Origin of the sequence: Kribbella sp. NBC_00359 (assembly GCF_036097425.1) — a bacterium.
In the GTDB taxonomy this organism is placed as follows: Bacteria; Actinomycetota; Actinomycetes; order Propionibacteriales; family Kribbellaceae; genus Kribbella.
Map to the genome: position 1 here is coordinate 7,554,502 of NZ_CP107975.1, position 55,732 is coordinate 7,610,233.

General features: G+C 68.9%; 58 protein-coding genes and 1 pseudogene (2 of these 59 running past the window's edge). 22 read left to right on the forward strand and 37 right to left on the reverse strand.

Features of this window, described 5'->3' with window-relative positions; genetic code table 11:
* Window positions 1-399, forward strand: partial view of a peptide deformylase gene (gene def, locus OG876_RS36745; RefSeq protein ID WP_328521313.1) — the 3' portion only. 207 nt of this gene lie to the left of the window's left edge; 399 of the gene's 606 nt are visible here — the last part of the coding sequence; its start codon lies beyond the left edge, outside the window; the stop codon is at window positions 397-399.
* A gap of 4 nt (window positions 400-403) precedes the next feature.
* Here def and OG876_RS36750 read toward each other — a convergent pair whose 3' ends face one another.
* Genes OG876_RS36750 through cobT form a run of 5 tightly spaced genes read right to left on the reverse strand, consistent with a single transcriptional unit; the run spans window position 404 to window position 4,569 of the window.
* Window positions 404-958 (reverse strand): phosphotransferase-like protein, encoded by a 555-nt coding sequence (locus OG876_RS36750; protein WP_328521314.1) that lies wholly within the window; start codon window positions 956-958, stop codon window positions 404-406.
* A complete protein-coding gene (locus tag OG876_RS36755; RefSeq protein ID WP_328521315.1) occupies window positions 937-1,464 on the reverse strand; it encodes a GNAT family N-acetyltransferase in 528 nt (175 codons plus the stop codon). The genes OG876_RS36750 and OG876_RS36755 overlap by 22 nt, the downstream gene beginning before the upstream one ends.
* Before the next feature lie 8 nt (window positions 1,465-1,472).
* On the reverse strand, window positions 1,473-2,282 hold the full coding sequence (locus OG876_RS36760) for a TrmH family RNA methyltransferase (RefSeq protein ID WP_328521316.1): 810 nt from the start codon (window positions 2,280-2,282) through the stop codon (window positions 1,473-1,475).
* A complete protein-coding gene (cobA, locus tag OG876_RS36765) occupies window positions 2,279-3,520 on the reverse strand; it encodes a uroporphyrinogen-III C-methyltransferase (RefSeq protein WP_328521317.1) in 1,242 nt (413 codons plus the stop codon). The genes OG876_RS36760 and cobA overlap by 4 nt, the downstream gene beginning before the upstream one ends.
* Entirely contained in the window at window positions 3,517-4,569 is a 1,053-nt protein-coding gene (gene cobT / locus OG876_RS36770) for a nicotinate-nucleotide--dimethylbenzimidazole phosphoribosyltransferase (RefSeq protein ID WP_328521318.1), read from the reverse strand. Before cobT ends, cobA begins: the two co-directional genes overlap by 4 nt.
* A gap of 146 nt (window positions 4,570-4,715) precedes the next feature.
* On the opposite strand from cobT, the gene OG876_RS36775 reads away from it, so the two are divergent.
* Complete coding sequence (locus OG876_RS36775; protein ID WP_328521319.1) at window positions 4,716-5,246, forward strand: YbhB/YbcL family Raf kinase inhibitor-like protein; 531 nt, start codon at window positions 4,716-4,718, stop codon at window positions 5,244-5,246.
* A gap of 63 nt (window positions 5,247-5,309) precedes the next feature.
* On the opposite strand, the gene OG876_RS36780 is transcribed toward OG876_RS36775, so the two are convergent.
* Window positions 5,310-6,095: a class I SAM-dependent methyltransferase gene (locus OG876_RS36780; protein ID WP_328521320.1), complete on the reverse strand. Its 786-nt coding sequence runs from the start codon at window positions 6,093-6,095 to the stop codon at window positions 5,310-5,312.
* Between the two features lie 127 nt (window positions 6,096-6,222).
* Between OG876_RS36780 and OG876_RS36785 the strand changes: the two genes are divergently transcribed.
* A complete protein-coding gene (locus OG876_RS36785; RefSeq protein WP_328521321.1) occupies window positions 6,223-7,128 on the forward strand; it encodes a LysR family transcriptional regulator in 906 nt (301 codons plus the stop codon).
* Window positions 7,129-7,130: 2 nt separating this feature from the next.
* Here OG876_RS36785 and OG876_RS36790 read toward each other — a convergent pair whose 3' ends face one another.
* The 3 genes from OG876_RS36790 to OG876_RS36800 form a co-directional block, all read right to left on the reverse strand.
* Window positions 7,131-7,721, reverse strand: coding sequence for a class I SAM-dependent methyltransferase (locus OG876_RS36790; protein WP_328521322.1), 591 nt, complete (start codon window positions 7,719-7,721; stop codon window positions 7,131-7,133).
* A 113-nt stretch (window positions 7,722-7,834) separates the two neighbouring features.
* Window positions 7,835-9,265, reverse strand: a complete 1,431-nt coding sequence (locus OG876_RS36795; RefSeq protein WP_328521323.1) for a serine hydrolase domain-containing protein — start codon at window positions 9,263-9,265, stop codon at window positions 7,835-7,837.
* An 84-nt stretch (window positions 9,266-9,349) separates the two neighbouring features.
* On the reverse strand, window positions 9,350-9,922 hold the full coding sequence (locus OG876_RS36800; RefSeq protein ID WP_328521324.1) for a GNAT family N-acetyltransferase: 573 nt from the start codon (window positions 9,920-9,922) through the stop codon (window positions 9,350-9,352).
* 821 nt (window positions 9,923-10,743) lie between these two features.
* Here OG876_RS36800 and OG876_RS36805 point away from each other — a divergent pair.
* Window positions 10,744-10,881, forward strand: coding sequence for a hypothetical protein (locus OG876_RS36805; RefSeq protein ID WP_328521325.1), 138 nt, complete (start codon window positions 10,744-10,746; stop codon window positions 10,879-10,881).
* Between the two features lie 45 nt (window positions 10,882-10,926).
* Window positions 10,927-12,164 (forward strand): annotated as a pseudogene (locus tag OG876_RS36810) (IS256 family transposase).
* Between the two features lie 1,029 nt (window positions 12,165-13,193).
* Here OG876_RS36810 and OG876_RS36815 read toward each other — a convergent pair.
* The 5 genes from OG876_RS36815 to OG876_RS36835 all read right to left on the reverse strand — a co-directional run bounded on the left by OG876_RS36815 (window position 13,194) and on the right by OG876_RS36835 (window position 19,944).
* The gene (locus OG876_RS36815; protein WP_328521326.1) at window positions 13,194-14,078 is read right to left on the reverse strand and encodes a carbohydrate ABC transporter permease; all 885 of its coding nucleotides are present in this window, start codon (window positions 14,076-14,078) and stop codon (window positions 13,194-13,196) included.
* Window positions 14,078-15,040, reverse strand: coding sequence for a carbohydrate ABC transporter permease (locus OG876_RS36820; RefSeq protein ID WP_328521327.1), 963 nt, complete (start codon window positions 15,038-15,040; stop codon window positions 14,078-14,080). Before OG876_RS36820 ends, OG876_RS36815 begins: the two co-directional genes overlap by 1 nt.
* Window positions 15,037-16,323 carry an ABC transporter substrate-binding protein gene (locus OG876_RS36825; RefSeq protein WP_328521328.1) on the reverse strand — a complete coding sequence of 429 codons (1,287 nt, stop codon included), beginning with the start codon at window positions 16,321-16,323 and terminating at the stop codon, window positions 15,037-15,039. The genes OG876_RS36820 and OG876_RS36825 overlap by 4 nt, the downstream gene beginning before the upstream one ends.
* A gap of 268 nt (window positions 16,324-16,591) precedes the next feature.
* Window positions 16,592-18,727 (reverse strand): 3-hydroxyacyl-CoA dehydrogenase NAD-binding domain-containing protein, encoded by a 2,136-nt coding sequence (locus OG876_RS36830; RefSeq protein ID WP_328521329.1) that lies wholly within the window; start codon window positions 18,725-18,727, stop codon window positions 16,592-16,594.
* A complete protein-coding gene (locus OG876_RS36835) occupies window positions 18,724-19,944 on the reverse strand; it encodes an acetyl-CoA C-acetyltransferase (RefSeq protein ID WP_328521330.1) in 1,221 nt (406 codons plus the stop codon). Before OG876_RS36835 ends, OG876_RS36830 begins: the two co-directional genes overlap by 4 nt.
* A gap of 84 nt (window positions 19,945-20,028) precedes the next feature.
* Here OG876_RS36835 and OG876_RS36840 point away from each other — a divergent pair, with 84 nt between their 5' ends.
* The gene (locus tag OG876_RS36840) at window positions 20,029-20,781 is read left to right on the forward strand and encodes a MerR family transcriptional regulator (protein ID WP_328521331.1); all 753 of its coding nucleotides are present in this window, start codon (window positions 20,029-20,031) and stop codon (window positions 20,779-20,781) included.
* A 23-nt stretch (window positions 20,782-20,804) separates the two neighbouring features.
* Here OG876_RS36840 and OG876_RS36845 read toward each other — a convergent pair whose 3' ends face one another.
* The 7 genes from OG876_RS36845 to OG876_RS36875 all read right to left on the reverse strand — a co-directional run bounded on the left by OG876_RS36845 (window position 20,805) and on the right by OG876_RS36875 (window position 24,052).
* Window positions 20,805-21,032 (reverse strand): hypothetical protein, encoded by a 228-nt coding sequence (locus tag OG876_RS36845; protein WP_328521332.1) that lies wholly within the window; start codon window positions 21,030-21,032, stop codon window positions 20,805-20,807.
* A 116-nt stretch (window positions 21,033-21,148) separates the two neighbouring features.
* Entirely contained in the window at window positions 21,149-21,682 is a 534-nt protein-coding gene (locus OG876_RS36850; RefSeq protein ID WP_328521333.1) for an ABC transporter permease subunit, read from the reverse strand.
* Between the two features lie 106 nt (window positions 21,683-21,788).
* Window positions 21,789-22,223 carry an ABC transporter permease subunit gene (locus OG876_RS36855; RefSeq protein WP_328521334.1) on the reverse strand — a complete coding sequence of 145 codons (435 nt, stop codon included), beginning with the start codon at window positions 22,221-22,223 and terminating at the stop codon, window positions 21,789-21,791.
* A complete protein-coding gene (locus OG876_RS36860; protein ID WP_328521335.1) occupies window positions 22,220-22,393 on the reverse strand; it encodes a hypothetical protein in 174 nt (57 codons plus the stop codon). Before OG876_RS36860 ends, OG876_RS36855 begins: the two co-directional genes overlap by 4 nt.
* Before the next feature lie 77 nt (window positions 22,394-22,470).
* Window positions 22,471-22,737, reverse strand: coding sequence for a DUF6510 family protein (locus OG876_RS36865; RefSeq protein WP_328521336.1), 267 nt, complete (start codon window positions 22,735-22,737; stop codon window positions 22,471-22,473).
* The gene (locus tag OG876_RS36870; RefSeq protein WP_328521337.1) at window positions 22,734-23,486 is read right to left on the reverse strand and encodes a ferredoxin reductase; all 753 of its coding nucleotides are present in this window, start codon (window positions 23,484-23,486) and stop codon (window positions 22,734-22,736) included. Before OG876_RS36870 ends, OG876_RS36865 begins: the two co-directional genes overlap by 4 nt.
* Entirely contained in the window at window positions 23,456-24,052 is a 597-nt protein-coding gene (locus OG876_RS36875) for a molybdopterin-dependent oxidoreductase (RefSeq protein WP_328521338.1), read from the reverse strand. Before OG876_RS36875 ends, OG876_RS36870 begins: the two co-directional genes overlap by 31 nt.
* Before the next feature lie 206 nt (window positions 24,053-24,258).
* Here OG876_RS36875 and OG876_RS36880 point away from each other — a divergent pair, with 206 nt between their 5' ends.
* The 3 genes from OG876_RS36880 to OG876_RS36890 all read left to right on the forward strand — a co-directional run bounded on the left by OG876_RS36880 (window position 24,259) and on the right by OG876_RS36890 (window position 26,031).
* Window positions 24,259-24,393 carry a hypothetical protein gene (locus OG876_RS36880; RefSeq protein WP_328521339.1) on the forward strand — a complete coding sequence of 45 codons (135 nt, stop codon included), beginning with the start codon at window positions 24,259-24,261 and terminating at the stop codon, window positions 24,391-24,393.
* Window positions 24,394-24,526: 133 nt separating this feature from the next.
* Complete coding sequence (locus OG876_RS36885) at window positions 24,527-25,300, forward strand: ANTAR domain-containing protein (protein ID WP_328521340.1); 774 nt, start codon at window positions 24,527-24,529, stop codon at window positions 25,298-25,300.
* A gap of 26 nt (window positions 25,301-25,326) precedes the next feature.
* Window positions 25,327-26,031, forward strand: coding sequence for a GAF and ANTAR domain-containing protein (locus OG876_RS36890; protein WP_328521341.1), 705 nt, complete (start codon window positions 25,327-25,329; stop codon window positions 26,029-26,031).
* Between the two features lie 248 nt (window positions 26,032-26,279).
* Here the strand turns inward: OG876_RS36890 and OG876_RS36895 are convergent, their stop codons facing one another.
* Genes OG876_RS36895 through OG876_RS36930 form a run of 8 tightly spaced genes read right to left on the reverse strand, consistent with a single transcriptional unit; the run spans window position 26,280 to window position 34,215 of the window.
* Entirely contained in the window at window positions 26,280-27,422 is a 1,143-nt protein-coding gene (locus OG876_RS36895; RefSeq protein WP_328521342.1) for an acyl-CoA dehydrogenase family protein, read from the reverse strand.
* A 13-nt stretch (window positions 27,423-27,435) separates the two neighbouring features.
* Window positions 27,436-28,557: a CaiB/BaiF CoA transferase family protein gene (locus OG876_RS36900; protein WP_328521343.1), complete on the reverse strand. Its 1,122-nt coding sequence runs from the start codon at window positions 28,555-28,557 to the stop codon at window positions 27,436-27,438.
* A 34-nt stretch (window positions 28,558-28,591) separates the two neighbouring features.
* Window positions 28,592-28,981 carry a hypothetical protein gene (locus tag OG876_RS36905; protein ID WP_328521344.1) on the reverse strand — a complete coding sequence of 130 codons (390 nt, stop codon included), beginning with the start codon at window positions 28,979-28,981 and terminating at the stop codon, window positions 28,592-28,594.
* Complete coding sequence (locus OG876_RS36910) at window positions 28,978-29,748, reverse strand: SDR family oxidoreductase (protein ID WP_328521345.1); 771 nt, start codon at window positions 29,746-29,748, stop codon at window positions 28,978-28,980. Before OG876_RS36910 ends, OG876_RS36905 begins: the two co-directional genes overlap by 4 nt.
* Before the next feature lie 15 nt (window positions 29,749-29,763).
* Complete coding sequence (locus OG876_RS36915) at window positions 29,764-30,672, reverse strand: RNA polymerase sigma-70 factor (protein ID WP_328521346.1); 909 nt, start codon at window positions 30,670-30,672, stop codon at window positions 29,764-29,766.
* A gap of 4 nt (window positions 30,673-30,676) precedes the next feature.
* Window positions 30,677-31,240 (reverse strand): DinB family protein, encoded by a 564-nt coding sequence (locus OG876_RS36920; RefSeq protein ID WP_328521347.1) that lies wholly within the window; start codon window positions 31,238-31,240, stop codon window positions 30,677-30,679.
* Window positions 31,237-32,688: a cobyric acid synthase gene (locus tag OG876_RS36925; RefSeq protein WP_328521348.1), complete on the reverse strand. Its 1,452-nt coding sequence runs from the start codon at window positions 32,686-32,688 to the stop codon at window positions 31,237-31,239. Before OG876_RS36925 ends, OG876_RS36920 begins: the two co-directional genes overlap by 4 nt.
* Before the next feature lie 9 nt (window positions 32,689-32,697).
* A complete protein-coding gene (locus tag OG876_RS36930; protein WP_328521349.1) occupies window positions 32,698-34,215 on the reverse strand; it encodes an MFS transporter in 1,518 nt (505 codons plus the stop codon).
* A gap of 89 nt (window positions 34,216-34,304) precedes the next feature.
* On the opposite strand from OG876_RS36930, the gene OG876_RS36935 reads away from it, so the two are divergent.
* From OG876_RS36935 to OG876_RS36955, 5 genes are all read left to right on the forward strand, one after another.
* Complete coding sequence (locus tag OG876_RS36935; protein WP_328521350.1) at window positions 34,305-34,616, forward strand: GNAT family N-acetyltransferase; 312 nt, start codon at window positions 34,305-34,307, stop codon at window positions 34,614-34,616.
* The gene (locus OG876_RS36940; protein WP_328521351.1) at window positions 34,613-35,143 is read left to right on the forward strand and encodes a YbaK/EbsC family protein; all 531 of its coding nucleotides are present in this window, start codon (window positions 34,613-34,615) and stop codon (window positions 35,141-35,143) included. The genes OG876_RS36935 and OG876_RS36940 overlap by 4 nt, the downstream gene beginning before the upstream one ends.
* Before the next feature lie 22 nt (window positions 35,144-35,165).
* Entirely contained in the window at window positions 35,166-36,728 is a 1,563-nt protein-coding gene (locus OG876_RS36945; RefSeq protein WP_328521352.1) for a LuxR C-terminal-related transcriptional regulator, read from the forward strand.
* Between the two features lie 72 nt (window positions 36,729-36,800).
* Entirely contained in the window at window positions 36,801-37,898 is a 1,098-nt protein-coding gene (locus OG876_RS36950; protein WP_328521353.1) for a flavin-containing monooxygenase, read from the forward strand.
* Window positions 37,899-38,023: 125 nt separating this feature from the next.
* Window positions 38,024-38,848, forward strand: a complete 825-nt coding sequence (locus tag OG876_RS36955; protein ID WP_328527002.1) for a helix-turn-helix domain-containing protein — start codon at window positions 38,024-38,026, stop codon at window positions 38,846-38,848.
* Here the strand turns inward: OG876_RS36955 and OG876_RS36960 are convergent, their stop codons facing one another.
* Both OG876_RS36960 and OG876_RS36965 read right to left on the reverse strand, forming a co-directional pair.
* Window positions 38,849-39,280, reverse strand: coding sequence for an organic hydroperoxide resistance protein (locus OG876_RS36960; protein WP_328521354.1), 432 nt, complete (start codon window positions 39,278-39,280; stop codon window positions 38,849-38,851).
* Window positions 39,281-39,298: 18 nt separating this feature from the next.
* Window positions 39,299-40,252: a quinone oxidoreductase family protein gene (locus OG876_RS36965; protein WP_328521355.1), complete on the reverse strand. Its 954-nt coding sequence runs from the start codon at window positions 40,250-40,252 to the stop codon at window positions 39,299-39,301.
* A 50-nt stretch (window positions 40,253-40,302) separates the two neighbouring features.
* Here OG876_RS36965 and OG876_RS36970 point away from each other — a divergent pair, with 50 nt between their 5' ends.
* The gene (locus OG876_RS36970) at window positions 40,303-40,953 is read left to right on the forward strand and encodes a TetR/AcrR family transcriptional regulator (RefSeq protein ID WP_328521356.1); all 651 of its coding nucleotides are present in this window, start codon (window positions 40,303-40,305) and stop codon (window positions 40,951-40,953) included.
* Here OG876_RS36970 and OG876_RS36975 read toward each other — a convergent pair.
* The 4 genes from OG876_RS36975 to OG876_RS36990 form a co-directional block, all read right to left on the reverse strand.
* Window positions 40,937-41,683, reverse strand: coding sequence for a sulfite exporter TauE/SafE family protein (locus tag OG876_RS36975; protein WP_328521357.1), 747 nt, complete (start codon window positions 41,681-41,683; stop codon window positions 40,937-40,939). The genes OG876_RS36970 and OG876_RS36975 overlap by 17 nt on opposite strands.
* Window positions 41,684-41,809: 126 nt before the next feature.
* Window positions 41,810-42,976, reverse strand: coding sequence for an SPFH domain-containing protein (locus OG876_RS36980; RefSeq protein WP_328521358.1), 1,167 nt, complete (start codon window positions 42,974-42,976; stop codon window positions 41,810-41,812).
* A gap of 166 nt (window positions 42,977-43,142) precedes the next feature.
* Window positions 43,143-43,682: an NfeD family protein gene (locus tag OG876_RS36985; protein WP_328521359.1), complete on the reverse strand. Its 540-nt coding sequence runs from the start codon at window positions 43,680-43,682 to the stop codon at window positions 43,143-43,145.
* Between the two features lie 72 nt (window positions 43,683-43,754).
* Entirely contained in the window at window positions 43,755-44,537 is a 783-nt protein-coding gene (locus OG876_RS36990; protein ID WP_328521360.1) for an ABC transporter ATP-binding protein, read from the reverse strand.
* 24 nt (window positions 44,538-44,561) lie between these two features.
* Here OG876_RS36990 and OG876_RS36995 point away from each other — a divergent pair, with 24 nt between their 5' ends.
* The 7 genes from OG876_RS36995 to cphA all read left to right on the forward strand — a co-directional run bounded on the left by OG876_RS36995 (window position 44,562) and on the right by cphA (window position 53,954).
* Window positions 44,562-45,359 (forward strand): hypothetical protein, encoded by a 798-nt coding sequence (locus OG876_RS36995; protein WP_328521361.1) that lies wholly within the window; start codon window positions 44,562-44,564, stop codon window positions 45,357-45,359.
* A gap of 53 nt (window positions 45,360-45,412) precedes the next feature.
* On the forward strand, window positions 45,413-46,630 hold the full coding sequence (serB, locus tag OG876_RS37000; protein ID WP_328521362.1) for a phosphoserine phosphatase SerB: 1,218 nt from the start codon (window positions 45,413-45,415) through the stop codon (window positions 46,628-46,630).
* Window positions 46,631-46,686: 56 nt separating this feature from the next.
* The gene (locus tag OG876_RS37005; protein ID WP_328521363.1) at window positions 46,687-47,580 is read left to right on the forward strand and encodes a GNAT family N-acetyltransferase; all 894 of its coding nucleotides are present in this window, start codon (window positions 46,687-46,689) and stop codon (window positions 47,578-47,580) included.
* Between the two features lie 86 nt (window positions 47,581-47,666).
* Window positions 47,667-49,037, forward strand: a complete 1,371-nt coding sequence (locus OG876_RS37010) for a glycoside hydrolase family 16 protein (RefSeq protein ID WP_328521364.1) — start codon at window positions 47,667-47,669, stop codon at window positions 49,035-49,037.
* A 48-nt stretch (window positions 49,038-49,085) separates the two neighbouring features.
* A complete protein-coding gene (locus tag OG876_RS37015) occupies window positions 49,086-50,045 on the forward strand; it encodes a zinc-binding dehydrogenase (RefSeq protein WP_328521365.1) in 960 nt (319 codons plus the stop codon).
* A 42-nt stretch (window positions 50,046-50,087) separates the two neighbouring features.
* Window positions 50,088-51,143: a cyanophycinase gene (locus OG876_RS37020; RefSeq protein WP_328521366.1), complete on the forward strand. Its 1,056-nt coding sequence runs from the start codon at window positions 50,088-50,090 to the stop codon at window positions 51,141-51,143.
* A gap of 9 nt (window positions 51,144-51,152) precedes the next feature.
* Window positions 51,153-53,954: a cyanophycin synthetase gene (gene cphA, locus OG876_RS37025; protein WP_328521367.1), complete on the forward strand. Its 2,802-nt coding sequence runs from the start codon at window positions 51,153-51,155 to the stop codon at window positions 53,952-53,954.
* A gap of 15 nt (window positions 53,955-53,969) precedes the next feature.
* On the opposite strand, the gene OG876_RS37030 is transcribed toward cphA, so the two are convergent.
* Window positions 53,970-54,821: a hypothetical protein gene (locus tag OG876_RS37030; protein ID WP_328521368.1), complete on the reverse strand. Its 852-nt coding sequence runs from the start codon at window positions 54,819-54,821 to the stop codon at window positions 53,970-53,972.
* A gap of 37 nt (window positions 54,822-54,858) precedes the next feature.
* A protein-coding gene (locus OG876_RS37035) for a Mur ligase family protein (RefSeq protein WP_328521369.1) crosses the window boundary here: on the reverse strand, window positions 54,859-55,732 show its 3' portion. Its footprint extends 812 nt past the window's final position; 874 of the gene's 1,686 nt are visible here — the last part of the coding sequence; the start codon falls outside the window, past its right edge; the stop codon is at window positions 54,859-54,861.

The following is a 55,732-nucleotide window of genomic DNA, read 5'->3' on the forward strand; positions in this document are numbered from 1 at the left end:
TGCCCGGACAAGGACGGCAACCGGGTCCAGGGGATCGTCTGCAACCCGGTGATCGAGCTCCCCGAGGGCAAGGACCGCCGCCTGGACGAGGGCGACGAGGGCTGCCTGTCCCTGCCGGGCGCGTTCACCAAGTGCGCCCGCCCCGACTTCGCCCGGGTCACCGGAGTCGACCAGCACGGCGAACCTGTCAGCTTCGAGGGCGACGGCCTGCTCGCCCGCTGCCTCCAGCACGAGACCGACCACACCCAGGGCACCGTCTTCGGCGACCGCGTGTCCCGCAAGTACCGCAAGCGCCTCTTCGCCGAAGCCGAAGAACTCGCCCCCGCCTACCCCTCCGACTGGCCGGTCACCCCGATGATCGAGCACCAGGACGCCCACGAGGACAGCACCGCCACCTGACGGTCTACCAGCGGGCCTTCTCGAGGTCGGCGAGGATCGCGCCGGCGGTCTGCTCCGGGGTCTGGCCGGTCGTGTCCAGCCACAGACCCCGGCGCGGGATGTCCTCCAGACCGGCCTGCAGGGCCCGGACGCCGTCCTCCAGCGAGGGTCCCCAGTCGCGGTAGCTGTTGTTGCCGCCGCGACCGATCTCGCGCTCGACGATCGACTGCACCGACGGGATCAGGACGACGAGATACGTGTCCACGTCCCGCAGCCGGGCGAACCACTTCTCGACGTGCTCGCCCAGGATGATGTCGCTGCAGACGAAGTCGAATCCGGCGTCCGCATAGTGCTGCGCCACCACCGCGGTCGCGTCGTACCGCAGCTCCAGCTGCCGGACCGCCTCCGCCGACGGCTCCGGCGTCATCTGTTCGGCGCCGGCGACCACCCCGCGGTAGAACACATCGCCATCCAGCGTCGCCGCCGGCGGCCCGAGCCGCGCGGCCACCATCGGCGCCACCGTCGACTTCCCCGCCGCCTGCATCCCCGTGACAAGCACTACCTTCGGGCTGCGGTCCATGCCTCCGCCGTGAGTGAGTAGATGGTCGCGCCGAACTCGACGCCGTCCTCCTCCAGCACCGCCTCGTGGTCGAAGCTCATCCCGAGCCGGCGCATGACCGCGATGCTACGGACGTTCGGCGTATCGGTCACCGCAATAATGCGCGGCAGCCCCAGCGCGGTGAAGCCGTGCTCCATCCACGAGGCCGCGGCCTCGGTCGCGTAACCGTGTCCCCAGTACTCGCGGGCGAGCCGCCAGCCGATCTCGAGATCGTCGGGGTACCACTGCTCACGGGTGAGGCCGGCCGCGCCGAGGAACGCTCCATCGGTACGTCGCTCGACCGCAAGGAACCCGAACCCGTCGGCGGCGTACCGCTCGTTGACCGCGACCGCGATCCGGTCACACTCGTCCCGGCTCAGCGGCTCCCCCAGGTACTCGGTCACCGCCGGGTCCGCGTTCAGCGCGGCCCACGGCTCCAGGTCCTCTTCGCGAAACGGGCGCAGCACCAGGCGTTCCGTCGTACGCATGACTCCCCCTACGGTCGCGTGGCGTAGAACGCGACTGCTGCCGAGGATGCCACATTGAGGGAGTCGACGCCGCCGGCCATCGGGATGCGTACGGTCAGGTCTGCCTTGTCGAGCACGTGCGGCTTGAGGCCGTGCCCTTCGGTGCCGAAGATCAGCGCGAGCCGTTCGTCGTGCCGCGCGACGAGGTCGTCGAGTGTGATCGAGTCGTCGGTGAGCGCGAACGCGGCGGCGACGTACCCGCTGTCCTGGAGCAGCTCGAGATCGCCGGGCCAGGTGTCGAGCCGGGTCCACGGGACCTGGAAGACCGTGCCCATCGAGACCTTGATCGAGCGCCGGTACAGCGGGTCCGCACAGGTCGGGGTGACGAGGACGAGCTCGACGCCCATCGCCGCGGCGGCCCGGAAGCCGGCGCCGACGTTGGTGTGATCCACGATGTCGTCGAAGATCGCGATCCGCCGGGGTGCGTCCTGGAGGAGTTCGGTCACCGACCGGGCGGCGCGACGCCGGTACGACGCGAGCGCGCCGCGGTGCACGTGGAAGCCGGTGACCTGCTCGGCCAGCTCCTCGGAGACGACGTACACCGGCTTGTCCGGCCATTTCGCCAGCACATCGTGCAGGGAGTCCAGCCACCGTGGCGCGAGCAGGAACGAGCGCGGCTCGTATCCGGCGTCCGCGGCGCGACGGATCACTTTGTCGCCCTCGGCAATGAACAGGCCGTGCTCCTCCTCGAGCAAGCGCCGCAGGTTCACCTCCCGCAGCTGCCCATAGTCCGCCAGGCGCGGATCCGCCGGATCATCCAGCGGCACCAGCGAACTCACGCCCGCCTCGGCCCGTCGTCGCCCTGTCCACCGCGCGCCTGCGCGGCCACCTCCACGACGTTGCCGATGACAACGATCGCGGGTGCGCCGACGCCGGCCCCGGCCATCGCGGCGGCGATCCCGGCCAGGTCGGACGTCACCATCCGCTGCCCCGGAAGGGTGCCGTCGGCAATCGCCGCGGCGGGCGTCGTCTTCGGCCTGCCGGCGGCGATCAGCCGCTCGGTGATCGCCGGCAGATTCTCGACCGCCATCAGCAGGACGAGCGTCCCGCGCAACTGGGCGAGCGCGTCCCAGTTGATCAGCGAATCCGGATGCGACGGCGGAATGTGCCCCGAGACCACGGTGAACTCATGCGTCACGCCGCGATGCGTGACCGGGATCCCGGACACCGCGGGCACCGAGATCGAGCTCGTGATCCCCGGCACCACCGACCACGGCACCCCGGCCTCGGCGCAGGCGAGCGCCTCCTCGAAGCCGCGGCCGAACACGTACGGATCGCCGCCCTTCAGCCGGACGACGACCTTCCCCTGGCGACCGCGATCGACCAGGATCCGGTTGATCTCCTCCTGCTGAGCCGCCCGTCCACGCGGAAGCTTCGCTGCGTCGAACAGCTCGACATCGGGGTGCAGCTCATCCAGCAACTGCTGCGGCGCGAGCCGATCCGCCACGACCACGTCGGCCTCGGCCAGCAACCGCCGGCCGCGGACGGTGATCAGATCCGGATCGCCTGGGCCCCCACCGACGAGGTACACCCCCGGTTTCTTGTCCTGGGTGCGCGCTCCGAGCTGCCCCGTCCGCAGGCCTTCGAGGATCGCGTCGCGGACCTCGGCCGAGCGCCGGTGATCGCCGCCACCGAGTACGCCGATGGTCACCTGGTCGTGCTGCCCGGACGCGGGGGTCCACGCGGTCGCGCGGGACCGGTCGTCGGAGCGGACACAGAAGATTCGCCGTTCCTCGGCCTCCGCCGAGACCCGGTCGTTCACCGCGGCGTCGTCCGTCGCCACCACGACGTACCAGGCGCCGTCGAGGTCGCCGTCCGCGTAGCCCCGCTCGATCCACGTCAGCGACGGGTTGCTCAGCAGGCCCTCGATCGTCGGCGTGATCGACGGCGAGATGAGGTCGATGCTCGCGCCCGATTCCAGCAGGCGTGGGAGTCGCCGCTGGGCGACGCCGCCACCTCCGACGACGACAACGCGCCGCCCCTCGAGGACCAGACCAGACAGGTATTGGCTCGTCACGAGTCGATTCCCGCGGACTCGAACGTCGCCATCTCGCCCAGCGCTCGTACCGCACAGGTCAGGATCGGGTACGCAAGCACCGCGCCGGTCCCCTCACCAAGCCGAAGGTCGAGGTCGACCAACGGCTGCAGGCCGAGCGTCTTCAGCGCGACCGCGTGTCCCGGCTCGGCGGACCGGTGCCCGGCGACGCAGTAATCGATCACCGCGGGGTGGAACGCCTGCGCGACGAGCGCGGCGGCTCCCGCGATCACGCCGTCCAGGATCACCGGCACCTTGTTGGCCGCGCCGCCGAGGATGTACCCGGCCAGGGCCGCATGCTCGAGGCCGCCGTACGCCTGGAGTGCCTTGAGCGGGTCGGTCGCCGGTACGTCGTGGAGCTGCAGAGCGGACCGCACGATCGCGGTCTTGTGGGCCAGGGTGGCGTCGTCGATGCCCGTGCCGCGGCCGGTGACCACGTCGGCCGTCGAGCCGGTGAAGGTGGCGATCAGGGCGGCGCTCGCGGTGGTGTTCGCGATCCCCATGTCGCCGGTGAGCAGACACCGGTAGCCGTCCTTGACCAGTGTGTCCGCCAGGTCGAAGCCGACCGCGATCGCGGCCCGGGTCTCGTCCTCGGTCAGGGCGTCGGTCGTGGACAGGTCGCGGGTGCCGGCGCGCACCTTCGCGTGGATGATGTCCAGCTCGTCGACAGGCGTCGCCACGCCGACGTCGACCACACGGACGTCGACCCGGTTGTTCGCCGCGAACGCGTTCACCGCGGCGCCGCCGGCGGCGAAGTTCGCCAGCATCGCGGCGGTCACCTCCTGCGGCCAGGGCGACACACCCTGCGCGTGGACGCCGTGGTCCGCGGCGAACACGGTCACCACGGCCGGCGCCGGCACCGCAGGCGGGCAGCTACCGGTCATTCCGGCGACACGGACCGACAGCTCCTCGAGCACGCCGAGGGAACCGGCCGGTTTCGTCAAGGTGAGGTGGCGCGCGGCCGCAGCCCGCATCGCCACCTCATCCGCCGGCCCGATCCGGCCCAGGTACTCCTCCACCACGTCCTCCATCCGTAACCCGCGACCACACCCACGGACACCGTGGGGTGTCCCGCCCCGATCTTCGCATCCCCGTACCCGTGCCCCGGGACGGACCAGCGTGACGTGGACAGTAATGTCGGAATCACCACACGTCTCGAGATCCCGGAGGATCACAGATGTCGCTCGATCGTCCCGTCGCCCCGGACCCGTACGAACTGCTCCCGAAGGCCGGCACCTTCACGGTCACCAGCACCGACATCGCCGACCGCGAGCCCCTGTCCGACGACCACGCCTTCGCCGGCGGCAACTCCTCGCCGCAGCTGAGCTGGTCCGGCTTCCCCGCGGAGACCAAGGCCTTCGTCGTCACCTGCTTCGACCCCGACGCCCCGGTCCCGTCCGGCTTCTGGCACTGGGTCCTGGTCAACCTCCCCGCCACCGTGACCGAACTCCCCACCAATGCCGGCGCGACCGACCGCCTCGACAACGGCGCCTTCCACGTCCGCAACGACTTCAGCACCAAGAACTTCGGCGGCGCCGCCCCACCTCCCGGTGACCAGGTCCACCGCTACTACTTCGTCGTCCACGCCATCGACGTAGAAGCCCTGGACGTAGACGCCGACGCGTCCCCCGCCGTGGTGAGCTTCAACCTCGCCTTCCACACCCTCGCCCGAGCCATCCTCACCGCCACCTACCAGATTCCGGCCTGACTGAATGCGGACTCGCCTCGGCGTGTGAGCCGAGGTGACTCCGCTCAACAGGTACCCCGGGTACTACGAGCGGCGTGCGGTGACGATCCAAGCGCGAGAGTCGAACCACACGCCGTCTGCGGTTTGACGGCTGGCGAGGCTGGCGCGCAATCGCTCGAGTGCCTGCTCGGCACGGGCCGGGCCTAGCTCGGCGAGCAGGTCCCTTGTCAGCCAAAGGCCGCGTACGGCGTCGCACGCGGCTTCCGCGTCAGGGCCGTAGTACACGGGTTCACGGACGTCGATGACCTGTACGTCGGTGAACCCAGTGCCGGTCAGGAGACGCTCCGCGGCCGCGGGGTCAGCGAGCGAGAACGGTTCACCTCCGGCATCCGGCGCCGCCCCTCCGATGGCGAGCGTACGACGGACCACGGCATCCCACTCCTGGTGCCTTTTGTCCTGCCAGACCAATTGCACCAGCCGAGCCCCCGGACGCAACGCGCGGGCGATGTTGGTGAACGCGGCCTCCGGGTCGCTGAAGAACATCGTGCCGAAACGACTGATGCCGAGGGAGAAGTGCTCCGCCGGAAAGGGATGTGTCTGAGCATCAGCCCGCTCGAAGCTGACATTCTGCAGACCCTCCTGCTCGCTGAGTCGGCGCGCAGCCGCCAACCTCTCGGCGGAGACGTCGACGCCGAGCGCGCTCCCGGAGACCGCGCTCTTGGCGGCCGCGCGGGTGGTGAGCCCGCTACCGCATCCGATGTCGAGCACGTGGTCATCGGGTCTGACACCCATCGCCGCCAGGAGTCGCGGGTGATACCGGCTCAGCTCGGCGTCATAGTCGAACTGCCCGCGCTGCGCTTCGGCCGTCATGGTCGCGTCCCCTTCGTCGATCCCCAGCTCACGGCAACGACGCTAAGCCCCACTCAGCATCGTGAAAAGCGATAGTCCTCGATCGACCCCATCGCGAACCACGATCATCCGGCGTACGCTCGCATCCATGTCCGACGTTGAACTCCGGCATGTCGCCACCCTGGCCGCCGTCGCCGACGAGGGCTCGTTCGGTCGGGCGGCCACCCGGCTCGGCTACACCCAGTCGACGGTGAGCCAGCACATCGCCGCGCTGGAGAAGGCCGTCGGCGGCGCGGTGTTCGACCGCCCCGGCGGCCCGAAGCCGGTGCGGATCACCCCGCTCGGCACGGTCGTGCTGTCCCACGGTCGCGACCTGCTGGCCAGGAGCCAGGCCATGACCGCCGCGCTCGACCGGTTCAAAGCCGGCGAGGGACGCATCGACATCGGCACCTTCCAAAGCGTCTCCAACGTGCTCCTCCCCCACGTCGTCCGCCAACTGCGCGAGGAACACCCCGGCTGCGACATCCGCCTGTTCGAGGACGAGTCCGATCCGCCACCGGTCGACAAGGTGGACCTGATGTTCTTCGACGGCCGCGTCGCCGGCGACATCGAACACCTCAAACTGCTCGACGACCCGTACGTCCTGGTCGCCCCACGCGGCGCCTTCCCGGAAGGCCCGGTCCAGCTCACCAGCCTCCACCGCGCCCCCATGGTGGCCTGGCCACCCACCTGCGACCAGCCCCGCGTGGAGCAGTTGTTCGCCACCAACGACGTACATCCCCACATCGTGTTCCGGGCCGCAGGCAACGAAGCCGTCCTGGCCATGGTCCGATCCGGCCTCGGCTCCGCCGTACTCCCCCGCCTGGTCCTGACCACCCCCGACCCGGCCCTGTCCATCCACGACCTACTCCCCGCCCCACCCCGCCGCGAGATCTACCTCCTCTGGCCCTCCGGCCGCACCCAATCCCCCCTCACCAAACGAACCATCGCAATCGCCACGGAAGTCGCATCCCACTTCCAAGCCCAACTCACCCCAGCAACTGCCAATGCTTGACGTCACGTCCGGTTGATTGTTGCCAGCCAGGCTGGGGCGCCGTTGTTGTGGTAGCGCGTTTCGAGTTTGGTGTTTTCGAGTGTCGCAATGTGCCATCCGGTGTTGGGGTTGAAGGCTGTTGTCAGGTCTTCGCGGGTGATGGGGTGGGGGCCGGTGTCGGGGCCTTCGTTGCTGAAGCAGAGGACGTAGAGGGTTCCGTCGGGTTCGGTGACCGCGGCCAGGCTGGCGACGTACGGCGGGCGCTCGTCGGCGTCGAAGGAATGGAACAGGCCGCAGTCCAGAACTGTGTCGAACGTGCGCCCCAAGCGATCCAGGTGGAGGGCGTCGGCTGTGGTGAAGTCGGCCTTGATGCCGCGGTCGACGGCCTTCTGGCGGGCCAAGGCCAAGGCTGTTTCGGCAACGTCTACGCCTAGGACCGACGCACCCAGAGAGGCGATGTGCAGGGCGTTCTCGCCACTGCCGCAGCCTGCATCGAGGACCGAACCGGTGAAGGCACCTTCGGCGGCCAACCGCATGACCGCCGGCTGAGCGCCGCCGAAGTCCCACGGGGCAGGACCATCGTGGTACGACGCGTCCCAAGGCTCGCCTGTCATCCGTTCATGACTCGTCGGCTGCCGCCCGCCGAACGGATCGCCGGTTCCTGATGGCTCGGACAACGTGGTCCCCTTCCTTTCCCAGGCAGGCTAGTGACCGTAGCCAACATCACCTACGCGACGTCAGGCCGTGTCATCAGCGGAGATCGCAAATGCAACGCCAGACTGGGGCTGGTCAGGGGCACAATGTTCCACGTCGCCACCGCTGTCCCCGCGTCGGCGTCGACCACCAGCCGGACCCGGTGCGGGGTGGTGATGACGTAAAGCTCTGCGACGTACGTCCCGCCCTGCCAGGCGCCGGCCGCGACGACAGGTCGGCCGAGCGGCGAGCTTTCCCGCCACTCGCCGTGGCCGACCTCGACCTTCAGGGATGAACCCAAGCGCAGGAGCCATCCACCGTCCACGGGATCGACGATCACCGTGCTTCCGTCGGGCAGAGCCGAATTCTCGGCGGTGGCGTCGAGTCTCGCCTTGACCGACAGGCCCGACTCGGCCGAACCCAGCACCGGTGCGAACGACAGTCGCCGCAGCCGATCGGCGAGGATCTCGTCCTCCCGGGCGCTTCCCGCCTGATCCGTGCCCGGCAGGAGACACTCCCAGATCGCGTCGAGAATTGCCTGTGCCTGCGTATTGGCACCGGTCAGCGCGACCACGAGATCGTACGACGGGACGACGACGCATAGCTGGCCGAAGGAGCCGTCACCGTGGTAACCGTGACGCGACATCCAGAACTGGTAGCCATAACCGCACAGGTAGTCGGCATCCCCCGATCCGTCCTCGAATGGCAGGGTATCGATGTGCCGTCTGGTCGCGAGCTCCACCCATTCGCGCGGGACGAGCCTCCGGTCGCCCCGAAGGCCCTTGCGCAGCAGCAGTTCACCGAAGGCGGCGACGGCCTCGGTCGTGAGGTGCAGTCCGTGGAATCCGAAAGCAGCGCCGCTCGCCACCCGGTCCCATTCGGCGTGGTCGACGCCCATCGGCTTGAAGAGGCGCTCGTCGAGCAGCTCCGGCAGGCCGCGGCCGGTGACCCTTTCCACCATCCGGGCCAGGAGGAAGGTCGTCGGATTGTCGTAGGCGTGCCGTGTTCCCTCGGCCTCGGGAAACGGTACGCGCAGGAAGCCCTTCACCAGGTCGCCCGGTTCCAGTTGCCAGGCCTCGGTCAGGCTGTCCGTGCGATGTCCGGTCGTCATGGACAGCAGGTGGTGAACGGTGAGGCGGCGTCCCTGCTCCGAGATGTCGGCCGGCACGTGGTCGGGCAACACGTCGACCACCCGATCGTCCAGCGAGAGCAGCCCGTCGGCGATCGCTAGCCCCACCGCGATCGAGGTGAACGACTTCGTCAGCGAGTAGAGAAGGTGCGGGCGCTCGGCCGAGTACGGCGCCCACCAGCCTTCGGCGACCACGTGACCATGGCGTACGACCATGACGGAGTGACACTCGACGGATTGTGCTTCGAGCCGGTCCAGCAGCGCGGTGATCGAACGGGCCGACATCCCCGATGCGGCCGGTGTCGACCGCGGCAGTACGACGCGCTGAGAAGGCATCCAGCACCCTAACAAGACCACCGAATCGAGCTAGGCCGCTTGAGGACATCTAACGCCCACCGGCACAGCCAGGTAGCGAAGGACTCAATGGCCAGCTGAGGATCTTGACTGCTCGGATCCAGCCTCGAGCTCGTCCTTGAGGAGGGAACCGATCCAGGCGTCGACGCGCTCACCACGATGGACCAATCGTCGGCGTAGCTGCCCCTCCATCAGGAAGCCGACCTTCTGCGCAACACGCCGCGAGGCCTCATTGCCCACCTCAGCACGCCACTCGATGAGCTCCAACTGCCGCTCCGCGAACGCCCACCTGCACACGGCCCGCACAGCCGACGGCGCGACACCACGCCCCCGAGCACCCGGCGCAACCCAGTAACCGACCTCCGCCGAGGCATTCGCGTTCATCCCCAGCCCAACCCGCCCCAGCCGCTCCCCCGTCTCCGCATCCTCGGCCAGAAACTCCGCCCGCTCCCCGCTGGCAACCTTCTCGATAGCCAAGCACTCAACGAAGAACCGCGCATGCTCCATGAGGTACGGCGAAGGCAACTGCACGAACTGCTGCAACGCCGGGTCCTGAGAAACCTCGAACACCCACCCAACATCCGCCACAGTGAACGCCCGCAAGCTAAGCCACCCAGCCCTGATACTCCCGTTGTCCACAACCCAACATTCTCACCCCACCAGCACACCAACCCGCCGACAATCCCCGCCCCACGCGCACGGTATGGAAAGCACCGCGGCGAGGGCCTGGCCGACTCCTCTCGGAGCTTGGGACACGTTCTGGGGGCAGGGGACAGGAAATAGCGCTCTTCTGTCGTTTCCGTGGGTGAGCGGTCCTTGCGGTTTCGAGGCCGGTCTGCGTTGACCGTTGCTCGTGTGGACCTGAGGCACTGACCAACCCCACCGCCACGTCATCACCGGCAGAGGTCTGAGCGTGACCAGCCAGGGCGGTGTCTGCTTGGTGAGTGGCACAGATCCGGCCCGCGGATCCGGACCGCCCCCGTGTCGCGGTCAAGTCCGTCCCATCCACTGCACCACCCGCGCCGTCCTCGCTCGGCCAGATCGGAGCTGTGAACGACGGCGACGACTTTGTGCACCAGATCCGTACGCCGAGGCTCTCGCCGTACGGATCTCGTGCACAAAGTGACCGATCCCGACCACGCGTGGCAGCCGGACTGCCGGGCAGCCCGACCTGCCGTGCGGCCGGGCTGCCGTCCGGACGGGCTGCCGTGCGGCCGGGCGGGGTGGTGTCGGCCGGGATGGAAGCGGGCCGGAGGCGCACTTGCAGGAACGACAGGACAGCCGAAAGAGCGTGTACCTGCCAACGAGTTCCTGTCCCAAGCCGCAGCACCTTGCAGTGCCCTGCCCCACCACCAGTGCTCCCGAGGCCAACCTCGGCCTGGGTGGCTCGCGCAGGTCAGCCCCGCCCTGTCGTCCTGCTGCTGCGTTGGTGTTGCGTGCGGGGGGACGAGGCGGATCTCATGACCCCAACCACCAACCGCAGATCAACTAACAACGCGCTGCACCAGCGGTTCGTCTGTTCAGTTGAGTCCAGCAGAGTGGTGTACGACGAGTTCCTGGTGACGCGTGGCGGAGACGTGAACGCGGTCATCGGGTGATCCTTCGAGTGATCTCTCACAACCGACTCGAAGAAGGAAACCGCGATGACCGCTGGCTCCAGTATCGACCCTGCCGAGTTCCTGCACGAACATCTCGAGCAGGCCAGCCCGGACCTGCTGCGCGAGTTGATGGAAGGCTTCATCAACAAGCTGCTGTCCGCCGATGCCGACAGCGTGTGTGGTGCCGCGTTCGGGACACGTGACCCGGACCGAGTGAACTCCCGCAACGGGTATCGCCACCGCGAGCTCGACACCCGGGTCGGGACACTGGATGTCGCGGTGCCGAAGCTGCGGGAGGGCAGCTACTTCCCGGACTGGTTGTGGAGCGGCGCCGCCGCGCCGAGGCAGCACTGACCAGTGTGGTGGCGACGTGTTACCTGCTCGGGGTGTCGACCAGGCGGATGGACCGGCTGGTGCAGTCACTGGGCATCACCGGCCTGTCCAGGTCGCAGGTCAGCGTGATGGCTCGGGACTTGGACGAACTGGTCCGCGACTTCCGCGAACGACCCTTGGCCGAGGGTCCGTACACGTTCCTGGCGGCTGATGCGTTGACGATGAAGGTCCGCGAGGGCGGTCGGGTGATCAAGATCGCGGTGATGGTCGCGACCGGTGTCAACGCCGACGGGTTCCGTGAGATCCTCGGCGTCGCCACCTCCACGGCCGAGTCCGGTGCCGGCTGGAACTCGTTCTTCAAGGACCTGGTCGCCCGCGGCCTGAACGGTGTCGCGTTGGTGACTTCGGATGCGCACGCCGGGCTGGTCGACGCGATCGGCGCGAACCTGCCCGGAGCGTCCTGGCAGCGGTGCCGCACCCACTACACCGCGAACCTGATGGCGACCTGCCCCAAGCATGCCTGGGGTGGGGTGAAGGCGATGCTGCACTCGGTGTTCGACCAGATCGACACCGCGGCCGTGCACGCGCAGTACGACAAACTCCTGGACCAGCTCCAGACCAGCCTGCCCGACGTGCATGCCCATCTCGACGACGCCCGCGACGACGTGCTCGCGTTCACCGCGTTCCCGCGCGACGTCTGGCGCCAAATCTGGTCCAACAACCCCAACGAACGCCTGAACCGCGAGATCCGGCGCCGCACCGACGTCGTCGGCATCTTCCCCGACCGACCCTCGATCATCCGCCTCGTCGGCGCTGTCCTGGCCGAACAACACGACGAATGGGCCGACGGCCGCCGCTACCTCGGCCTCGAAGTACTCCACCGCAGCCGACTCACCCTCATCACCAATACCGAGGAGAACACCCCAACCACCGGCGCCATCAGCGCCTAACCAACAACGACGAAGGACCAACCGTCGTACACCACTCGCTGGGACTTGACCCGTCTGTTCACAGTTCGTCCGCCGACCGCCTGGTCCGGGTCCCGGTTGGCGGCTGCCGCCGGAGGCCGCCAAGAAATCAGCCGCCGCCGAAGGCGGTGCCCGTTGCGCCTCACCCACACCTGGTGACCTGGTCACGCTTCGTCCGCGCCGTAAGCCGACCGGTGTCCTTTGCGCCTCATCCACTCCTCGTGACGTGGTCACGGTTCATCCGCGTGGCAAGCCGACGCGTGTCGATGGTTCGCGCGCCGCCAGAGGCGGCCGGAAGAACTGTCGCCGGCGAAGGCGGTGTCCTTTACGCCTCACCCTCTCCCGGTGACCTGGCCACAGTTCATCCGCGTGGAAAGCCGACCCGTGTCCACAGTTCGCGTGCCGCCAGAGGCGGCCGGAAGAACTGTCGCCGCCGAAGGCGGTGTCCTTTGCCCCTCAACCACGCCTGGTGACCTGGTCACGGTTCATCCGCGTGGAAAGCCGACCCGTGTCCACAGTTCGCGCGCCGCCGGAGGCGGCCGGAAGAACTGTCGCCGCCGAAGGCGGTGTCCTTTGCCCCTCAACCACGCCTGGTGACCTGGTCACGGTTCATCCGCGTGGTAAGCCGACCCGTGTCCACAGTTCGCGCGCCGCCGGAGGCGGCCGGAAGAGCTGCCGCCGCCGAAGGCGGTGTCCTTGCGGTTCGCGCAGCCCGGTGAACAACTCACGGAATACGCCGACTCGTGTCCACGGTCCCCGCCGGAGGCGGTCGGAAGGACTGCCGCCGCGGAGCGGTGTCCGATTTCGTGTTCGGCTGTTGTTGGTGGCGGGCCGGCGGGGAGCCTGGTGGACTCCCCGCCGGAGCTTTCCAAACGTTCTCGGTGGTCGGGGCCGTTGGAGTCGTTGGGTTCCGCTGACAGTTCATGTGCTGACAGTTCGTCCGCCGACCGGCCCGGTCCGGGTCCCGGTCCGCGGCGGCCGATGGAACAGCCGCCGCGGAGCGGTGTCCTTTCAGTCTTTGATGCCGGATTGGGTTACGCCTTGGATCAGGTAGCGCTGGAGGAAGGCGAAGATCAGGACCAGCGGGAGGATCGAGACCGCTACCGCCATGAAGAGTTCGTGGATGTTGATGGTTTGGGCGGTGACGAAGGTGGACATCGCGACCTGGACCGTCCACGAGGAGGAGTCCTGGCCGATCACCAGCGGCCACAGGAAGGAGTTCCAGTTGGCGATGAAGGTGATCGCGGCGAGGGCGGCGAAGAACGGCAGGGAGTTCGGTACGACGATCCGCCAGAAGACACCGAAATAGCCGGCACCGTCAACGCGGGCCGCCTCCTCCAGTTCCTTCGGGAAGCCCAGGAAATACTGACGGAACAAGAACGCCGCGAACCCGCTGAACAACGTCGGGATGATCAGACCACGCAACGACGAGACCCATCCGAGCGACGACACCACGATGAAGCTCGGGATGAACGTCACCGCGGCCGGGATCATCAGGGTCGCGACGATCGCGTAGAAGATCTTGTCCGCGTGCCGGTACGGGATGCGCGCCAGCCCGTACCCCGCCATCGATGCCAACAGCAACTGTCCCCCGGTCCCGAGGACGGCCACGACGGCGGAGTTGTACAGCGCCCGCGCCATCGGCACCTCGGTGTCGTTGAACAGCTCACTGATGTTGCTCCACTGCAGATGCGAGGGGAACAACGTCCACGAAGGCGCGGTGATGTCGGCCTCGGTGGACAGCGCGTTGCGGAGAATCAGGTAGAACGGGATCAGGAACAGCACCACCGCGATGAACAGCGCGATCCAGCGCAGCACCATCCCGACCCGGCCCATGACGCTCTGGCTGAAGCCGATCGGCTGTGGGGTTCCCGTCGTACGCTCGGCGACAGCCATCAGTCACCTGCCTTTCCGAAGCCGAAGATCCGGCCCTGCAGCAGTGTCACGACCATGATGATGACCGCCAGGATGAGCGCGCCGGCGGAGCCGTGGCCGAGATCCTGGATCGTGCCCAACGAGATCCCGTACAGGTAGACCAGCGGCGGCCGCGCGTAGTTCACGTTGCCGATCAGGTTGTAGAACTCGTCGAACGCCTGGTACGCCGCGATCAGATTGAGGATCAGTACGGCGACCGACGTCGCCCGCAGCTGCGGCAACGTGATGTACCGGAACACCTGCCACCCGGGTTTCGCCCCATCGACGTACGCCGCCTCGTACAACGTCGGCGAGATCCGTTGCAGTCCGGCGATGAACAGGATCATGTAGAACCCGAGCTGTAGCCACAGCCGCACGGTGACGATCGGAAGCCAGTACCACGGCGGATCGACCGTCGACAGCCACGCGATCCCGTCGATGCCGAACCAGCCGAGGATCGTGTTCGCCAAGCCGAACCGGACCCCGTTGAAGATCGACAACCGCCAGATCAGCGACGCGACCACATACGAGCACGCGGTCGGCAGGAAGAACACGGACCGGAAGAACGCCCGCGCGATCTTCACCTGGTTGACCAGCAACGCCAGCGCCAGCGAGAGCACGAACGTCAGCGGCACGATGAACACCGCGAAGATCGTGAATGTGCCGAGGCTGGACAGGAAGTTGTGGTCGGTGAGCATGTCGATGTAGTTCTGCAGCCCGACGAACTTCGACGGCGTGACCGTGTTGTAGGCCTCGAAGAAGCTGAGGATCAGGCTCCAGATGATCGGCAGGTAGGAGAAGATCAACAGCCCCAGCACGAACGGGCCGACGAACACCCAGAACCACAGGGTGTTCCCGGCGATCCCCTTGCGCCGCCGCGTCCCCCGCCGTTCACCAGTGACGGCGGGGTCCACGGCCCGGGCGGTTTTGACCGGAGCGCTCATCCGAACAACCGGGACAGTTCGGCGTTGACGGTCTTCTCGGCTTTGCTGATCTCGGCGGCGGGGTCGGCTCCCTTCTTGATGATGTTGGTGAGCATGTCACCGAACGCCGTACCCATCTTCGGGGTCCAGGCCGGGTTGTCGGTGTGCCCGTAATCCTCGTTCAGCTTGACCGTGTCGGCCGCGACGCCGCTCTGCAGCTTCGAAGCCTTGGCGGCGAGGCTCTTCCGCGGCGGGATGTGGAAGCCGTAGTTCAGCGACCAGTCCTCCTGGAAGTCCGCCTTGTCGAGCCACAGCCACTTCACGTACTTCTTCGCCGCGTCGATGTTCGCGCTCTTCGCGGACACGAACTGGGTCCAGCCGCCGGAGTACACGGCCGGCTTGCTCTGCGCGTCGAGCTTCGGGAACGGGATCACGCCGATGTCGTCACCCAAGGCCTTCTGCATACCGGGCACCGCCCACATGCCGATCCACTGCATCGCGACCAGGCCCTGGTTGATCGCGCTCGGATCCCACCAGTCCGTCGGCGCGCCGAGCAGGATGCTCTTGCTCGCATACAACTCGTGCAGCTTCCCGAAGGCCTGGGCCGCGCGGGCGTCGGTGAAGCCGGGCTTGTTGTCGTCGGTCAGGTAGGAGCCACCCGAGGACCACAGTGCCGGCCCACCCATGGCATTGCCGCCGTCGTTGCCGACGAACATGCCCTTCACCTTGTTCGTGGTCAGTTCCTTCGAGGCGGCGATCAGGTCATCGATCGTCTCCGGCGGCTTGATGCCGGCCTTGTCCAGCAGCGACTTGCGGTAGTAGATGACCTGCGGGTCGATGATCATCCGGATGCCGTAGATCTTGCCGTCGACGGTGTTGGTGGCCAGGTCGCCGGGCAGGAAGTCGTCCTTCACGTCGGCCATGATGTCGTCCAGCGGCACGACCTGGTTGCTCTTCACCATGCCGATGTTGAGCTGGCTCTCGAACACGTCGGGGCCCTTGCTGGACAGCAGACCGGACGAGAGCTTGGCGCCGTAGTCACCCGGCGTCCACTGCACGGCGACGTTCGCGTCGGTGTAGGCCTTGGCGTACCTCGCCGCCGCCTGCTGGGTGCCGGCTTCGCCGTACTGGTGGTACCACTGGGCCAGATTGACCTTCGCTCCGCCTCCACTGGCGCCTGACGAGGCCGGCCGGCCGGTATTGCCTCCGCAGGCCGCGGTGAATGCGGCGAGGGCGGCCAGACCACCGGTCCGCTTGAGCAGGTCCCGCCGGGTCAGACCGGCATTCGGAACATGAGCAGGCATGAATTCCACCTTCCCGGGGAGCAACGCCGCAGGGGTACGGCGCCAGGGGTTCCGAGTTACTTAACGGTGTTAAGCATCTCTGATTTCGCACACGGTACAGCTACAGCGAACAGCGCAACAGACTTCGGCCCGAAGGTACCGGTACCCGTCAAGTCAATCGTTGTAGAAGTGGCAGCACCATGACGCAAAAGCGCGCCCGGCGCAAGACCGGGCGCGCTGTTCTTTGTTCGATTCTGTGGAGTTTGCTTGAGTTGATATCGCTCCGTGATCAGCCGAAGATCTCGCCGGCCGCCGCCATGCGCAGCAGCAGCGCCGGCGGCTCGAAACGACGGCCGTACGACGCTGCCAGTGCATGGGATCGCTCGACGAAAGCCTTCAATCCGTAGGCGTTGACGTACTGCAACGCGCCTCCGTGCAGCGGTGGAAAACCGATTCCGAAAATCGAGCCGATGTTCGCGTCGGCGACGGAGCGTAGTACTCCTTCGTCGAGGCATTTGACCGTCTCGAGCGACATCGCGAAGATCATCCGCTCCTGCAGATCGATCAGTGGCACCTCGGCGTCATGCGCGAAGTGCTCCCACAGTCCTGGCCACAAGCGTTTCGGCCCGTCGGCCGGATAGTCGTAGAACCCCGCACCGGCAGCCTTCCCGCGGCGGTCGAACTCGTTGACGAGCCGATCCGTCACCGCCATCCCCGGGTGGTCGTCGAACGCGCCCGCGCTGTCGCCCGCCGCCTTGGCCGCGTCCCGGATCTTCTGCGGGAGCGTCAGCGTGACCTCGTCCAGCATCGCCAGCGGCGGCGCCGGGAAGCCCGCCTGGGTCGCGGCCCGCTCGATCGTGACCGGATCGATGCCTTCGGCGACCATCGCCGCGCCTTCCATCACCAGCGTGCCGAACACGCGCGAGGTGAAGAAGCCCCGGCTGTCGTTGACCACGATCGGCGTCTTCTTGATCTGCCGGACCACGTCGTACGCCTTGGCGATCGTGCGGTCCGAGGTCTTCTCCCCCACGATCAGCTCAACCAGCGGCATCCGGTCGACCGGCGAGAAGAAGTGCATGCCGACGAAGTCGTCCGGCCGGTCGATGCCGTCGGCGAGCGAGGTGATCGGCAGGGTCGAGGTGTTCGAGCAGAGCACCGCATCCGGCTCGACCACACCGGCGATCTCGGCGAACACCTTCTGCTTGAGCTCCTCGCTCTCGAACACCGCCTCGATCACCAGGTCGCAGCCGGCCAGGTCGTTCGGATCCGCGGTCGGCGTGATCCGGCTGAGGAAGGCTTCCACATCAGCAGCGGAAAGACGTCCCTTCTGGACCTGCTTCGCAAGCAGCTTCTCGGAGTACGACTTGCCCTTCGACGCCGCGTCGAGCGAGACGTCCTTGAGTACGACCTCGATGCCCGCCTTCGCGCACACGTACGCGATCCCCGCGCCCATCATCCCGGCTCCGAGTACGCCGACCTTCCGGGCGGAGTAGCGAGGTACGCCGCTCGGCCGCGAAGCGCCGGCGTTGATCGCCTGCAGGTCGAAGAAGAACGCCTGGATCATGTTCTTCGCGATCTGCCCGGTCGCCAGCGAGACGAAGTACCGCGACTCGATCCGGGACGCGGTGGCGAAGTCGACCTGGCTGCCCTCGACCGCCGCGCTCATGATCGCCCGCGGCGCCGGGTACGGCGCGCCCTTCAACTGCTTGCGCAGGTTCGCCGGGAACGCCGGCAGGAACGCAGCCAGCTTCGGCGAGGCCGGCGTACCGCCCGGGATCTTGTAGCCGTCCCGATCCCACGGCTGCTTCGCGTCCCCGTCGTACGCCGCAATCCACCGGCGCGCCGCGTCGAGCAACTCGTCGGCCGGCACCACCTCGTCGACGATGCCGACGCTCAGAGCGTGCGCGGGCTTCATCCGCTGACCCTGCAGCAGGACCTTCATCAGCGCGTCCTGCAGGCCGAGCATCCGGACCGTGCGGGTCACCCCACCGCCGCCGGGCAGGAGACCGAGTGTCACCTCCGGTACGCCGATCTCGATCCGGCCGTCGTCGGCAACGATCCGGTGGTGGCACGCGAGCGCGATCTCGAGGCCGCCACCCAGAGCAGACCCGTTGATCGCGGCAACGACCGGGACGCCCAGTGTCTCCAGTGCCCGGAGCTGCCGCTTCACTTCCTCGACCGACTCGAACACCTCGGCAGCCTGCGAGGGCTGGATCTTGGACAGCATCTGGAGGTTGCCGCCGGCGAAGAAGGTGGACTTCGCACTGGTGATCACGACACCGCGCAGGGAATCCTTCTCGGCCTGCAGGCGCTCGACCACCGAGCCCATCGCCGCGAGGTACGTCTCGTTCATCGTGTTCGCCGACGCGCCGGGCTGGTCCATCGTCAGCGTGACGACACCCTCGTCAAGGTCCCAGGAGATCATGCGGCAAGCCTCTCGATGATCGTCGCGACGCCCATCCCGCCGCCGACGCACAGGGTGGCCAGTCCGTACCGGAGCTCGCGCCGCTCCAGTTCGTCCAGCAGGGTTCCGATCAGCATCGCGCCGGTCGCGCCGAGCGGGTGCCCGAGCGCGATCGCGCCGCCGTTCACGTTCACCTTCTCGTGCGGTACGCCGAGATCGGCCATGAAATGCAGGACGGCGGCCGCGAACGCCTCGTTCATCTCGAACAGGTCGATGTCGCCGGCCTCGAGCCCGGCCTTGGCCAGCGCCTTCCGGGCGGCCGGTGCCGGTCCGGTCAGCATGATGGTCGGGTCCGCGCCGCTCACCGCGGCCGCGACCACCCGGCCGCGGGGCGCCCGGCCGAGCGCCTCGCCGGCCTTCTCGTTGCCGATAGCAACCAGGGCGGCGCCGTCGACGATCCCGGACGAGTTGCCCGCGTGGTGCACGTGCTCGATCCGCTCGACCGTCAGGTACTTCTCCAGCGCGACCGCGTCGAACCCGCCGTGCTCCCCGATCGCCGCGAACGACGCGGGCAGCCCGGCGAGCGTCTCGACCGTCGTACCCGGCCGGACGAGCTGGTCATGGTCGAGGATCTGCAGGCCGTTGCGGTCGTTCACCGGCACCACGGAGCGGGCGAAGTACCCGTTGGCCCAGGCCTTCGCGGCGCGTGCGTGCGACTCGGCGGCGTACGTGTCGACGTCGGTGCGGGAGAAGCCGTCGAGGGTCGCGATCAGGTCCGCGCTGATGCCCTGCGGGATGAAGTTGGTCTGCAGCGCCGTCTCCGGGTCCATCGCCCAGGCGCCGCCGTCGGAGGCCATCGGCACCCGCGACATCGACTCGACGCCGCCCGCGAGGATGAAGTCCTCCCAGCCCGAACGGACCCGCTGGGCCGCCTGGTTCACGGCTTCCAGGCCGGAGGCGCAGAACCGGTTCAGCTGCACGCCACCGGTCGTCTCCGGATAGCCCGCGGCGAGGACCGCAGTCCGGGCGATGTCCATGCCCTGGTCGCCGATCGGTGTCACGACACCCAGGACGACGTCGTCGATGACGTCCGGATCCAGGTCGGGATGGCGGTTCCGTAGTTCGTGCAGAAGTCCGGTGATCAGCTGGATCGGCTTGACCTCGTACAGCGCGCCGGTCGGTTTGCCCTTGCCGCGGGGCGTGCGGATCGCGTCGTACAGGAAGGCTTCGTTACTCATGATGATCCTGTCGGTCGAGTCGTCTTCCAGATTGTGACAGTTCTGGTGTCACGATGGTCAAGGGGGCTGGCTATGATCTCCGCCATGTCGCAAGTCACGGGGGCAGGATCAGAAGGTCAGGGCGCGACCCTCACCGTCGACGAGCTGTCGGCGCGGGTCGGGATGACGGTACGGACGTTGCGGTTCTACGCCGGGCGCGGGCTGATCCCGCCGCCGATCCGGCGCGGACGGGTGGGGTACTACGGGCCGGAACACATCGCCCGGCTCGACCTGGTGCGTGAGTTGCAGGCTCACGGGTTCACGCTGTCCGCGATCGAGGGATACCTGGATCGCATCCCGACCAACGCGACCCCGCAGGACATCGCGCTGCACCGGACGCTGCTGACGCCGTGGATGCGGGACCTACCCGAGACCCTCGACCGCGCCGCGCTGGTACGCCGCACCGGACGCGAGCTGTCCGACGACGACATCGAGATGCTGGTCGCGCTCGGCGTAGTCGAACCGACGCCCGACGAGGACGTCTTCCAGGTGGCGACCGCCCACCTGAGCCTCGGAGTCGAGTTGCTCGACCTGGACTTGCCGGTCGAGGCAGTGCAGGACGCGGGGCGGATCTTCACCGAGCACGGCCGGGCGATCGCCGAAGAACTCACCGAGGTGTTCCGGAGCAAGGTCTGGCCGCACTACCGGGATTCGGGTGGACCGCCGGAGCACATCCAGCACCTGGTCGAGCGGTTCAAGCCGGTCACGATCCAGGGCCTCGTGCTCGCCTACGAACGCGCCGTCGGCGAAACCCAGCGCGACACCATCCGCCGCACCCAGAGCAAACAGCGCCGCTGACGAACCGCGCCATTGTTCCGCGGTCAGGGCTCGCCGGCATCGTCGTCGTGGTCGGCTCGCCGGTCCAGTTCGTAGCGCAGCCGGCGACGGTAGATCGCCAGCCGGAGGTTGAGGATCCTCGGCTCGCCGGCCGGCTGCCTGCTGAGGGTGACAAGTTTCTCGACGGCGGCCAGCGCCTCCGTCAGTTCCCCAGGCTTCCACGCGTCCAACTGATCCGAACGCGCCAGGCGCTCGAGATACTGCGAAGTCATCGCGGTCCACCCAACCCTCGCCAGAAGACACTCGGTGCCGAGGTCCAGGGCAGCCCTACCATCGCACCGTACTGCGGGTTGCTACTCCGGCACCAGGTCACGTCAGGATCAGGTCGTCACGCACGTCCGTGCGTCGTGCGGCTGCGGCGGGCCAGTGAGTCGACGCCGACCGCCAGGAGCAGAACGAGTCCGGTGACGAAGAAGCGGCACGACGAGTCGAGGCTGAGCAACGTCAGTCCGCTCGAGATCGACTGGATGACGAGCACGCCCAGCACGGCGGCGAACGCCGTACCCCGGCCGCCGAACAAGCTGGTGCCACCCATCACGGCGGCCGCGATCGCGTTGAGGTTGACGTCGCCGCCACCACTCGCCTGGTTGGCCGCGGCCAGCCTCGCCGCGCCCAGCACTCCACCGAACGCGGCGAGCGTCGTACAGATCACCAGGACGGACGCGTACACGAGCCGCACATTGATGCCCGCCCGCCGCGCCGCCTCGACGTTGCCACCGACTGCATAGACCGCCTTGCCCCACTTGGTCGACGTCAGCGCGTAGCGCAGCACCAGCGCCGCATGGAGGAAGCCGACGACGAAGAGCCCGGCCGCGGCGAGCAGCACGAACACGTAGGACAACCAGGCCGGGACGAAATTCAACTGGGCGAACTCGACCAGGCCGGAGTCGAACGGCAGGTTGACCGAGCCGCTCGCCCCGGTGCCTTCAGTTGCAGGCCGAGGAACGACGGCAACCCGGCCAGCGTGATCACGAACGTCGGGATGCCGACCCGGTTGAAGATCTCGGCGACAGCAGCCCGATCGCGCATCCCGTGACAAGCGCCAGCAGGACCGCGAGCCAGGCCGGCCAGCCTTCCTTCACGACCAGGATCGCCATGATCGCCGCGGACAGCCCGCTGATCGACCCGACGGACAGGTCGATCTGGCCGACCAGCAGCACGCAGACGATCCCGAGCGCGATGATGCCGACCGGGACGCACTCCATCAGCAGGTTCACCAGGTTCGTGCTGGACAGGAAGATCGGGTTCAGGATCTGCAGCACCACGCAGATCACCAGCAGCCCGGCGACGACCGGCACCATGCCGAGCTCGCCGGCCCGGACCCGATCCACCAACTCGGTCGCGGACCCGCGCAGGCCGGTCGCCTGCCGGAGCCGCTCGTCCGTCAGATCCGCTGTGGTCACTGGCCGACTCCTTCAACGCGGGCCGCGCGCTGGGAGACCACGTTGTCCCGAGCACCCGTGATCGCGGCAACGATCTCCTCCGACGACGTACTCTGCGCGTCGAACACGCCGTTGTTCCGGCCGAGACGCAGTACGACGACCTGATCGGCAACCGCGCGTACGTCGGCCATGTTGTGGCTGTGTGCGCGCTGTCAAGGTCCCGACACGCAAAGAAAACCCCCAGCCAGCTGGCTGGGGGCCGGAGCAGTTACGAGTTCGGGACGCGGAGGTAGGTCAGACCACGTAGATCGAGATAGGTGTCGTTGGGCGTGGAGACCACCCGAAGCAGGACGGCGTCGCAGCCGGAGCAGCGGGCGACCAGCCCGGGGGCGTCGACGTACAAGCGGGACTCGGCGAACACCGCGGTCTGCCCACAGCCGTCGCACCGGGTGATCGCCGCCGTCACGTCCATGGCGAACACCTCACTCATCGCACCGGCCGCGGCGTTGCCGTCAAGGTAAGTGGGCTCACTCATCGCTGGTCTCCTGTCGGTCCGAACCGCTCTGTTCTCACGTGAGCCGGGTCGTGCCCGGCCTCGACCAGCAGGTCCGCCACCGCCTCCACGAACGGCGTCGGCCCGCACACGTACGTCGTCGCCGCGTCCTCCGGCCGGAAGGCCAGCCCCTCGATCAGCTCGGCGTCGATCCGCCCGACGCGTGGCTCCCCAGCCGGCGCCTCACGCGTGTAGACGAGTCGTACGTCGACATCGTCCGACGCGGCCAGCTCCTTCAGGTCGGCCACGTAGATGACCGAGGCAGGACGGCGTACCGAATAGAGCAGCCGGACCTGCGTCGTACTGTCCGCGGCGGCGTGGGCGCGCATCATCGCGCGCAGCGGGACGATGCCCGATCCGCCGCCGATCAGCTGGACCGGACCGTCCTGCTCGGGTTTCCAGACGAACCACCCACCCACCGGACCGCGGATCTCCAGCGGGTCGCCGACCTTCACCACGTCGACCAGGTACGGCGACACCTCGCCGTCGGGCACCTGCTCGACGGTCAGCTCGATCGTGTCACCGGTCCACGCCGAGGCGATCGAGTACGAGCGCGAGGCGCGGTAGCCGTCCGGTGCGGTCAGCCGGACGTCGAGGTGCTGCCCGGCGAGGTGCCCGGGCCACTCCGGTACGTCGAGCACCAGCGTCCGTGCGGTCGCGGTCTCACGTCGTACGTCGGCGACCGTGGCCACCTGCCAGGTCAGTCGCCGGCGTATCGCTGTTCTTTCCATGGGTCTCCGTACTCGTGGTAGCCGGCCGTCTCCCAGAAGCCGAGGTCCTCGGTGTCGGACAGCACCAGGCCGCGCACCCACTTCGCGCTCTTCCAGAAGTACAGGTGTGGCACGAGCAGACGGGCCGGGCCACCGTGCTCAGGGTCCAGCGGCCCACCGTCGTACTCGTAGGCGATCCAGGCCTGGCCGTCGAGCAGGTCGTCCATCGGCAGGTTGGTCGTGTACCCGCCGTAACTGGTCGCGAGGGCGAAGTCCGCGCCGGTCTCGACGTCGGCGAGCAGGGTGTCGAGCGAGACGCCCTTCCAGTCCGTCTGCAGCTTCGACCACCGGGTCACGCAGTGGATGTCCTTGGTGATCTCCTCGGCCGGCAACGCGAGCAGCGCGGCCCAGTCCCACCGGTACATCTCCCCGCTCTCGGTGGTGACCGTGAACTCCCAGTGCTCGGTCCGGATGTGCGGCGTCGGTCCGGCCGACAGCACCGGGAAGTCCCGCGTCAGGTACTGCCCCGGCGGCAACTCCGACCCACCCCGCCGACGACCGGTGAAGCCAGGCGAAACGATGCCCATCACGACCTCCCTCAACATCCCTGAAGGCAGTCAATCACGGCACTCCTGGAACTCCCACCACTCCGGCGCCGATTTTCGTCACCCGGCGGCCCGACCCGCGCGAGCACCGCGCGCCGGGCCGCACACCGGACTAGAATTCCAACCCTGTGACGCTGCCCCGGACCTTCGGTAGCCTCGCGCGTCGCCACAGTCCGGGAGGTGCCCTGATGAGCGAGTGGTACGGCCTACGCCCGGCCGGCGTGAGCGAGAAGACCGCGCCGAGACGACCCGAAGCGCCGGCGGCGCCGGAGCCCGAGGTCGAGGTGCCGCCGCCGAGCGAGGAGCCAGTGGCGGAGGAGTGAGGTTCGCGGGGACCGGGTACAGGGTGATCCTGACAGACAGTTGGTGGCGCGCGTCGCGATGAACAGCGGTTCGGCAGTCCTGCCGCTAGAGTGGACCATCCGCCCGGCGGCGGTTCGAGTGTGGGCGGAATGGGTGGATCACGACCGCAGTGCCCGAGTGTGGGGGACGATCAGAGCCGTTGCCGACGGTAATGGCGCATCCCCGACGCTGTTGCATGCGGTGACCGCCTGCGCCGAGGTCTTGTCGGCCATCGGTGCCGGGCTGGCCATCACCGGTGACGGCGGGGTCCTGGAACCGCTGCTCGCCAGCGATCCCGAGGCCGGCGAACTCGAGGAACTGCAGTTCGCCCTCGGCGAAGGTCCCGGCCGCGACGCGATCCGCACCGACGCGCCGGTGCTGGAGTCGGACCTGGCCGGCGTCGCCGCCGGCCAGCGGTGGCCGGCGTTCGCGGCGGCGGGTTCCGAGCGGGGCGTGCGAGGGACCTTTGCGTTCCCCATCGGCGCCGGAGCCGCGAAGGTCGGCGTGCTGAGTGTCTACCGGCGACAGGTCGGCCCGCTCCGATCCGATCAGCTGGCCGACGCGCTGGTGTTCGCCGACGCCGTGTTCGTCCTCACCCTGGACCACCGCCATGGCCTCAGCGCCGACCTGGACGAGATGATCGAGGTCGCCTTCACCGCTCGTCGTGCCGAGGTGCACCAAGCCGCAGGACGGATCGCGGCCCAGCAGAGCATCAGCGTCACCGACGCGTTCGCGCGCCTGCGCGCACATGCCTACAGCAGCGGTCTTTCGCTGCAACAGGTCGCCACCGATGTCATGGCCGACCGCCTACGCCTGGAGAACGACCAGAACGGCGCCGCCGAGCTGGGTCCTGAACATGCCGAGACGGAAGAGGAAGAGGATTCATGAGCGCCTCTGACCGTAGAGTGCGGGAAGTGTTCATCGAACTGTCGGACACCCTCGTCGACGATTTCGACATCATCGAGTTCCTGGACCGCCTCGCGGCCCGGTGCAGCGAGTTGCTGGGGGTCTCGGCCTGCGGCATCCTGCTCGCCGACCACCACGGCGTCCTGAACCTCGTCGCGGCATCCAGCGAACAGGCGCGCCTGGTCGAGCTGACCCAGTTGCAGAATCTCGAAGGCCCGTGCCTGGACGCGTTCACCACCGGCCGTCCGGTCCAGCACGCCGATCTGCGGGACGCCCGCAGCACGTGGCCCCGCTTCACCAAGGCGGCCGTCGGCGCCGGGTATCTGTCGGTGCAGGCGATGCCCATGCGGCTGCGCGACACCGTCCTTGGCGCGGTGAATCTGTTCAGCAGGTCCACCGGGACGCTGGACGCGGACACGATCACCCTGGGGCAGGCGCTGGCCGACGCCGCCACCATCGGCATCGTGCACCAGCGCGCCCTGGCTCGGCAGGAGATCGTCACCGAGCAACTGCAGACTGCCCTCAACAGCCGGATCCTGATCGAGCAGGCCAAGGGGTTCCTGACCCACAGCCTGTCCGTCGACGTCGACGAGGCGTTCGCCATCATGCGGGCCTATGCCCGCGCCAACAACCGCCGGTTGACGGATGTCGCCGACGATGTCGTGCAGGGCCGCCTCACGATGCCCTGGCTCCAGTCCGCCAAACCCGAGTAGCTCGCGCTACCGGCGGTACACCCTGGCGCCCTGCCGGTTTGGTGGCTACGCTGAGGCCGCCTGTTCAGGTACGCCCCAGACCCTGGCGCCGGATGTGTCGCGCCCCTGGGAGGGGTTGGCGCGGCGCTGTGTCAATCAGCTTCAGACGCGTTTCACCGCTCGGTTGATGGATCAGGCGCGGCGCTCGTTGCAGCGGGCGGGCCCACGGCGGACCGCCTGCCGGCTCCTCACCGGCAGGTGGCCGTCGGTTACACGCCCATCGTGCGGCCGATGATTTCCTTCATGATCTCGGTGGTGCCGCCGTAGATGGTCTGGATGCGGGTGTCGAGGTAGGCCTTGGCGATGGGGTACTCGGTCATGAAGCCGTAGCCGCCGTGGAGTTGCAGGCAACGGTCGACGACCTTCTGCTGGAGCTCCGTGGTCCACCATTTCGCCATCGCGGCCTCGGCCACGGTCAGCGTGCCGGCGTTCAGCTCCTGGATGCAGCGGTCGACGAAGACCCGGGCGATCTGGGTCTCGGTGGCCAGCTCGGCCAGGACGAAGCGGTTGTGCTGGAAAGAACCGATCGGTCGGCCGAAGGCCGTGCGGTCCTTCACGTAGCGCAGTGTCTGCTCGAGGACGTTCTCGCAGGCCGCGGCCGCGACGACGGCGATGGTCAGACGCTCCTGCGGCAGCTTCTCCATCAGGTAGACGAAACCGTTGCCCTCCGCACCGAGCAGGTTCGCGACCGGGACCCGGACGTTGTCGAAGAACAGCTCGGCGGTGTCCTGCGCCTTCAGTCCGATCTTGTCCAGGTTGCGGCCGCGCTCGAAGCCGGGCATCCCCCGCTCGACCACCAGCAGCGAGATGCCCTGCGCACCGGCCGCCGGATCGGTCTTGGCGACGACGATGACGAAGTCCGCGAGGATGCCGTTGGAGATGAACGTCTTCTGGCCGTTCAGCACGTAGTGATCACCGTCGCGCCGGGCCGTGGTCTGGATGCCCTGCAGGTCACTGCCGGCGCCGGGCTCGGTCATCGCGATCGCGCTGATCGTCTCCCCCGCGCAGAACGCGGGCAACCAGCGCGCCTTCTGCTCGTCGGTCGCATAGTCGAGCAGGTACGCCGAGTTGATGTCGGTGTGGATCGTGAAGCCGACCCCACTCGCGCGCGCCCTGGTCAGCTCCTCGATCAGCACCGTGTTGAACCGGAAGTCGCGCACCCCGCCACCGCCGTACTCCTCCGGCATCATGAAGCCGAGCAGACCGGCCCGACCGGCCGCCGCCCACAGCTCGCGCGGGACGATGCCGGCCGCCTCCCAGCTGTCGTGGTGCGGCACGATCTCCTTGTCGCAGAAGGCCCGCACGGTCTCCCGGAAGGCGTTGTGATCGGCATCGAACAGCTGACGTTCCACAGGGCGGTTCCTCTCAGGTCTGGATTGCGGCGCCGGTTTCGAGCAGGTCGTCGACATCGGTGATGCCCCAGTCGGTCAGGGCTTCACGGGTGTGCTGCCCGGGTCGCGCGGGCGGTCGGCCGAGGCTGGTCGGCGTACGGTCGAAGCGAGGTGCCGGTGCGGCCTGACGGACGCCGTCGTCGTCCACAAAGGTGCCTCGGGCAACGAGATGCGGATGGTCGGCGGCGAGCGGGAGGACGGGCGTGACACAGGCGTCCGAGCCGTCGAACACCGTGGCCCACTCGGCCTGGGTGCGTTGCCGGAAGGTCTCCGTCAGCACCTTCCGGAGGTCGGGCCATTGGGCCGGATCGCTGCGATCCGGCGCGGTGACGCCGAGCTTCTCGATCAGCTCGGCGTAGAACTGCGGCTCCAGCGCGCCCACCGCGACATGCTTGCCGTCCGCGGTCTCGTACACGTCGTAGAACGGCGCGCCCGTGTCGAGCAGGTTCGTGCCGCGCTCCTGCTGCCACGTCCCGGCCGCGAGTGCGCCCAGGAGCATCGTGGTCAAGTGGGCCGAACCATCGACGATCGCGGCGTCGACCACCTGACCCCGCCCACTGCGCTGGGCGTCGTGCAGGGCCGCGAGTACGCCGATCACCAGGTAGAGCGAGCCGCCGGCGAAGTCGCCGAGCAGGTTGGCCGGGACCTGCGGCGGACCGCCGGCCCGGCCGATCAGGTGCAGCGCGCCGGACAACGCGAGGTAGTCGATGTCGTGCCCGGCCGTCTGCGCGAGTGGACCGTCCTGACCCCAGCCCGTCATCCGGCCGTAGACGAGCCGTGGGTTGATCGCATGACAGTCGTCCGGTCCGACCCCGAGCCGCTCGGCAACCCCTGGCCGAAACCCTTCGACGAGTACGTCGGCTTGGGCGGCAAGGCGCCGTACGACGTCGATCGCCGCGGGGTTCTTGAGGTCCAGAGCGGCGCTGCGGCGGCCGCGGTTGACCAGATCGAGCTCCGGTGGGCCGAAGGACATGCCGCCGCCGGGGCGGTCGATCCGGAGCACGTCGGCGCCGAGCTCGGCGAGCAACATGCACGCGAACGGCGCCGGACCGAGGCCGGCCAGCTCGACCACCTTCACGCCCTCGAGTGGACCCATGCCCGCCATTGTGACAGTACTACTGTCACAATGGTCAAGTCAGCTTCCGGGCCCCCGCCAGGGCAGAGAGCGGAACCAGCACGCTGAGCGCGAGCACGACGGCTAGCGCGATCGACCAGCCCGGCTCCTCGCCCTCCAGATGGCCGAGGTGGAAGACCAGGTGCGGCGCCGCGTAGGCGAGGTAGGCCACGAGCGCGACCACGACGAGGAAACGGTCGAAGCGGATCGCCGCGGCCGCGAGGACGATGCCGAGACCGAGGGTCGCTCCGCCGAAATCGTGGAACAGATGATCGCTGTACGGCGGGGTCCAGTCGACCGTCGGCACGTGGTCGTAGAACGTCTTCGGGACGACCGTGAGCCACAGGCCGAGGATCACCTCGTAGGCGGCGAGGATCACCAGGACCGTCCGGATGTAGGTCCTCATGACTTCGCTCCGAGGTAGTCCTCGAAGGTGATCCGACCGTACGGCGCTCCGTCGACGAGAGCGCCGCCGGACGCAAAGGCACGGAAGGCCTTGCCTGGCACGCGGATCGGGACGACCCGCCGGCGGACGACCGGCGCGGCGGCGGTCGTCCGCGCTGACAACCACGCGCGCGCCAGGTCCGGCGCCGGGCGCCGATCCGGGCCGCCGATGTCGGGAGCCCGGCCTTCGACCGGTGGTTCATCGACCAGTCCGGTGAGGCGGACGGCGACGTCCTCGACGGCGATCGGCTGGAGGATGATCGCCGGAGCGAGCAGCGCCGGAAGGAATCGCTGCGCCGTGAAGATCCGGTCGAGCAGGTTGTGGAACTGGGTCGCTCGCTGGATCGTGTACGGCGCGCCGGAGTCCGCGACGAGGCGCTCGACCGCGAGTTTGGTGCGGTAGTACGGCATCGGGATGCGGTCGATGCCGGTGATCGACATCAGCACGAGGTGTGTTGTCCGCGGTAGGACGGCGAGCAGATTGCGTGCGTGCTGGACGTCGCGACGCCCGAGGCTGGTGGCCAGGTGCACGACCGTGCCGACGCCCTCGACCGCAGCCGGCAGGCCCACGCCGGTCATGAGGTCGCCGGTCACCCACTCCGAACCCGCGGGCCGGCCGGCCGGCGCGCGGCGGCTGAGGATTCGGACTTGGTGGCCAGTCGCCACCAGGTGGTCGACGGTCGGGCGCCCGAGCGCTCCGGTGCCGCCTGTGACGAGGATGGAGGTCATCTGGAGTCCTTTCGGTCACCAGCTCAGATCCGGCAGCCCACCGATTCGTGACAGCTGGGCGGCGGCGAAGGCGAGCTTGTCCGGGTTCATCACGAAGCGCAGGTCGGTCACACCGTCCGGTCCGGCGTCGACGAAGCAGATCGCCACGACTCCCTCGGGGCCGACAGCAACCAGTGCGGGCCGGCCGTTCGCCTCGGCCAGGTGCGGCTCGATCCCGGCGCCGAAGCGCTGGAGCGTACCGATCAGGTAGCGGGCGACCCGATCCCGGCCGGCGACCGGGTTCCGGGCCGCGACGACCTTGCCGCCGCCGTCCGCCGTGGACACCACGTCCGCGGCGAGCAACCGCTCCAGCTCCTCGATCTCACCGAGGCGCGCCGCCGCGAGGAACCGCTCCACGAGCTTCCGCCAGCCGGCTCGGTCGACAGGCTGATCACGTCGCGGCTCGGCCGCCAGTCGTTTTCCCGCACGCGATGCGAGTTGCCGCGCGTTGGCCTCGGTGGTGCCGATCAGCTCGGCGACCTCGCGGTGGCTGTAGGCGAACGCCTCGCGCAGGACGTACGCCGCCCGCTCGGCCGGCGTGAGCCGTTCGAGCAACAACAGCAGCGCGAACGACACGGACTCGCGCTCCGCGACGACCTCCAGCGGCCCGAGCGCGTCGAACTCCGCCCGCCCGGTCAGCACCGGCTCCGGCAACCACTCCCCCACATACGTCTCCCGCCGTACCCGGGCCGAGGTCAGCTGCTTCATCGACAGATTCGTGACCACCTTCGCCAGGTAGGCGGCCGGGTCGCGCACGGTCGAGCGGTCGGCGCCCTGCCAGCGCAGCCAGGCGTCCTGCACGATCTCCTCGGCGTCGGTGGCCGTCCCCAGCATCCGGTAGGCGATCCCGAACAGCCGTCCCCGCAGGCGCTCGAAGTCATCCACGGATTCAGTCTGTCAGGAAGGTCTCCGCCGCCCGCTGGATCTTGGTGTAGTACTCCGACCAGGCCGCCTCGTCGAGCATGTCCGCGTCCGCGCCACCCTGACCGTCGATCAGCTCTCGCACGATGTCCGCGTGGCCGGCGTGATGCGCGGTCTCGTCGACAACCCGGACCAGCAACGCGCCGAACGTCGTACGTCGCTCGCCCTCGGGCCAGTGTGGCACCTCAGCCGGCGTGTCCAGGTCGAGCTCGGCGATGGACCGATCGCTGTGTGCGCATGCCTCGCGGTAGAGGTCGGTGATGTAGTCCGTCGACTCGGATGGCAGCGCCCACATGTCGGCGCCCGCCCAGACCGAGAGGTCTTCCTCCCACGGCAGCACCTTCCCCGGCGGCCGGCCGACGCTCGTCCCGAGGTACACGTATTCGATGCCGACCAGATGCTTGACCAATCCCAGCAGGTTGGTCCCCGACGGCACCATCGGCCGGCGCCGGTCGTACTCACTCAGTCCGTCGAGCTTCGCGAGCAGCAGCGCGCGGGTCGCCTGGAGATAGTTGTGCAGGTCGGACTTCATGGGGCTCCCGGTGGGACGAACGGAACCGGCGGCGGACCCGTCTCGATCAACCGCATCAGCGCCGTGGTGTCGGCGTACTCGTCGATCATGTCGGCCAGGCGGTCCAATCGGGCCGCCCGCAACGCCGCGAAGGAGACCGTACCGTCGGGCGCGGGTTTGCCGGTCAGCCGCGCGACCTCGCCGAGGAACCCGTGCCGGGTGGCGTCGTCGTCGAGCAGGCCGTGCCAGATGGTCCCCCAGGTGTTGCCGGCGCGGCAGCCGCCCGGGAAGGCCGTCGCGTCGCCGGTGACCGTGACCACGCCGTGGTGGATCTCGTACGCCGTGGGCGCCGAACGAGCCAGCGTCTTCTCCGCCCGGAAAGTCGTTGCGACGGGCAACAAACCGAGGCCGGTGTGATCACCACCGCCCTCGACTGCATCGGGATCGGAGATCGCACCACCAAGAGCCTGGTAGCCGCCGCAGATGCCGAGCACTGGCCGCCCGGCCGCGACTCGGGCCGCCACGGCCTCGGCCAGGCCGTGCGACCGCAGCCACTCCAGATCGGACACGGTCGCCCGCGAGCCGGGAAGCACGACGAGATCCGCGTCGCGGACCTCGGCGGGGCTCGTGGTGAAGAAGACGCTGTTGGTCGGTTCGACCGCCAGCGCGTCCAGATCGGTGAAGTTGCTGATCCGCGGGAACCTGACCACGGCGACGGTGAGCAGGTCGGCCGGGGAGCTTCGCCGTACGGGGATGTCCAGCGCGTCCTCCGAGTCCAGCCAGAGCTCGGGCAACCACGGGAGGACGCCGTACGTCGGACGGCCGGTGACCGCGGTGAGCATGTCGATCCCGGGCTGCAGGAGCGAGACGTCGCCACGGAACTTGTTCACCAGGAAGCCGCTGATCAGCCCCTGGTCGGCGGCGTCCAGCAACGCGACCGTGCCGAACATCGACGCGAACACTCCCCCGCGATCGATGTCCCCGACCACGACCACCGGAGCCTTGCTGTGCTGCGCGAGCCCCATGTTCACGTAGTCGGACCGGCGCAGGTTGATCTCCGTCGGACTGCCGGCGCCTTCACTGATCACCACGTCGTACCTCGACGCCAGGTCGTCGTACGCCGCGAAGGCCGCCTTGGCGAGCTCGGCCCGCTCGGTCAGGAACCCGCGGGCCGACAGCTCACCCCAGGGCTCCCCCATCAGGACGACGTGACTGCGGTGATCGCTGCCCGGTTTGAGCAGGACCGGGTTCATCGCGGCCTCCGGCTCGGCGCCGGCCGCGACGGCCTGAATCCACTGCGCCCGGCCGATCTCGGCGCCGTCGGCACAGACCATCGAGTTGTTCGACATGTTCTGCGCCTTGTACGGCGCCACCCGGACGCCCTGCCGGGCCAGCCACCGGCACAACCCCGTCACCACGGTCGTCTTGCCCGCGTCGGACGTCGTACCGGCGATCAGCAGTGAACCCACGCAGTCATCTTAGGGTTCGTCGGTGCTTGAGAATCTTGGCCTTGCACCCTGGAAGCGGGTACCCGAGCCACCGGTCGCCGACAGCGGCTTGGCGACGTTCTCCAGGGACTGGCCTTCCGCGTCCACGCCGAAGATCCACGCGATGATGCCGCCGGCCAGCATGACGACAGCGCCGATGATGTAACCGATGGTCAGCGGTCCCCTGGCCGGGTTGTCGCCCGAACCGATCAGCGAGGCGAACAGGAACGGCGCGATCACACCGCCGGCCAGCTGCGAGATCGCGAAGAAGAACGAGATCGCCTGCCCGCGCAGCTCGATCGGGAAGATCTCACTCACCGTCAGGTACGCCGACGACGCGCCGGCCGAGGCGAAGAAGAACACCACGCACCACAACCCGGTCAGCGTCGCGGCGTTCAGCGCGCCGGCGTTGAACAGCAGCGCGGTGACGAACAGCACCACGGCCGCGACCGAGTACGTGCCGAAGATCATCTTCCGCCGGCCGATGGTGTCGAAGAAGTGGCCGAGCAGCAGCGGTCCGGCCAGGTTGCCGATCGCGAACGGGAAGAAGTACAGCGCGATGCTGGAGTCGTTCAGCCCGAAGTACGCCTTCAGCACCAGCGCGTAGGTGAAGAAGATCGCGTTGTAGAGGAACGCCTGGGTGACCATCATCGAGAAACCGAGGAACGACCGGCTGCGGTAGTCGCGCAGCATCACCCGGGCGATCTCGCGGTACGTCACCGGCGGGTAGTCGACCAGGTTGATCGCCTCGTCGTCGGACACCTCCCGCAGCTCGCCGCCTTGGCGCCGGACCGTCGCCTCGATGTCGTCGACCGTGCGCTCGGCCTCGTCGATCCGGCCGTGGGTCATCAGCCAGCGCGGGCTCTCCGGGATGTGCCGGCGCAGGTAGATGATCATCAGGCCCATCACCGGGCCGATCAGGAAGCACAGCCGCCAGCCCCACTCGACCGGGACGATGTCGGTGTTCAGGAACACCAGGCCGACCGAGGAGCCGATCAGCGCGCCGGCCCAGTAGGTACCGTTCACACCGATGTCGACCCGGCCGCGATAGCGAGACGGGATCAGTTCGTCGATCGCCGAGTTGATCGCGGCGTACTCACCGCCGATGCCCATTCCCGCGATGAAGCGGAAGGTCAGCAGCGACAAGAGGTTCCACGACAGGCCGGCCAGACCGGAGGCGATCAGGTAGACCATCAGCGTGATGATGAACAGGCTGCGCCGGCCCCACTTGTCGGTGAGCCGGCCGAAGACCAGCGCGCCGACCACCTCGCCGGCCAGGTAGACCGAGGCCATCAGGCCGACCTCGGACGTGGTCAGGTGCAGGGTCTGCGGCTCCTTGAGCACGTTGCCGACCAGCGAGACCAGCTGGATCTCCAGGCCGTCCAGGATCCAGGAGACGCCCAGACCGACGACGATCATCCAGTGGAACCGGGTCCAGGGCAGCCGGTCCATCCGGGCCGGCACAAGGCTCGGTATCGCCCGGCCTTCTTCCAACGCGTGCTCGCTCATCCCTGCTCCTTCCGCGGCTCGGTCCTTCGACCCCGTACCCCGGGAGTCACAAATCTCAAACCCAGAGTGAGACTGGCTAGAGTTGCGGCATGGAGAACGAGATCAAGGTGGTCGACGCCAAGGAGCACAGCCGGTACGAGGCGCTGGACGCCGACGGCAGCCTGATGGGATTCGTCGACTACCGTCTGCACCCGGGTGTGATCAGCTTCCTGCACGCCGAGACCCTGCCCGCCTTCCGCGGCCGCGGCGTGGCCGGCCGGATCGCGACGAAATCGCTCGACGACGCCCGCGCCCTCGGCCTGCGGGTCAGGCCGGCCTGCCCGTTCTATCAGGACTATCTCGAGCAGCACCCCGAGTACGCCGACCTGGTCAAGTACCCCGGCGAAGAGGCGGCGCAGTGACCGCACCGGTGATGGGCAAGGTCGAGTGGCAGCCGACCGCGGACGTACCGGGGTTGCTCGCGGCGCCGGTGCGTGCGGCGCTCGGTGAGATCCCGGCGTACGCCGCCGCGATCGACCCCGGTCTGGCCGACACCGCCGCCTTCTGCGCGGAGTACGACGTACCGATGGCCGCGTCGGCGAACTGCGTGATCGTGCTCGGCAAGCGGGCCGGTGAGGCGACGTACGCCGCCGTCCTGGTGCTGGCCACCGACCGGGCCGACGTGAACGGCGTGATCCGCAAGCACCTCGGCGTGCGGAAGATCTCCTTCGCCGCGCAGGACGACGCGGTCGCCTCGACCGGCATGGAGTACGGCGGAATCACGCCGATCGGACTGCCCGCGGACTGGCCGGTCCTGGTGGACGAGGCGGTCGCGCAGGCCGGGCCGGTGGTGATCGGCAGCGGCATCCGCGGTTCCAAGCTGCTGCTCGACGGCGCCGAGCTGGCGAAGTTGCCAACGGCAACCGTGCTGGACCTGGCCCAGCACTGATGGTGGACCGGGGCGGGGTGCGATGGAGCAGTACGACTGGCCCGCGGAGTACGCGGAGCTGACCGCCGCCGACCGGCGCGGTCAGCTCCCGCCGGAGGACCTGGACCGGCTGGCCGTCGCCGCGTTCGTCCTCGGTCACGACGACCAGGTCGCGGGATACCGCGAGCGGGCCCACGAGGAGCACCTAGCGCGCGGGGACGTGGTGCGGGCGGTCCGGAGCGCCTTCTGGCTCGGGTTCCATCTGCAGCAGCACGGCGAGCTGGCTCGGGCGGCCGGCTGGCGGGCCCGGATCGGGCGTCTGGTCCCCGACGACAACAGTGAACTGTCCGGTCTGCTCCTGATGGCCGACGCCGCCCTGCTGATGAACACCGGCGACCCGGCCGCCGGACTCCCCCTGTTCGACCGATGCATTCCCCTGGCCGTGGATCCGAACACGATTGCCCTGGGCACCCTCGGCCGCGGCAACTGCCTGGGGATGCTGGGCCGCCATGCCGAAGCCCTCACCGCGCTCGACGAGGCGATGGTGACCGTCACCGGCAGCGGCGTCGGGCCAGAGGTCGCCGGCATGGCCTACTGCTCGGTGATCGACGTCTGCATGCGGATGTATGACGTACGCCGGGCACAGGAGTGGACACAGGCGTTGACCGGCTGGTGCGACGAGCAGTCCGGCCTGGTTCCCTATCGCGGGGTGTGTCTGGTGCATCGGGCGCAGATCCTGCAGTTGCGCGGCGCGTGGTCGGAAGCGGCCGGCGCTGCGGAGGACGCATGTCGCCGGCTGTCCCCTGGTGCGGTCGGATCCGCGTGGTACCGGCTGGCCGAAGTGGAACGTCATCGCGGTCGCTACGCGGCGGCGGAACGTGCCTACCAGGCGGCGGGCAGCGACGGCGCTGAAGTGCAGCCCGGACTGTCCCGCTTGCGAGCCGCGCAGGGTAACCACGGCGCGGCGATCGCCGGGCTCGAACGCGCCTTGGCCGAGGATCCACTCTCGCAGAACCGTCCGGTGCTGCTCGCGGCCAGAGTCGAAGTGGCGATCGAGTGTGGCGACCGCGAGACCGCCCGGGCGGCGGCTTCCGAGCTGGGTGAGTTCGCCCGCGCGGATTCGCCGTACCTCCAGGCCCTGGCGGCGTACTCGGAGGGCGCGGCGCGGATCGCGTGCGGCGATCCACGCGGCGCGATCCCAGCCCTGCGGCGGGCGTGGTCGCTGTGGCAGCAACTCGAGATGCCGTACGAAGGCGCGCGTACCCGGCTCCTGGTCGGGCGGGCCTGCCGCGCACTCGGTGACGTCGACGCCGAGCAGATGGAGATCGACAGTGCGCGGGCGGTGTTCGAGCGACTCGGTGCGGTGGCCGACCTGGCCGCGCTCGACCAGTCGGATCGGACCGGTGGGCTCAGCCCGCGCGAACTCGAGGTGCTGCGGTTGCTCGCCACCGGCGCGACGAATCGGGCGGTCGCCGACCAGCTGTTCCTCAGTGAGCGGACTGTCGCCCGCCACGTCAGCAACATCTTCGGCAAGCTCGGTGTCTCCAGCCGGGCCGCCGCGACGGCGTACGCGTATGAGCACGGCCTCGTGTCTGGGCAGAAATGACCACGCCGCTCGGCGCGGAGATGGCGTGGTCGGTCGATGTGGCGGCAGGGTCCGCAGTCCTACGGTGCTGTCATGAACAGGGTCGGGACTGTGGTGATCGGAGCCGGACAGGCCGGCCTGGTGATGGGGTATTACCTGCGCCAGGCGGGCGAGGATTTCGTCGTACTCGATGCCGATGAGCGAGTCGGTGACTGCTGGCGGAAGCGGTACGACTCGTTGCGGCTGTTCAGCCGGCCGCGCTACGCCAGCCTGCCCGGGCTGCGAATCGGCACGCGGGACTGTCCGACGCGCGACGAGATGGCCGACTATCTGGAGCGGTACGCCGTTCACCACGAGCTGCCGGTCCGCACCGGCGTACGGGTGACGCGGCTGTCCCGCGACGACCAGGGCTTCGTGATCGAGACCAGTGACGGCACCTGCCACGCCGATCAGGTCGTCGTTGCGGCCGGCATGCACACGAAGGAACGACGGCCGTCGTTCGCGGGCGAGCTCGATCCCGCGATCCGGCAGCTGCACTCGATGGAGTACCGGAATCCGGAGCAGCTCGCGGACGGGACGGTGCTCGTGGTCGGCGCTGCCAACTCCGGGACCGACATCGCCCTCGAGGCGGTCAAGACGCATCGCACCCTGCTCGCCGGGCGCCATCCGGGTCAGGTGCCGGTCGACATCGACTCGACCACCGGGCGTCTGTTCACGCCGCTGGTGATGTTCCTCTTCAAGTACGTGTTCACCCGCGCGAGGTCGGTCGGACGGAAGGCGATCGCGAACGCGGAGCAGAACGGTCTCCCGCTGACCCGGAACAAGCTGGCACACCTCGACGCGGCCGGCATCACCCGGCTAAGCCGGATCGCGGGCGTCCGTGACGGCTTGCCGGTGACGGCGGACGGCGACGTACTCGAGGACGTCACCACCGTGGTGTGGTGCACCGGCTCCGTTCCGGACCACAGTTGGATCGACCTGCCGGTGGGATCCGACGACGGGCGGCCGCGGCATGTGCGCGGGGTTTCGCCGGACGAGCCGGGGCTGCTGTTCCTCGGGCTGGACTTCCAGTACGCGATCGCGTCATCGACCATCCAGGGCGTCGACCGGGACGCCCGCTACCTGGTCCGGCGGATCCGCGATCTCGCTCGGCGGAGCGCCGACCGGCCCGTTGCCGTGGACAGGCGGTAGCATCGCGGGCTGAAATGGGTGAGTGGACGGGTGCGGGCATTTCTACCGACCCCGAGCGAAGCGAGGGTGCGGGTGAACTCTTGACGGTGAGTGGTGGCGACGGCGGTCCGACCGCGCTCAGGATCATGCTCGGCGGACAGCTGCGGCGGATGCGGGAGCAGGCCGGGATCAGTCGCGCCGACGCGGGCTGGCAGATCCGCGCCTCCGAGTCCAAGGTGAGCCGGATGGAGCTCGGCCGGGTCGGGTTCAAGGAACGCGATGTCAGCGACCTGCTCGAGCTCTACGGGATGGCCGACGACGAGGAACGCTTCCGGCTGATGGAGCTGGCCCGGGCCGCGAACAACCCGGGCTGGTGGTCCCGGTACGGCGACGTGATGCCGAGCTGGTTCACCAACTACGTCGGCCTCGAGGTCGCGGCGACGCTGATCCGGACCTACGAGGTGATGTTCGTCCCCGGCCTGCTGCAGACCGAGGAGTACGCGCGTGCCGTCGTCCAGCTCGGCAAGTCGTACCTGCCGAGTGCGGAGGTCGATCAGCGGGTCGCGCTGCGGGTGACCCGGCAGCAGATCCTGACCCGGCCGAACCCGGCCCGCCTGTGGGTGGTCATCGACGAGTCGGTGCTGCATCGCCCGGTCGGTGGCGAGGACGTCCTGCGGGCCCAGATCGAGCACCTGCTCAAGTGGGCCGCGCAGCCGAACATCACGTTGCAGGTGATGCCGTTCAGCAGCATCGGGTATCCGGGCGCGGGTGGCGCGTTCAGCATCCTGCGGTTCCCCGAGGGGGACCTGCCGGACGTCGTCTACATCGAGCACGCGGCCAGTGCGCTGTACCTGGACAAGCTCGACGAGGTGGACGAGTACGTCGCGATCATGGAGGGGCTCACGATCGCGGCCGCACCCGTCTCGGCGACCGAGGGCCTGCTCAAAGAGGCCCTGGCGCGGATGGACTGATCACTCGACCTCGAGGTCGACCTTGATGTTGCCGCGGGTGGCGTTGGAGTACGGGCAGACCTCGTGGGCCTTGGCGACGAGCTCCTCGGCGACCGCACGCTCGACGCCGGGCAGGCTGACCACCAGCGCGACCTCGAGGCCGTAGCCGGCACCGCCGTTGATCGGGCCGATGCCCACCTCGGCGGTGACGGTCGAGCCGTCGGCGTCCTGGCGGGCCCTCCGGGCGACCACCTTCAGCGCGCTGTGGAAGCAGGCCGCGTAGCCGGCCGCGAACAGCTGCTCCGGGTTGGTGCCCTGGCCGTTGCCGCCCATCTCGACCGGCGGCGCGACGGTGACGTCGAGCTTCCCGTCGTTGGTCGCGACCTTGCCGTCGCGACCGCCGTGGGCGGTGGCGTGAGCGGTGTACAGAACCTTCTCTACTGCAATCGTCATGTGTTGGGTCTCCAGCTTTCAGTGGGAGGGGTCGAGCACGAGCTTGCCGACCGTGCGGCGGGCTCGCATGTCTTGGTGGGCGGTGGCGATGTCGGACAGCGCGTACTCGCCGCCGACGATCGGTCGGAGCTGGCCGGCCGCGGTCAGCTCGAACAGTTCGGCCAGCGGGTCGCCGAGCGACGCGGGGTTCGCGAAGCAGTCGGCCAGCCAGAAGCCGGAGATCGTCTTCGAGCCCTTCATCAACCGGCTCGGGTCGATCGGCGCGGCGGACTCGCGGGACGCGGCACCGAAGGTGACCAGCCGGCCGAACCGGGCCAGCGCGGCGAACGACTCGTCGAAGGTCCAGCCACCGACCATCTCCAGCACGATGTCGACGCGCTTGCCGCCGTTCGCCTCGATGATGCGGTCCTTCAGGCCGTCCGGCGTACCGTCGATCGCGGCGTCGGCGCCGAGCTCGAGCACCTGCTTGCGCTTCTCGTCCGACGACGCGGTCGCGATCACGCGGCCGGCGCCCCACAACTTGGCGAGCTGTACGGCGAGCGAGCCGACCCCGCCGGCACCCGCGTGCACCAGGACGGACTCACCGGGCTGGAGGTGCGTGGAGGTCTTGAGCAGGTGCCAGGCGGTGGTGCCCTGCAGCACGAGGGCGAGCGCCTGGCCGTCGGTGACAGCTTCGGGGACGTCCCAGACGTACGGCGCGTGCGCGACGGCCTTCTCGGCGTACCCGCCGGATCCGACCAGGGCGACGACGCGGCGGCCGTCCTCGGTGTGACCGACGACCTCACCACCCGGGATCAGCGGGAGCTCCGTCTTCGAGAGGTAGCTGTTCTCGACCTGATGCGTGTCGGCGTAGTTGATGCCGGCGCGATCGACAGTGATCAGGACCTGGCCGTCACCGGCGACCGGCTCCGCGACGTCGCTGACCTTCAGGACCTCGGGTCCGCCGAACTCGGTGATCTGAATAGCTCGCATACACCGTACTATACACTGTACGTTAAGAGCTTCGAAGGGAGATGGGTCACATGGCGCGGACGCCGCGCAACACGCTCAGCGCCGACCTGATCGTGCGCACCGCGCTCGAGCTGATGGAGGGCAAAGGCACGGACGCCCTCAGCCTTCGCGGCGTCGCCGCCGAGCTCGGGGTGGGCCCGATGGCGCTCTACACCTACTTCCGCAACAAGGACGACCTGTACGACGCCGTGCGTGACCACCTGATGGGGCTGCTGCCCGCCGTACCGCAGGATGCGTCGTGGCCCGACCAGGTCCGCGCGGTCTGCCGGTCGCTGCGGCTGCTGATGCTGCAACATCCTTGCCTTGCGCAACTACTTGCGGGGCGGCCGTTGAGCGGGCACGAGACCGCCCGGGTGGCCGAGGGGCTGCTCGGCGTACTGCTGGCCGCCGGGTTCGACGCGCAGACGGCGGCGCGGACGCACACCACGCTGTTCACCTATGTGCTCGGGGCAACGTCCTGGGAGATCCAGATGGCCGCCGAGCGCCGGGACCCGGACAGTTGGCGGCGGCTGCGGACGACGATGGAGTCGCTGTCGGCGCGGGAGTTCCCGTCGGTGGTCGAGCTCGCGCCGGAGCTGGCGCGGACGACCGGTGGCGACGAGCAGTTCGACTACGGGCTGGATCTGCTGCTGGCGGGATTGCAGGTCAGAAGACCAGCGTGACGATGGCGAGGATGCCGATGCAGACGATCAGTGCGCGCAACGCGATCGGTGGCAGCTTGCGGCCGTAGCGGGCACCGACGAAGCCGCCGATGGTCGAGCCGACCGCGATCAGCCCGGCGGCGAGCCAGTCGACGTCGCCGACGATGATGAACAGGATCGCGGCCACCGAGTTCACGACCGTGGCGAGGACGTTCTTCAGGCCGTTCATCCGCTGCAGGTTCGGGTCCAGGCCGAGGCCGAGGATCGCCATCAGCAGGACGCCTTGCGCGGCACCGAAGTACCCGCCGTAGACGCCGGTCGCGAAGACCGCGGGAATCACCCACCAGGCACCGCGGTGCACGTGCGTCGGCACGCTGATCCACCGTGAGAGCAAGGGCTGGAACGCGACCAGCACGCAGCCGAGCAGGATCAGGACCGGTACGACGGCGTGGAACGCGGAGTCGGGCAGGGTCAGCAACAGCACTGCGCCGAGGATGCCGCCGAGCAGCGAGGCCGGGATCAGCCGGATCATGCGGCCGCGTTGCCCCTGGAGTTCGCGTCGGTAGCCGATCGCGCCGGCGGCCGTGCCCGGGGCGAGGCCGATGGTGTTGCTGACGTTCGCCAGCACGGGTGGGATGCCGACGGCAAGCAACGCGGGGAAGGTCAGCAGGGTGCCCGATCCCACCACGGCGTTGATCGTGCCTGCGCCCATCCCCGCCACCAGGACGAACAGCGCCTCGAACCATGTCATCGCTGCCCGACTTTACGCACCTGACCGCACCGCCCGCTCACCAGTCCGTCCGTTGAACAACGGCGACAACAGAAAGCCTTCCCAGGATGGGCCTGGGAAGGCTTTGTGTGTGGTGCTGTCTGACGGTCAGCGTTGCGGGGGCTCGGCGGCCGGGGGCTCCTGGGAGGGAGCGGCCGGCGGCGGTGTGATCGACGGGGTGACCGGGATCTGGCCGCGGTTGCCGACGGCGGCGTTCTCGGCGGCGGCGATCGCCTCGCGGACCGCGTTGTCGGCCTCGGCCACCGCCGCGGCCGGCGCACCGGTCGTCGCCCCGGTGCTGTCCAGCTCCGGCACCTCGCCGTTGGAGAGCTCCGGCGCCTGCCACGTGCCCTCGGCCTTCGCCGGGATGCCGGCCACCTGGCCGACCGCACTGCCCAGGCCCTTGAGCGCGTCGCCGATCTCGCTCGGCACGATCCAGAGCTTGTTCGCGTCGCCCTGGGCGATCGACGGCAGCATCTGCAGGTACTGGTACGCGAGCAGACCCTGGTCCGGCTTGCCGGCGTGGATCGCGTTGAAGACCGTGGTGATGGCCTGCGCCTCACCCTGCGCCTTCAGGATCCGCGCCTGCCGCTCGGCCTCGGCCCGCAGGATCCGGGACTGCTTGTCACCTTCGGCGGTGAGGATCGCGGACTGCTTCTGACCCTCGGCGGAAAGGACCGCGGACTGCCGCATACCTTCCGCGGTGAGGATCGCGGCGCGCTTGTCCCGGTCGGCGCGCATCTGCTTCTCCATCGAGTCCTGGATCGACGGCGGCGGGTCGATCGAGCGCAGCTCGACCCGGTTGACCCGGATGCCCCACTTGCCGGTCGCCTCGTCCAGCACGTAACGGAGCTTCTCGTTGATCTCCTCACGGCTGGTCAGCGTCTGCTCCAGGTCCATGCCGCCGATGATGTTTCGCAGCGTGGTCATGGTCAGTTGCTCGATCGCCTGGATGTAGTTGGAGATCTCGTACGTCGCCCGGACCGGGTCGTTCACCTGGAAGTAGATGACCGAGTCGATCGACACCATCAGGTTGTCCTCGGTGATGACGCCCTGGGGCGGGAACGCGACGACCTGCTCGCGCATGTCGATGGTGTAGCGGACCTTGTCGACGTACGGCGTCAACAGGTTCAGGCCCGGCTGCAGACCGGTCCTGAACTTGCCGAACCGTTCGACGATCCCGACCGTCTGCTGCTGCACCACCCGGACGGACTTAACCAGTGTGACGATCACCAGTAAGGCGACCAATGCCAACACTATGAGGAACGCGGTCACTTGACCCTCCACTCGACAGAACCCTCAGGACGGACAGTCTTTCCTATCGACGGTCCACCTGGCGTTCCGGTTCCCGGCGCGTCGGCTGCCTGATCGAGCAGGTACTTCCACCGTCCTCAATTCGACAGTACTGCGCACGCGGGGCCACTCAACCGAGGGGCCGAGGTCAGCTCTGCGGTGGGTCGGTGGGATTCGGGTTCGGGGCCGGATTGTCGGTCGGCTCGGGGAGGTTGAGCTCGTGGTGCAGCGGCTCGCCGACCGGGTACACGACCGCGGTCGGGCCGTCGATCGACATCACCTCGACCCGGGTCCCGGGCTCGATCGTCGACACCTCGTCGTACGGGCGAGCCGTCCAGAGCTCGCCGTTCAGCCGGACCGAGCCGCCGCCGTCGGGATGGATCTCCTTGACCACGGTCCCGGTACGCCCGATCACATGGGCCGAACCGGTCTTCAGCTCGGTGCCGTCATGGAGCTTGCGCACGATCATCGGCCGGATGGCACCGAGCATCGCCGCGGCGGTGATCAACCCGACGACGATCTGCAGCCACAACAGTCCCGGGAAGAACGCCGCCACCCCGGCGGCCGTCAGCGCACCGGCGGCCAGCATCAGCAGCGTGAAGTCGAGCGAGGCCAACTCAGCCAGGCCGAGGACGGCGGCGATCGTCAGCCATGCCGCCCACATGTTGTCCCGCAGCCAATCCATCATTTCCCAAGCCTATCCACGTCGGGGCCTCCAAGCAGATGTTTGGACGCGTCAGCCGGGGTGCGGGATCCCGGGTCAGAGGGCGCGGGCGGTGTAGCGGCCGTCCTCCTGCTTCAGGGAGAGGGCCAGGTCGAAGGTGTCGCTCAGGGTCTCGGCGGTCAGGGCCTGGTCCATCGGGCCGGCCGCGACGATGCGGCCCTCCTTCAGCAGCAGCGCGTGGGTGAAGCCGGGTGGGATCTCCTCGACGTGGTGGGTGACCAGCACCATCGCAGGCGCGCCGACCGCGGTCGCGATCGAGCTGAGCGAGCGGACGAGCTGCTCCCGTCCGGTCAGGTCGAGACCGGCCGCGGGCTCGTCCATCAGCATCAGTTCGGGGTCGGTCATCAGGGCCCGGGCGATCTGGACCCGCTTCCGCTCCCCCTCGGACAGCGTGCCGAAGGTGCGGTCGGCGAGGTGCGCGATGCCGAGTTCGGCCAGCAACTCCTTGGCCCGCTGGTGGTCCAGTTCGTCGTACTCCTCGCGCCAGCGGCCGAGTACGGCGTACGACGCGGAGACCACGACATCCGAGACACGCTCGCTCCTGGGCAACCGGTCGGCCAATGCGGCACTGGTCAGTCCGATGCGGGGCCGCAACTCGAAGACATCGACGGCACCGAGCACCTCACCGAGCAGACCGGCGACACCGGCGGTCGGATGGATCTGGGCGGCCAGGATCTGCAGCAGGGTCGTCTTGCCGGCGCCGTTCGGACCGATCACCACCCACCGATCGGCTTCGTCGACGGTCCAGTCGATCCCGTCGAGCAGACGCGCGCCACCGCGAACGATCGACACCCCGGCCAGCTCCACCACTGCAGTCATGCTCAAAACCTACGGGGTGCCCGCGTGCGATCGTCGCGCACCCTGCCGGAGTCGTCCGGCCGGGCTCATGGTGGGAGACTGTCGGGCGTGCTGACCACCTCCGCCTCGGTCCGGTTCACCGTGTGGACGAACGCGATGCTGACCGGCGCCTGCGACCCCGACACCGCCGCACAGAAGATTCTCGGCGACGACGTCGGTCATCACGTCGCGGGTCTGGCCGGGCATCCGGAGCCGGCCACCCTGCCGGTCGCGCTGAACCTGTTGCGCGCCGCAGGAGCAACCCAGGCCCACCTCGCGCTGCCCGTCCCGGGTGATCCGATCGGGCTGGCCGGTCCACCGCCGTTCAACGAGGCCGCGCTCGAAACCGGCGAGGCGGTCGTACTCACGGGCGCCGACCTCGGACTGGTTCCGGCGTACGTCGGGCCGGCCGTGCAGTGGTCCGTGATGCCGGCCGCGAGCCCGCTGCCGGCCGATCTCGGCGAGGCGGATCGCGGTCTGCGGATGGCGTTGATCGACGCGGCGGAGTCACTGGCCGCGCTCGACGTCGCACGCTGGAAGCCGGAAGTCGCGGACGCGCTGATCGACATCCGCCGGATCGGCAGCGGCCGGAATGACGATCTCGCTCCCGGCTACCAGCCGCGTGCGGTGAAGGCGGCCGCCACCGCGCGGCGCTGCCTGGCGATCGCCGACGCCGCACTCGAGGACGACGGCGCCGCGGTCACCGGAGCCGAGGCCGACGCGCGTCGTCGCGCCCTCCTCGACCTCGCCGCCGCAGCGCGTCGCGCTCTGGTCGCGGCCTGCGATCCGCCTGTTCATGCCTGAGATCTGGACCGGACAGCGCGACGTCATCCGATATGGGTAGCGTTCGTGCTGCCATGACTGGACAGGGTGAGGACGAGAAGCTGGCCGCCGAGCGGCCGACCGTGCTGGTGACGTTGACCGGCACCGACCGGCCGGGGCTGACCTCCGCCGTACTGTCGACGATCGCCACCCGTGGGCTCGAGGTGATCGACGCCGAGCAGGTGGTCCTCCGGGGCCGGCTGGTCCTCGGGGTGCTGCTGTCCGCACCGCGCGACTACAAGGATCTGAAGGACGAGCTGAAGGCGCTGGCGAGCGTCCTGGACGTCGAGATCTCGGTGAAGAAAGGTGTCGGCGACAACGAGCCACGGCGCAAGGGCCGCAGCCAGGTGACGGTGATCGGGCGGCCGCTGTCCGCCGCCGGACTCGCCGCGATCGCCGGGCGGATCGCCGACACCGGCGCGAACATCGACCGGATCAGCCGGATGGCGCGCTACCCCGTGACCGCGATGGAGTTCGCCGTCTCCGGTGCCGATCCGGACGCGCTCCGGACCGTGCTAGCGCTGGAGGGTGTCCGGCAGAGCCTCGACGTCGCCGTCCAGGACGGCGGGCTGTACCGCCGGGCCAAGCGGCTGATCGTGATGGACGTCGACTCGACGCTGATCCAGGGCGAGGTCATCGAGATGCTCGCCGGGCACGCGGGCCGGCAGGACGAGGTGGCCGCGGTCACCGAACAGGCCATGCGCGGCGAGCTCGACTTCGCCGAGTCGCTTCGGCACCGGGTCGCCCGGCTCGAAGGTCTGCCGGTGTCGGCGCTGGACGAGGTGTACGACGCGATCGAGCTGGCACCCGGGGCCCGGACGCTGGTGCGGACGCTGAAGCGGCTCGGGTACCAGTTCGCGATCGTCAGCGGCGGGTTCAGCCAGATCACCGACAAGCTGGCCGCCGAGCTCGGCATCGACTACGCCAAGGCGAACGAGCTGGAGATCGTCGACGGCAAGCTCACCGGCCGCGTCATCGGCGAGATCGTCGACCGGGCCGGCAAGGCGACGGCCCTGCGCCAGTTCGCCGCACGCTCCGGTACGCCGCTGACCCAGACGGTCGCGATCGGCGACGGGGCCAATGACCTCGACATGCTCGCCGTCGCCGGTCTCGGCGTCGCGTTCAACGCCAAGCCCGTCGTCCGCGCGGCCGCCGACACCCACCTGAGCGTGCCCTACCTGGACACGATCCTCTACCTGCTCGGCATCAGCCGCGAGGAAGTCGAAGCCGCGGACGCCGACAACCCGGCCTGACTGCAAGAACGTGCAAAACGCCGCGCATCCCGGCCGCGGTGCGGGAAGATCGAGGCATGGTGCCACCCGGATTCTCCAGTCGTCCCGCGACTGCCGACGACGCGGACGCGATCTACCAGCTCGTCGCGGCAGCCGAGATCGAGTGGCACGGGCGGGCCGAGGTGGTGCCGGATCAGGTCGCGGCGGACCTTCGGCGGCCGGAGCTGCGCCTCGAGCAGGACACCCTGCTCGTCCACGCACCTGATGGTGAACTGGCCGGCTGGGCCTGGGAGCACCTGGGCAAACGCGCGCAGATCGAGGTGCATCCGTCGTACCACGGGCTCGGGATCGGGACGGCGCTGCTCGACTGGGCCGAGCAGCGGTCGCGGGAGGCCGGCAGCGAGTGGCTGGCGCAGGCGGTCGACGACCAGGACAAGGCCGGCACCGTCCTGCTGCGATCGCGGGGGTACGACGTACTCGCCACCAACTGGTTGCTCGAGCGTCCGCTGGACCCCACGGTGCTGCGAGACCTGCCCGAAGGGCTGACACTCACGCCGTACAACGAGACGCAGGCGCGCGCTGTCCACGAGCTGATCCAGGACGCGTTCTCCGCCTTCCAGCAGCGGCGGAAGTCGTACGACGAATGGGCCCGGCTGACCGTTGAGCGGTCGAGCTTCCGGCCCAATGCCTCGACCCTCGCGTACGCCGGTGACGAGCTCGTCGGTGTCGTCATCGCGCTCGACCTGCAGGACACGAACGAGGGGTACGTCGAGCAGCTCGCCGTACGCGCGGACCAGCGGAACAAGGGGATCGCCCGGGCGATGCTCGACGACACCTGTGCCGAGTTCCACCGGCTCGGGCGGCGGACCTGCATCCTCTGGACGCATTCGGGCACCGGCGCCCTCGGCATGTACGAACACCTCGGCATGCGCGTCCGCCGCAGTACGACGGTCTACCGCAACACCTTCTGATCCGGCTTCTGATCCGTTCCGTGACGAGCTGTTGACACTTCGGGGTGAGAGCGCTCTCATTGCCTCATCAATCCCTGGAGGTCGCTATGCGTTCCCGCCCCCTCATCACCGCATTGCTCGCCCCACTCCTGGTCACCGGCGCCCTGGCTGTCGCGGCGCAGGCGAGTGTCCCGCCACCGCCGGCCGGCTGGACCACTGTCTGGAGTGACGACTTCGACGGCGCGAACGGCACACTGCCGTCCGGCGCCGACTGGATCATCGACACCGGCCACGGATATCCCGGCGGCCCCGGCAACTGGGGCACCGGCGAGATCCAGAGCTACACGAACAGCCCGAACAACGTGGCCCTCGACGGCACCGGCAATCTCCGGATCACGCCTCGCCGCGACAGCGCCGGCAACTGGACGTCGGCCCGGGTCGAGACCCAGCGCAGTGACTTCAAGCCGCCGTCCGGCGGGGTGCTCGCGATCGAGAGCCGGATCCAGATGCCGAACGTCACCGGCAACGCGGCGCTCGGATACTGGCCCGCGTTCTGGGCGTTGGGCGCGCCGTACCGCGGCAACTACTGGAACTGGCCGGGCATCGGCGAGTTCGACATCATGGAGAACGTCAACGGGATCAACTCGGTCTGGGGCGTCCTGCACTGCGGCGTGAACCCGGGCGGCCCGTGCAACGAGACCACCGGCATCGGCGCCAGCCGCGCCTGCCCGGGCTCGTCCTGCCAGACCGCGTTCCACACCTATCGCTTCGAGTGGGACACGAGCGTCTCGCCGAACCAGTTGCGCTGGTACGTCGACGGACAGCAGTTCCACTCCGTCAGCCAGGGCCAGTTGCCGGCCGACACGTGGAACACCATGACGTCGCACGCCGGGTACTTCGTCCTGCTGAACGTCGCCATCGGCGGCGCCTTCCCGGACGCGCTCAACGGTCCGACCCCGCGCGCCGAGACCGTCCCCGATCGCCCGATGATCGTGGACTACGTGGCCGTCTCCAGCCGCGGCGGCGGCACGACTCCCCCGCCGACTACTCCTCCGCCCGGCGGTGGCGGCAGCGCGTACAGCACGCTGCAGGCCGAGTCCTTCCAGCAGCAGTCCGGCATGGGCACCGAGACGACGACCGACACCGGCGGCGGCCAGAACCTCATGCAGATCGGCAACGGCGACTGGGCTCTCTACCGCGGCATCGACTTCGGCAGCAGCGCCGCGACACAGTTCGTCGCCCGGGTCGCCTCAGGTGCGGCCGGAGGAGTCAGCGGCCTGGTCGAAGTACGCCCCGACAGCCGCTCCAACGCCCCGATCGGCAGCTTCGCCATCGCCAACACCGGCGGCTGGCAATCCTGGCGCTCGGTCCCCGCCAACATCAGCAGCGTCACGGGCGTTCACGACGTCTACATCACCTTCACCAGCGGCCAGCCGGCCGACTTCGTCAACCTCAACTGGTTCACCTTCGGGCACTGACCGACAGCGGCTGGTGCCGATCCCCGGCACCAGCCGTACCGTCGAACCATGCTGGCCCTCGTCAAGGCAGGATCCTCGGTATCACTGCGGAGGGTCCCTGATCCGGTCCCCCAGTCCCACGAGGCACTCGTCCGGGTGAACACCTTCGCCCTGACTCACCGCGACCTGATCGACCTCGTCGACCCGACGGGCTTCGGAGATGTCCCCTACGGCACCGTCGTCGGTCGCGACTTCGCCGGATCCCTGGTCGAGTATCCGGCTGCCGTCACTCCGACCGCGAAAATGGGAGCCGTCCAAGGTGCCCGCCTCGTCGGCACAGTCCGCGCGGGTGCGTGGGCCGAGTTGGTCGCCGTTCCCTACACGCGTCTCGCCGGCCTCCCCGACAACGTCGCCGACGTACAAGGCTCGACCCTTCCTACCCCGGGCCTGGCCGCGCTCCGCGCGCTGCAGCACGGTGGCTTCCTGGTCGGCAAGGAGGTGCTGGTCACCGGCGCCCGCGGTGCGGTCGGCCGGCTCGCCTGTCAGTTGGCGCACCTCGCCGGCGCGCATGTCGTCGCCTACGTGCGTCCTGGCGAGCGGGCTCCACGGAGCCACCGGCCGTTGGATCAGGTCCCCGGTGCCGATCGCGTCACCGAACACCTGCCGGGGCGGTTCGATCTGATCATCGAGACCGTCGGGGGTGAGACCTTCGGCGAGGCGATCGAGTCCCTGGAGCCGGGTGGGGTGCTGGTGGCGGTCGCGACGCCGGAGCTGCGGGGCCGGGTGAGCTTCCGGACCTGGCGGGTCGATCGATCTGCCGGTGCGCGGATCCAGTTTCTGGACGAGTACGACGACGTGACGGCGGCCGACGCCATCCACAGCGACCTGAAGCGGCTCGTCGAGCTGGTGGCGACGTTCAAGCTGGATGTCGGGGTGGCGGTCGAGGAGTCGTGGCGGAACGCGGCGGCGGTGATCGAGGCGGTCCAGGAGCGGCGGATCAAGGGGCGGCTCGTGTTCCGTCCGCGGTGACGGATTGGGGGGTTGGCGGGGGTCAGCACCTATTCTTCGGCTATGTCTGATGTGCAGGGTGGGCCGGGGGCTCTGTTTGCTATTGGTGGCGCCGAGGACAAGCTGAAGAAGCGGATGGTGCTGCAGGAGTTCGTCGAGGCGGCGGGCGGGGCAAAGGCGCGGATCGTGGTGGTGCCGACGGCGTCCGCGCTCGGGCCGGACGTGATCGACGTGTACCGCGCCCTGTTCGCCGCGCTCGGGGCCGCGAGTGTGGTCGGCGTACGTCCGGAGAATCGGGAGGACGCCGACGACCCGGCGTTCCTCGAGCCGCTGGACGACGCCACCGGGATCTTCATGACCGGCGGCAATCAGCTCAAGCTCGCCGGCGTCGTCACCGGTACGGCGTTCGGCCGCGCGGTCACCGCCGCCCACCAGCGCGGTGCCGCGGTCGGCGGGACGTCGGCCGGCGCGAGCATCCTGGCCGAGCACATGATCGCGTTCGGCCGGTCCGGGGCCACCCCGCGGCAGCGGATGAGCCAGCTGGCCGGCGGCCTCGGCCTGGTCCAGGGCGCGATCGTCGACCAGCACTTCGCCCAGCGGAACCGGTACGGCCGGCTGCTGTCGCTGGTCGCCCAGTCCCCCGGCCTGCTCGGGATCGGTGTGGACGAGGACACCGCGGCCGTCGTCCGCGGCTCGCACCTCGAGGTCGTCGGCCGTGGCGCGGTGACGATCTTCGACGGCAGCCGGATCACGTCCAACGCCCACTACGCCAAGCGATCCGAGCCGATCCTGGCGTCGGGCGTCGTACTGCACGTCCTGCCCGCGACCGCGACGTTCGACCTGCGGGACCGGGTCCTGTTGTCGTACGGCCCGCAGCCGCCGGCCGCGGAGATCGCCGAGCTCGAGGCCGCCGAGGCGGACCTGCGCAAGCTGGCCAAGGAGATCGCCGCCGAGGGGGTGTCACCCAGGTACTACGAGGAGCACAAGCGGCGAGCAGGGCGTCGTACGGCGAAGACCACCAGGCCGGCCGCCGCCGGGGAGTCCAGACCGGAGGCGACCGAGCCGATCACGGCCGGCGCCGAACTCAGCCACCCCGACACCCCGCAACCAGAACAGTGAGCTGCATTGATGGCCGCACCAGCTGAGACCACCGGCACCCCCGCCCCCGACCTGAAGATCATCGAGACCCGGGTCTACCGCGGTCCGAACGTGTGGAGCTACGACCCGGCCATCCACCTGGTCGTCGACCTGGGATCGCTGGAGAACTTCCCGTCGAACACTATCCCGGGCTTCTCCGAGAAGCTCCTCGAGTACCTGCCGCGGCTCGACCAGCACCACTGCTCGCGCGGTCGTCGGGGCGGTTTCATCGAGCGGCTGCACGAAGGCACCTGGCTCGGCCACATCGCCGAACACGTCGCGCTGCAGCTCCAGCAGGAGGCCGGCCACGACATGCGCCGCGGCAAGACCCGCCAGGTCAAGGGCGTCCCGGGCCGCTACAACATCACCTACGCGTACGCCGACGAGGCGGTCGGACTCGCCGCCGGTGAGCTGGCCGTCCGGTTCGTCAACCACCTGGTGCAGCCGGACCCGGAGTTCGACTTCACCACCGAGCTGGAGAAGTTCATCAAGCGGGCCGAGCGGACCGCGTTCGGCCCGTCGACGCAGGCGATCGTGGACGAGGCGGTCTCCCGCGACATCCCGTGGATCCGGCTGAACAAGGCCAGCCTGGTCCAGCTCGGCCAGGGCGTGCACGCGAAGCGGATCCGGGCCACGATGACGTCCGAGACCGGGTCGATCGCGGTCGACATCGCCAGCGACAAGGACCTCACCACCCGCCTGCTCGCGTCCGCCGGCCTGCCGGTGCCGCGGTCGGAGTCGGTCCGCACGGTCGAGGAAGCGATCACGGTCGCGCACAAGATCGGCTACCCGATCGTCTGCAAACCCCTCGACGGCAACCACGGCCGCGGCGTCTGCCTGAACCTGCAGAACGCGGACGAGCTCCGGGAGGCGTTCCCGATCGCGGCCGAGCAGTCCCGGCGCGGCTTCGTGATCGTGGAGAACTTCGTCACCGGCAAGGACTACCGCTGCCTGATCATCAACGGCCGGATGGAGGCGATCGCCGAACGCGTGCCCGCGCACGTCGTGGGCGACGGCGTCCACACCGTGGCCGAGCTGGTCGACATCACCAACGCCGACCCGCGGCGTGGTGTCGGCCACGAGAAGATCCTGACCCGGATCACCGTGAACGCGGCCGCCCGGGAGCTCGTCCGCAGCCAGGGTTTCGAGCTGCACGACGTACCGCCCGAAGACGTGATGGTGAAGCTGACGCTGACCGGCAACATGTCCACCGGCGGCATCTCGATCGACCGGACCTGGGAGGCGCATCCGGAGAACGTCGAGATCGCCGAGGAGGCGGCCCGGATGATCGGGCTCGACATCGCCGGCATCGACTTCATCTGCCCTGACATCACCCAGCCGGTGCGCGAGACCGGCGGCGCGATCTGCGAGGTGAACGCGGCACCGGGCTTCCGGATGCACACGAACCCGACGATCGGCGAACCGCAGTACATCGCCAAGCCGGTCGTCGACATGCTGTTCCCGCCGGGCGCGACCAGCCGGATCCCGATCGTCGCGGTCACCGGGACGAACGGGAAGACCACCACCGCGCGGATGATCAGCCATGTCTTCAAGGGCATCGGCCGCAAGGTCGGGATGACATCGACCGACGGCATCGTGATCGACGAGCGGCTGGTGATCCGCCAGGACGCGTCCGGGCCGAAGTCCGCCCGGATGGTGCTGCAGAACCCGCGGGTCGATTTCGCCGTCTTCGAGGTCGCGCGGGGCGGGATCCTGCGCGAAGGGCTCGGGTACGAGCGCAACGACGTGGCGGTCGTCCTCAACATCCAGCCGGATCACCTCGGCATGCGCGGGATCGACACCCTCGAGCAACTCGCCGACGTGAAGGCCGTGCTCGTCGAGGCGGTGCCGCGGACCGGGTACGCCGTACTGAACGCGGACGACCCGTTGGTGCGGAAGATGCGGCGGCGGTGTTCCGGCCAGGTGGTGTGGTTCAGCATGGCCGAGCCGGGCAGCGAGGTGCGCGAGTACATCGAGGGGCACTGCCGGCGGGGTGGCCGGGCGGTTGTCCTGGAGCGTTCGGATCTCGGCGACATGATCGTGGTGAAGCACGGCCGGCGGTCGATGCAGCTGGCGTGGACACACTTGCTCCCGGCAACGTTCGGTGGCCGGGCGATGATGAACGTGCAGAACTCGATGGCGGCCGCGGCCGCGGCGTTCGCGGCCGGCGCGCCGTTGCACGACATCCGGCAGGGCCTGCGGACGTTCAGTACGTCGTACTATCTGTCGCCCGGGCGGTTGAACGAGATCGACGTCGACGGGCGGACCGTGATCGTCGACTACTGCCACAACGCGCCGGCGATGCGGATGCTCGGCGACTTCGTCGATCGGCTGGGCGAGAGTCTGAGCGCCTCGTCCGAGCTCGGCCGGCCGTCGCGGATCGGGGTGATCGCGACCGCGGGTGACCGCCGCGACGACGACATCCGCGAACTGGGTGAGGTCGCCGCCGGGCACTTCGACGTCGTCATCATCCGTGAGGACGCGCGATTGCGCGGCCGCAAGCGCGGCGAGGCCGCGGCGCTGATCGAGGCCGGCGTCCGGTCCGCGATGGGCAACGGCGCCCGCTGCCGCCAGGTCGACACGGTGCTGGACGAGTTGACCGCGGTCCGCCACGCCCTCAGCCGGTCGAACAGGGGCGACCTTGTCGTCCTGTGCGTCGATCAGCACCAGACCGTGCTGGCCGAGCTCGAATCCGTCTCCCACCTGGCCCAGGCCGGCGCCCGCTCGGGCGACGAAGGCGGCGATCCCGACTACCTACAGCCCGGCGACGAGCCCGACGTACCAATGGAATGACCGGATGACCCGTCCCTAGATGACCGGGTCTCGTCTCGGGAGGAGCCGGCGTCTGGGCTCCTCCTGGTCGATCCAGTCGAGGTCGTCCGAGAGTACGGCGTCGTTGGATTTGTCGGCGTACCTGTCCGGCGGGGGTGGCGGCGGTGGGAGCGCGCGGAGTTTGAGGGCCACCATCGGGATGGCGAGCAGGACGGCGAGGACCAGCCAGGGCCAGTACTCACGGAGCAGTGGCTCGAAGGACTGGAAGAACGCCTCGGTGGCGGCGTCGCCGACCGCGTCCATCGGCTTGCCGCTCGAGTCGCTGATCACCTGGACCGCGTCCACGACTCCGAATGACGCCAGGTAGAGAGCCGTCAGCAGCAACCAGAAGGATGCCGATCGCCACCCGCGCCGCCAGCAGGCCGCGTACAGGAGCAGGGCGAGACCGGCCGCGATGAGCAGGCCGTTCAGCTGCCAGAGCCAGCGCCACTCGGTCAACTGCTCGGCGGGGCGCATCGCGTACCAGGCGACCGGAAGCGCGAGCGCGAACGCCGCGACCACCGAGCTTCTGGAGCCCAGGGCGCCGAAGAACGCGCCGACGGCGCTTGCCACCAGCAACGTGATCACCAGCGACCGGTCCGACCAGCTGTTCCCGGTCAGCCACCACATGCCCCCGGCAACGATCAGGACCACCGGCACGGCGGCGCGCACCCGCGCGATCAGGAGCCCGGCCAGGACCCCGCCGGCGAATCCGCCCAGCACCAGCAGATCGATCCGCAGCGGCACGAACAGCGTCATACCGCCCGGCAATCCCTTCAGGTACGTCGCGGCGAACCCGGCCACGAACCAGGCGATCACCGCGGACGGAATCGACCACAGGTAACGCATGACACCCCGTTCCCCGCCCCAACCACGGCGGACGGGGCTAGTGCTGGGTTCTCTCGACCTTGCTCTTCAAGATCTCCGGTGTGTCGACGGTAGCTCCCTGGGACCGCAACCACGCGTCAAGACTCGCCCGATCCTGCAGAGACATCACCGCGACGACGTCCCCGGGCTTCGCCTCCCCGACCAGTGCCTGCGCCGCTTCCAGCTCGGTCGGGTACGCCGGTACGTCGTCCACACCGACCGACGCGGCGCCCTCGCGGAACACCGCCTCAAGCTCGGTCGGCGGCCGGCCCCGCAGGTACTCGGTCTTGTGGCCGATCACCACCCGGTCCGCCCCGCGCGCGCCGATGGCACCCAGCGCGGCGACCATGTCGTCGGCCCGGTCCCCCGGCGAACCGAGAGCCAGCAGCAACCGTCCGCCCTCCGGCCGGACGCCGTTCATGATCTCGAGCAGTGCCTCCAGCCCGGCCTCGTTGTGGGCGAGGTCGATCACGACGGTGAAGTCGCGCAGCGAGTACATGTTCATCCGGCCGGGGTTGTTCTCGTTCGGCGCGAACGTGCTCAGCCCTTCGATCACCGCCGCCCGCGGCAGCCCGAGCCCGAGCGCCGCCGAGGCCGCGGCCAGCGCGTTCTCGACGTTGTAGTGCGACAGCCCGGACAGCGTCATCGGTACGTCGACGACCTTCAGCAACGGCTCGGGGTCACTGGCCTGGTCGAGCACCGTGATGAATCCGTCCAGGACGGTCGTCGCCCGGCCGCCCTCGTCCAGCACGGTCCGGATCGACGGCGAGTCGGCATCGCGCGAGAACACCCAGCACTTGGCCGGCGAACCGAGCCGCATCGCGAACGTCCGGGGGTCGTCGCCGTTCACCACGCACCAGCCGCGCGGCCGGGTGATGTGGGTGATGACCGCC

Bases quoted from the DNA above. Each gene is read 5' to 3' on its own strand.
- OG876_RS37005 (WP_328521363.1), top strand. From the start codon at position 46,687: ATGGTGCCACCCGGATTCTCCAGTCGTCCCGCGACTGCCGACGACGCG.
- OG876_RS36790 (WP_328521322.1), bottom strand. From the start codon at position 7,721: ATGACAGGCGAGCCTTGGGACGCGTCGTACCACGATGGTCCTGCCCCG.
- OG876_RS36780 (WP_328521320.1), bottom strand. From the start codon at position 6,095: ATGACGGCCGAAGCGCAGCGCGGGCAGTTCGACTATGACGCCGAGCTG.
- OG876_RS36880 (WP_328521339.1), top strand. From the start codon at position 24,259: ATGAGCGAGTGGTACGGCCTACGCCCGGCCGGCGTGAGCGAGAAGACC.
- OG876_RS37010 (WP_328521364.1), top strand. From the start codon at position 47,667: ATGCGTTCCCGCCCCCTCATCACCGCATTGCTCGCCCCACTCCTGGTC.
- OG876_RS36910 (WP_328521345.1), bottom strand. From the start codon at position 29,748: ATGACCTCCATCCTCGTCACAGGCGGCACCGGAGCGCTCGGGCGCCCG.
- serB (WP_328521362.1), top strand. From the start codon at position 45,413: ATGACTGGACAGGGTGAGGACGAGAAGCTGGCCGCCGAGCGGCCGACC.
- OG876_RS36825 (WP_328521328.1), bottom strand. From the start codon at position 16,323: ATGCCTGCTCATGTTCCGAATGCCGGTCTGACCCGGCGGGACCTGCTC.
- OG876_RS37030 (WP_328521368.1), bottom strand. From the start codon at position 54,821: ATGCGTTACCTGTGGTCGATTCCGTCCGCGGTGATCGCCTGGTTCGTG.
- OG876_RS36965 (WP_328521355.1), bottom strand. From the start codon at position 40,252: ATGCGAGCTATTCAGATCACCGAGTTCGGCGGACCCGAGGTCCTGAAG.
- OG876_RS36950 (WP_328521353.1), top strand. From the start codon at position 36,801: ATGAACAGGGTCGGGACTGTGGTGATCGGAGCCGGACAGGCCGGCCTG.
- OG876_RS36795 (WP_328521323.1), bottom strand. From the start codon at position 9,265: ATGCCTTCTCAGCGCGTCGTACTGCCGCGGTCGACACCGGCCGCATCG.
- cphA (WP_328521367.1), top strand. From the start codon at position 51,153: ATGGCCGCACCAGCTGAGACCACCGGCACCCCCGCCCCCGACCTGAAG.
- OG876_RS36945 (WP_328521352.1), top strand. From the start codon at position 35,166: ATGGAGCAGTACGACTGGCCCGCGGAGTACGCGGAGCTGACCGCCGCC.
- OG876_RS36920 (WP_328521347.1), bottom strand. From the start codon at position 31,240: ATGAAGTCCGACCTGCACAACTATCTCCAGGCGACCCGCGCGCTGCTG.
- OG876_RS36820 (WP_328521327.1), bottom strand. From the start codon at position 15,040: ATGAGCGCTCCGGTCAAAACCGCCCGGGCCGTGGACCCCGCCGTCACT.
- OG876_RS36955 (WP_328527002.1), top strand. From the start codon at position 38,024: ATGCTCGGCGGACAGCTGCGGCGGATGCGGGAGCAGGCCGGGATCAGT.
- OG876_RS36830 (WP_328521329.1), bottom strand. From the start codon at position 18,727: ATGATCTCCTGGGACCTTGACGAGGGTGTCGTCACGCTGACGATGGAC.
- OG876_RS36845 (WP_328521332.1), bottom strand. From the start codon at position 21,032: ATGACTTCGCAGTATCTCGAGCGCCTGGCGCGTTCGGATCAGTTGGAC.
- OG876_RS36840 (WP_328521331.1), top strand. From the start codon at position 20,029: ATGTCGCAAGTCACGGGGGCAGGATCAGAAGGTCAGGGCGCGACCCTC.
- OG876_RS36905 (WP_328521344.1), bottom strand. From the start codon at position 28,981: ATGAGGACCTACATCCGGACGGTCCTGGTGATCCTCGCCGCCTACGAG.
- OG876_RS36985 (WP_328521359.1), bottom strand. From the start codon at position 43,682: ATGATGGATTGGCTGCGGGACAACATGTGGGCGGCATGGCTGACGATC.
- OG876_RS36960 (WP_328521354.1), bottom strand. From the start codon at position 39,280: ATGACGATTGCAGTAGAGAAGGTTCTGTACACCGCTCACGCCACCGCC.
- OG876_RS36990 (WP_328521360.1), bottom strand. From the start codon at position 44,537: ATGACTGCAGTGGTGGAGCTGGCCGGGGTGTCGATCGTTCGCGGTGGC.
- OG876_RS36975 (WP_328521357.1), bottom strand. From the start codon at position 41,683: ATGACATGGTTCGAGGCGCTGTTCGTCCTGGTGGCGGGGATGGGCGCA.
- OG876_RS36750 (WP_328521314.1), bottom strand. From the start codon at position 958: ATGGACCGCAGCCCGAAGGTAGTGCTTGTCACGGGGATGCAGGCGGCG.
- OG876_RS36970 (WP_328521356.1), top strand. From the start codon at position 40,303: ATGGCGCGGACGCCGCGCAACACGCTCAGCGCCGACCTGATCGTGCGC.
- OG876_RS37015 (WP_328521365.1), top strand. From the start codon at position 49,086: ATGCTGGCCCTCGTCAAGGCAGGATCCTCGGTATCACTGCGGAGGGTC.
- OG876_RS36775 (WP_328521319.1), top strand. From the start codon at position 4,716: ATGTCGCTCGATCGTCCCGTCGCCCCGGACCCGTACGAACTGCTCCCG.
- OG876_RS36875 (WP_328521338.1), bottom strand. From the start codon at position 24,052: ATGGGCATCGTTTCGCCTGGCTTCACCGGTCGTCGGCGGGGTGGGTCG.
- OG876_RS36900 (WP_328521343.1), bottom strand. From the start codon at position 28,557: ATGGGTCCACTCGAGGGCGTGAAGGTGGTCGAGCTGGCCGGCCTCGGT.
- cobT (WP_328521318.1), bottom strand. From the start codon at position 4,569: ATGGAGGACGTGGTGGAGGAGTACCTGGGCCGGATCGGGCCGGCGGAT.
- OG876_RS36860 (WP_328521335.1), bottom strand. From the start codon at position 22,393: ATGGCCGACGTACGCGCGGTTGCCGATCAGGTCGTCGTACTGCGTCTC.
- OG876_RS36815 (WP_328521326.1), bottom strand. From the start codon at position 14,078: ATGGCTGTCGCCGAGCGTACGACGGGAACCCCACAGCCGATCGGCTTC.
- OG876_RS36785 (WP_328521321.1), top strand. From the start codon at position 6,223: ATGTCCGACGTTGAACTCCGGCATGTCGCCACCCTGGCCGCCGTCGCC.
- OG876_RS36865 (WP_328521336.1), bottom strand. From the start codon at position 22,737: ATGAGTGAGCCCACTTACCTTGACGGCAACGCCGCGGCCGGTGCGATG.
- OG876_RS36835 (WP_328521330.1), bottom strand. From the start codon at position 19,944: ATGAGTAACGAAGCCTTCCTGTACGACGCGATCCGCACGCCCCGCGGC.
- OG876_RS36935 (WP_328521350.1), top strand. From the start codon at position 34,305: ATGGAGAACGAGATCAAGGTGGTCGACGCCAAGGAGCACAGCCGGTAC.
- OG876_RS36870 (WP_328521337.1), bottom strand. From the start codon at position 23,486: ATGGAAAGAACAGCGATACGCCGGCGACTGACCTGGCAGGTGGCCACG.
- OG876_RS36755 (WP_328521315.1), bottom strand. From the start codon at position 1,464: ATGCGTACGACGGAACGCCTGGTGCTGCGCCCGTTTCGCGAAGAGGAC.
- OG876_RS37020 (WP_328521366.1), top strand. From the start codon at position 50,088: ATGTCTGATGTGCAGGGTGGGCCGGGGGCTCTGTTTGCTATTGGTGGC.
- OG876_RS36805 (WP_328521325.1), top strand. From the start codon at position 10,744: ATGACCCCAACCACCAACCGCAGATCAACTAACAACGCGCTGCACCAG.
- OG876_RS36930 (WP_328521349.1), bottom strand. From the start codon at position 34,215: ATGAGCGAGCACGCGTTGGAAGAAGGCCGGGCGATACCGAGCCTTGTG.